Here is a 55,275-nt window from a genome sequence, read left to right as displayed (position 1 = left end):
TGTCCTCGTCGAGGACGGCGTCGAGCAGTTCGCGGAGGCGGTCGCGGCCGGGTGGCGTCACACGACGATCATGGCGACCCGGCGGCCTCCCGCGCCCGACCGTTCTTGCGCCGTCAGCCGGCCGCCCACGCCCGCTCCACCGAGGCGCGGCAGCGCCCGGCGTCGTCGCCAGCGGCGGTCAGCAGGGCGGCGGTCGTGCCGGTGGCCAGCGGCGCGAGGACCTCGGCGGGCAGCACGCCCTGCACGACCAGCGACACCAGCCCGTGCCCGGCGGCCCACACCTGGGTGGCCAGCGTGCGCGGGTCGGTGCCGGGGTCCAGCCGGCCCTCCTCGCGCGCCCGGGCCGCGGCGTCGACCAGCCGGTCGAAGGCGGCGTCGGCGGCGGCCTCGTCGGCGAGGTCGGCGCGCGCGTCGAACATGGCGCGGTAGAGCTCCGGGTGCTCCAGGGCGCTGCGGGCGTAGGCCACACCCAGGGCGGCGAGGTCGTGCACCGCGTCGTCGGTGCGGGGGACGGCGGCCAGCCGGGCGGCCAGGCGGGTGAAGCCCTCCTGCCGCACGGCGCTCCACAGCCCGGGCATCCCGCCGAAGTGCGTGTAGACGGCCATGGTCGAGGCGCCGGTGCCCTCCACCAGCGCGCGCAGGGTCACCGGCTCGCGGGCGGCGAGCATCCGGGCGGCCCGCTCGACGAGGAGCAGACGGACCGCGGGATCGGGTCGTCGGGGCACTGGACCATCATGCCATAGCAACGCTATGGTTCAGCTCCCACCACCCCAGAGGAGTCGTCGTGACCGTCGAGTGCATCGACCCGCCCGGCCTGCCCGTCCCCGGCATCTACCGCCAGATGGCCGTCGCCCGCGGCAGCCGCACCGTCTACCTCGCCGGCCAGGTGGCCCGCACCGCCGAGGGCGAGCCCGTCGGCGCCGGCGACCTCGCGGCACAGGCCGAGCAGGCGTTGCTCAACGTGGCGACCGCGCTGGAGGCGGTCGGCGGCACGTTCGACGACGTCGCCAAGCTCGTGCTCTACGTCGTCGACTGGGGCCCGGACAAGCTGCCGGCGCTCGGTGAGGGCGTGGGGCGGGCCGCCGCGCGCCTGGGCCGCGACCTCACCCGGCCGATCACGCTCCTCCCGGTGGCCGCGCTCGGTGAGCCCGACCTGCTCATCGAGGTCGACGCCACCGCCGTCCTGGACTGAGCGCACCGGCACCGGCGGGTGTCGGTCGCGCACCACCGGGTAGGGCACTCCGTCGTGCCTCCCCGCTCCGCGACCGACCCCGCCCCGAGCTCGCTGCGGGAGCAGTCCGCCGCCGAGGAGTACCGCCCGGACCCCAAGCGGTGGAGCGCGCTGTCGGTCACCCTCGTCGTCGGCTTCATGAGCCTGCTCGACGTGAGCATCGTGTCGGTGGCGCTGCCCTCCCTGCAGCGCGACCTCGCCGCCACCCCGGCGACCGTGCAGTGGGTGGTGTCGGGCTACGCGCTGACCTTCGGGCTGATGCTGGTGCCCGCAGGCCGGCTCGGGGACGCCTTCGGCCGGCGGCGGCTGTTCCTCATCGGGCTGGCCGGCTTCGTGCTCGCCAGCGCCGCGGCCGGGGCGGCGCCGTCGGTGGCGTGGCTGGTCGCCGCCCGGCTCGTGCAGGGGCTGGCCGCCGGGTGCCTCGCGCCGCAGAACTCCGCACTGATCCAGCAGCTGTTCCGCGGCGGCGAGCGCGGGCGGGCGTTCGGGCTGTTCGGGGCCACGGTCGGCATCTCGACCGCCGTCGGCCCGGTCGTCGGCGGCGCCATCCTCGGTCTCGCGGACGGTCCCGGCGGCTGGCGGTGGCTGTTCTACGTCAACGTGCCGATCGGCGTCGTGGCGTTCCTGCTGGCCCTGCGGCTGCTGCCCCGCGGCGGGGGCGGCGGGCGCGGGCGGATCGACGTCGTCGGGGTGCTGCTGCTCGGCGCCGGCGCCTTGGCCGTGCTCTTCCCGCTGGTGCAGGCGGAGTCCGGCGGGCTGTCGCGGCTGTGGTGGCTCTTCCTCGTCGGGGCGGTCCTGGTGGCGGCGTTCGTCGCCTGGGAGCGGCGGGTCGTGGCCCACGACGGGCAGCCGGTGTTCGACCCGCGGCTGGTGACCCAGACCCGCGGCTACGGCATCGGCGCGGCGCTGGGCACCGTGTACTTCGTCGGCTTCAGCGGCATCTGGCTGGTGTTCGCGCTGTTCTTCCAGACCGGGCTGGGCTACACCCCGCTGCAGTCGGGGCTGGCCGTGACGCCGTTCGCCCTCGGGTCGGCGTCGGCGGCCGTCGTCGCGGGGCGGCTCGTCGAGCGGTACGGGCGGAGGCTCACCGTGCTCGGGCTGGCCGGCGTCGTCGTCGGGCTCACCGCCGCGGCCGTCGTCCTGCTGCTGGTGCCGCCGTCGGCCGCCGGGTGGGCGATCGCGCCGGCGCTGCTCGTGGGCGGCATCGGCGGCGGGTTCGTCATCTCGCCGAACATCACGATGACCCTGCGCGACGTGCCGGTGGCGATGGCCGGCTCGGCCGGCGGCGGGCTGCAGACGGCGCAGCGCTTCGGCGCGGCCATCGGCACCGCGGCGCTGCCCGGCCTGTTCCACCTCGTCCTCTCGGCGACCGGCGAGGACTACCCGGCCGCGGCGGCCGCGGGCCTGGCGGTGTCGGTGGTGGGCGCGCTGGCCGCCCTGGCGCTCGGCGTGGTCGACCTGCGCCGCAACCGCGCCGAGGACGCCGCGGACGCCGGGGACGTGGCCGACGACGGCAGCCCCGTGCCCGACGAGCGGCACGGCCCCGATGGCGTGCACACCCACGGCCACGCCTGGCACGGCTGACCGCGAGCCGGCGCGCCGCGCTGGGTGCACACGGCGCGCTCCCGGACGGCCGCCGTCGACGCTGCGTGCACACCCCGCGGGCGGGCGCAGCGAGGGCGCTCAGGCGGTCGGTCACGCCGACCGTGGGCAGGTCCAGGACTGCACCGAGGTGCAGGGCGAGCCCGGCGCGGCGCGGGTGGTCCCGGCCCGCCGCCCCGACCAGCACGACGTCGGGTCGCCCCGCCAGCGCCGACACCGCGGCGGCCAGCAGCGGCCCCTCGCGCAGGGCCAGCTGCGCGGGGGAGTAGGGGCCGGGGGCGGGGCCGTGCACGACCGCGACCGCGCCGCCCGCCACGGCCGCCACCACCAGCCCGCCCCCGTCCTCGACCGCGCCCACCGCGCCGACGAGCGCACCCGCGGGCGGCACCCACGGCGGCGGCCGGAGCGCGGCCAGCCGGTCCTGCTCGGCGGCGAGCCCGGCGGCGTCGTCGGGCCAGCGGGGACCCGCGGCTACCGCTTCGAGCTCTCGGCCAGCGAGCGCAGCGAGTCGTTCGCGTCCCGGTCGCCGGGGCCGGCGCTCGTGGCGTCGTCCGGCAGGCCGGCGCCGCCGCCGTGGTCGTCGAGCATGCGCGCCTCGTCGAACGGGGCCCGCCCCGACAGCGCCGCCTCGAGCTGGTCGCGGTCCAGCTGCCGGGTCCACGTGGCCACCAGGACGGTGGCGACGGCGTTGCCGGCGAAGTTGGTCAGCGCCCGCGCCTCGGACATGAAGCGGTCGATGCCCACGATGAGGCCGACGCCGTCGAGCAGCTCGGGCCGGTGGGCAGACAGGCCGCCGGCCAGGGTGGCCAGGCCCGCGCCGGTGACCCCGGCGGCGCCCTTCGAGGCGATGATCATGAACGCGAGCAGGCCGATCTGCTCGCCGATCGACAGCGGGTCGCCGAGGGCCTCGGCGATGAACAGCGAGGCCATCGTCAGGTAGATGGCGGTGCCGTCGAGGTTGAAGGAGTAGCCGGTCGGCACCACGATCCCGGCGACGGACTGGCTGACGCCCGCGTGCTCCATCTTGGCGATCAGCCGCGGCAGCGCCGTCTCCGACGACGACGTCGACAGGATGAGCAGGAACTCCCGGCCGAGGTACCGGAGCAGCCGGAAGACGTTGAGCTTGGCCACCAGCCGCAGGATCAGCCCCAGGACGACGAACACGAACACCGCGCAGGTGGCGTAGAAGCCGAACATGATCACCGCGAGGCTCTTCAGCGCGTCGACGCCGGTCTCGCCGACCACCGCGGCGATGGCGCCGAACGCGCCGATCGGCGCCACCCACATGACCATCGCCAGGATCCGGAAGACAAGCTTCTGGAAGTACCCGACGGCGCGCAGGATCGGCTCCCCGGACGCCCCCATCGCCTGGATGGCGAACCCGGCCAGCAGCGCCACGAGCAGCGCCTGCAGCACCGAGCCGTCGGTGAGCGCGGAGACCAGCGTCTCCGGGATCAGGCCCAGCAGGAAGTCGGCCGTGCCGCCGCTCTCCTCGGCGGTCTCGGCCAGCTCCGACCCGCGGCCGCGCAGCTCCTCGGACAGCTCCAGGCCGTCACCGGGGTGCAGCAGGTTGCCCACCACCAGGCCGATGGCCAGCGCCACGGTGGACATGAGCAGGAAGTAGCCCAGCGTCAGGCCGCCGATCCGGCCGACCGCCGCGGCCTTCCGGACCGCGCCGATGCCCAGCACGATCGTGCAGAAGATGACCGGGGCGATGAGCATCCGGATCAGCCCGACGAACGCGTCGCCCAGCCACTTCAGCGAGGTCGCGAAGTCGGGGAACACCAGGCCGACGGCGATGCCGAGCGCCACCGCGACGATCACCGCGATGTAGAGCCAGTGGGTGCGGTCGCGGCGCTGACGCGGCGTCGGCCGGTCGCCGTCGGCCGGGGCGGTGCCCCCGCCGGTGGACTGCGCGGGCATGGCTGCTCCAGGGCGAGGAGGGGACGGCGGTCGCACCACCGTGAGCTGCACCGGGGCGACTCGCAACACGGGACGCCGGCCGCTCCCCGAGGCGCCCCGGCCGCCCGGCCGTGCCGGTCAGCCGGGCGGGAACTCGCCGGTCCGGATCAGCCCGGCGGCCAGGTCGCGGACCTTGGTGTTGGTCTGGTTCGACACCCGGGTCAGCGCGTCGAAGGCCTGGTCGGCCGTCAGCCGGAAGCGCTCCATGAGGATGCCCTTCGCCTGGTCGATGACCGCCCGCGACTCGAGCGCCACCTGAAGGTGATCGGCCAGCTGCCGCACCCGCCCGTGGACCAGCGCGTTGGCCACGGGCACGACGGCGTGGCGGGAGAAGCGCTCCGCCCGCTCCCGCAGGTCCGCGTCGTCCTCCAGGGGCGGCTGCAGGTAGAGGTTCAGCCCGCCGACCACGGACTCCCGCGAGGGGAAGGGCGTCGACACGACGCCGTGCATGCCCGCCGCAGCGGCCGCCCGGGCGAGGTCCGGCCACCGCGGGTCGCCCGCCGAGTCCTCGACGACGACCATGTGGCCGGTGGTGGCCGCCTCGAGGCACGGGCCGTCCCCCAGGCGGTACTGCACGGCGTCGAGCTCGGCGGCCACGGCCGCGTTCGTGGACACGGTGGAGCCACCGTCGACCCCGACGACGGTCACCGACATCGCCGGCTGCCGGCCGAGCACCTCGACCGCCAGCTCGGAGACCTGCTCGAGCACCAGGGGCAGCGGACGGTCCACCGGCACGAGGCCGAGGTCGAGGAGCACTGCGGGGAGCGGGTCGTCCGCGGGGTTCACGCTGGTCACTCCGAGCCGGGCGGTGGCCGGCCCGGGGGCCGGCTGAGGACGTCGGGGCCCCGGTTGCTGCAGGACCCTCGGACGGCGGGGTCGAGCCCCGCGGCACGCCGGCTGTGTGACGCGCGGGGCCCAGGATACCGACACGTGCGGCCCGGTCCGGCGGGGCCGCCGGCGGGCGTGTCCGCGCCGGGAGCCGGGTAGGGGCGCGCCGTGGCAGACACCCAGGACGGTCCCGAGCTCCACCCGGTCACCCGCGAGCTGGCGGAGGGCCCGAACTACGCGGCGATCAGCACGCTGCTGCCCAGCGGGCGCATCCAGACGCAGTACATCTGGGTGGGCACCGACGGGCAGCGGCTCTACGTCAACACCGAGACCGGACGGCGCAAGTTCGAGAACATGGAGCGCGACCCGCGGGTCACCCTCGCCATCCGCGACGAGGGCAACCCCTACCGGTACGCGGAGGTCCGCGGCCGGGTGGCGGAGACGACGACCGGCCCGGAGGCGCGGGCGCACATCGACGAGCTCTCGCAGAAGTACGACGGCCGGCCCTACCCGGCCGAGAACATCAGGACGGAGCGGGTCACCGTCTGGATCGAGCCGGAGCGGCAGACGACGGCCGGTTAGCCCCCGCCGTACCGCGCGGCGAACTCGCCCGGCGTCATCCCGGTGACCCGGGCGAAGTCGCGGGTCAGGTGCGGCTGGTCGGCGTAGCCGAGGTCGGCGGCGACCCGCGCGGCCGTCGTCGTCCGGTCGCGCAGCCGCTCGGCGGCCTCCTGCAGCCGGCGCCGCTGCACCAGCCACTTCGGGGACAGCCCCAGCCGACGCGAGGCCAGCCGCTGCAGTGCGCGCTCGGACAGCCCCGTCCCCGCGCACAGCTGGTCCACCCGGGTGAGGTCCGGCCGTGACTCGACCAGCGCCACCAGCCGGTCGACGAGCAGTCCCTCCTCGTCGACGGGCAGGAACCGCCGCAGCGCGTCGTCGTAGGCCGCCCGCGCGGCCGCGTGCGCGTCGGGGGAGTGCGGGTCACCGGCCATCGCCGCGCGCACGCGGGCGGTCAGCCGGGCGCCGTCGTCGCCCAGGACCTCGGCGACGTCGACGGCGCGGTCGGTGTAGGCCGACACCGGCCCGCCCGCCACGAGCGCGCCGGCCGCGGGGGTGAGCATGACGCCGACCGCCCAGCCCTCGCCGGCGAGCGTCGTCGTCGACAGGCCGGAGACCACGCCGTAGAAGCGGGCGTAGTCCGGCGTGACGACGAGGAGGCAGACCGGGTACTGCAGCACCCGCTGGACGGCCTCCTGCCCCGGCGGCACCGACCACACCGGGATCCAGGTGCGCTGCACGAGGGCGGCCAGCGGGCCGGTCGTCTCGTAGCGGTACATGACGTGCGAGGCGTCGCGCGGGTCGCGCAGGTGCGCCCGCCCGATCGTGTCGCGGCGGTGCACGGGGCCGCTGTCGGGTTCCATCAAGACGCCAGGTTGCCGCATCGCCGACGCTGCCGTCATGACCGCCATCCCCGCCTCGGTCCCCGGGACCACCTCCATCGCCTCCGACTACGCCGCCGTCCTCGAGCCGCTGCTGGCCGTCGTCGACGCCGTGCCCGCCGCCGGCTGGGACGCCGCCACGCCCTGCGAGGACTGGACCGCCCGCGACGTCGTCGTCCACCTGGTCGAGACCCAGCGCGAGTTCCTCACCGGCCGCGGCGTGGACCTCGGCCCCGCGCCCGACGTCGCCGCCGACCCGGCCGGCGCGCTGCGGACGCACGCCGGGCAGGTGCTCGCCGCCGTGTCCGACCCCACCGTCGCCGAGGAGTCCTACGACGGCTTCTTCGGCCCGACCACGGTGGGGGAGACCCTCGCGCAGTTCTACGTCTGGGACATGGTCGTGCACCGCTGGGACCTCGCCCGCGCCACCGGCCGGGACGCCGGCCTCACCGACGCCGAGCTCGACCGCATCGAGTCCGGCGCCCGCAGCTGGGGCGACGCGCTGTACCTGGACGGCATCTGCCGCCCCGCCGTCGACGTGCCCGCCGACGCCCCCCGGGAGGCGCGGGTCCTCGCCCTGCTCGGCCGCCGCGCCTGAGCCGGCGGCGGGCGGGGTAGCCCCCGCGCATGCACCCCGGGCACACCGACTCCGCCGACGGGCCCCGCGAGGGCCGGCTCCAGCTGCGCGACGGCCGCTCCCTGGCCTACGCCGAGTGGGGGGACCCCGACGGTCGGCCGGTGCTCGGCTGCCACGGCTCCCCGAGCTCGCGCTTCGAGCGGCACGTCGACGACGCCGCCGCCTACCGCCGCTGGGGCGTGCGGCTGGTCGTCCCCGACCGGCCCGGCTTCGGCCGCTCGGACCCGCAGCCGGGCCGGCGGGTGACCGACTGGCCCGGCGACGTCGCCCAGCTGCTCGACTCCCTGGGCATCGACCGCTTCGCCGCCCTGTCGCTGTCCGGCGGGGCGGCCTACGCGCTGGCCTGCGCGCACGCGATGCCCGACCGGGTGACCGCGGTGGGGATCCTCGGCGGCGCCCCGCCGCCGGACGTCCCGTGGCCGTGGCCGGCCTGGCTGCCGACGTCGGTCCGCGCGGCCGCGCACCGGACCTCCCCGACGACGACGGCGCTGCTGCGGCCGGTGTTCGCGCCGCTGACCGTGCGCCCGCAGCTGCTGCCGCGCTACCTGCAGCTGCGGCTCAACCCCGCCGACCGGCGCGTGCTCGGCCGCCCCGCGGTCCGCCGGGTCATGGCCCGCACCTTCACCGAGGGGATGCGCCAGGGCGCCACGGCACTCGCCGAGGACCGGGCGCTGCTGTTCCGGCCGTGGGGCTTCCCGGTGGGCGAGGTGCGCCAGCACGTCGACGTCTGGCACGGCACGCAGGACTGGCAGGTGCCGGTGGCGCTCGGCCGCGTGCTGGCGGCGATGCTCCCGGACTGCACGGCGCACTGGTTCCCCGGCGAGGGTCACTTCCTCGTCTTCGACCACGCCCGCGACGTCTACGGTGCACTCGCCGCCTGAGTGGGTAGCGCCGCGGCATGGCTCCCTCCCAGCGCGGCAGCACCGCCGTGCCCCCCACCTACGTCGACGCCAACCGCCTGTGGGTCGACTCCCGGATCCGCTACGAGATCGGCCTGCGGGTCGAGGGCGCCATCCTGCGCCGGCTGGGGGCCCGCGGGCAGCGCGCCGTCGAGATCGGCACCGGGCGCCGCGGCCTGGGCGCCCGCGTCGCCGTCGAGCGGTTCGGCGCCACCGAGGTGACCGCGTTCGACCTGTACCCGGCCACGGTCGGCCGCGCCCGGATCGCCTGCGCCGACCTCGGCGAACGGGCCGCCTTCCGGGTCGGGGACGCCACGGCGCTGCCGGTCGACGACGCGAGCGTGGACCTCGTCGTCGACTTCCACGCGCTGCACCACATCGCCGACTGGCGCGCCGCCGTCGCCGAGGCCGCGCGGGTGCTGCGCCCCGGCGGGCAGCTGGCGCTGACGGAGATGACCGCCCGGTTCGTCGACGCGCCGTGGCTGCGCGCGGTCTCCCGCCACCCGGCCGACCGCTTCTCCAGCGACGAGCTGCTCGCCGAGCTGCGGGCGCACGGCCTCGAGGTGCCGGCCGGGCGGCTGCGGCGGGCGGCCGGCGACCGGTGGATCCAGGCCGTCGCCACCCGCGCGTGACCGTCGGCGGCATCGTCCGGGACAGCCTGGCGCTGCTGCGCCGGCACGCCGGACGGGTCTACGCCGTCTCGCTCGCGGTCACGCTGGTCAACACCGTCCCCGACGTGCTGCGCCAGCTGCTGGTCTACCGCGACCCGAGCCTCGGGCACGCGCTGCTGGTCGACGTCGTCGGCTTCGGCACCGGCCTGGTCGCCCAGCTGTGGCTGACCGGCGCGCTCACCGAGCTGCCCGGCACCGGCCGGGTGCGGCCAGGCGGCGCGCTGGGCCGGGGGACGGCGACGGCGCTGCGGGCGGTGCGGACCTCGCCGGCCGCGGTGCTCGCCGGGGTGGTCCTCGGCGGGGCGGTGTCGGCGCTGCTGACCGTGCCGGCGTCGGTGGCCGCGCTCGGGCTCGGGCAGGTGATCGGGCCGCTGGACGCGCCGTCGGCCGGGGGGTTCGCGGTCGCCACGGTCAGCGACGTCGTGGCCAGCGCGGTGACGCTGCCGTTCCTGGCGGTGGTGCTGGTGCTCACCGCCGGTTCGGCCAGGCAGTTCGCGGGCAAGGGCCGCGCGTGAGCAACGACTGGGACGGGACCCGCAAGACGGTCGGGACGCTGTCCATCTGGATCGGGACGACGGCGCTGTTCGCGCCCCGGTGGATCGCCGGTGCGCTGGGTGTGCGGCCCGACGCGGCGCGGGGCGACGTCGCGCTGCCGCTGCTCGTGCGCCTCGGGGCGGCCCGCAACATCGCCATGGGCGCCGCGCTGCTGGTCACCCCGGCACCGCAGGCCCGGCGCACCACCGAGGTGGCGCTGCTGCTGACCGGCCTCGACGCCGCGGCGGTGTGGACCTCGCGGGCGACCGGCGACGTGCGCCCGCGCAGTGCCGTCCTGTCGGGCATCGTGCTCGCCGTGGCCGCCTACGGCGCTGCCCGCTGGCACCGCCGCTAGCTCCGCCCCGTGCATCTCCGCGGAGATGCACGGTCTCCGGGCCGCTAGCGCCAGGCGAACACCGGCTGCTCGAGGTGGGCGACGCGGGTGGGCCGCCCGCGGCAGGCGACCTGGCAGAACTGGTGCAGGACCGCCGCGGTCGGGGCGTGCACCCAGCCGCCGAGCAGCGGCAGCCGGATGACCGGCGCGTCGGACTCGGGGATCGTCACCAGCACCGGGTCGACGTCGAGGTCGTCCAGCGGCACCCGGTACACCGCGGCCACCTCCGCCTCGGCCGGGCGCAGCTCCCCGGCGTCGCCGGCCCACACGACCACCGGGGTCATGACGTAGCCGGAGCGGGTCACGTAGTCGTCGAGCAGGCCCAGCACGTCGTCCGGGCCGCGCTCGAGGCCGACCTCCTCCTCCAGCTCGCGCAGCGCCGCCTGCACCGGGGTCTCGCCCTGGTCGAGCCGGCCGCCGGGCAGCGCCCACTGCCCGGCGTGCGCCCGCAGCCGCGCCGCCCGCCGGGTCACCAGCAGCGCCGGCCCGTCCGGCTCCTCGGTCACGCAGACCGCGACGGCGGCCTGGCGCAGCTCGGGCCGGCCGGCCGCGTGGCGCGGGAAGTCCCGCAGCCGCGCGGCCGCCGTCGCCCGGTCGAGCGTCAGAGCCAGCCGCGCCGGGCGCCCAGCGAGCGGACCGCGGCGTCGAGCTGCGCGGCCACCGCGGAGACGTCGGTGTCGGAGTGGCCGAAGTGCAGCCGGCCGCCGACGTCGCGGCCCTCGCTGAGCAGCCCGCCGCGCCGGTCGACCTCGAGCACGACCTCCACGCCGTGCGGGCCGGCCAGGAAGGTGACCTCGAGCTCGTTGACCCGCCCGCGCAGCGACGACGGCGGCGCGAACTCGACCTCCTGGTAGAAGGGCAGGTCGCTGCCGGCCAGCCGGCCCTTCTCGACGTCGGCGCCGCGGAAGGCGAAGCCCAGGCCGGTGAGCGCCGAGATGACGGTGCGCTGCACCGGCAGTGGCTGCACGGTGACCGCGTCGAGGTCGCCGGGGTCGACCGCGCCGGGGATGTCGACCTTGGTGCGCAGGCCGATCTTCACGCCGCGGAGGTTCCAGCCGTCGAGCGTGGTGAAGGGGCACTGCCAGGGCACCGGGAAGCTGAACGGGATCGCCGCCTTCGCGCCGGCCTCGATGCGGCCGGCGCCGGCCACCGACGCCGTCCCGAAGGTCACGTTCTCCTTCCACTCGTTGTCGCCGCTCTCGACCTCGACGGTGGCCTGCAGGGACACCCGGATCTCGTTGATCTCCTGCGCCACCTGCCCGCCGGTGAGGTGCACGGTGCCGGTGACCGCGCCGCCGGGGGTGGTGGTGGGGGAGTCGAGGACGGCGTCGACGGTGGCGTTGCCGGCGCCGAGCTTCGCCATCAGGTTGCGGAAGGCCATGGGGGAACAGCTCCGTTCGGTTCGGGGACGGCGGGCACCCTGACACCACGCGTCGGATATGGCGAGGGGTTCCCGCGCGGCCGGTCCCGGTCGGCGGAGAGCGGACACGCCCGGGCTACCGGAGAGTAGTTGGACGTCCTACTAAATCGGGCCTACCGTGCCCTCATGGCGTCCGCGGAGCTGCACGTGCCCGTCCACCCCGTCCGGTTCGTCACGGCGGCGAGCCTGTTCGACGGCCACGACGCCGCGATCAACGTGATGCGGCGGCTGCTGCAGTCGCAGGGCGCGGAGGTCGTGCACCTCGGCCACGACCGCGGCGTCGACGAGGTGGTGCGCGCCGCCGTCGAGGAGGACGTGCAGGGCGTCGCCATCTCCAGCTACCAGGGCGGGCACGTCGAGTACTTCAGCTACCTGAAGGAGCGCCTGGCCGACGCCGGGGCGGGCCACGTGCAGGTGTTCGGCGGCGGCGGGGGCGTGATCGTGCCCGAGGAGATCGCGCTGCTGGCCGAGCGCGGCGTGCGGGTGTTCAGCCCCGAGGACGGCGCCCGGCTGGGCCTGCCCGGGATGATCAACGAGCTGATCCGCTCCTGCGACGTCGACCTGTCCACGGAGGGCCCCGACGTCGACGCGCTGCTGACCGGCGACCCGCGGGCGCTGGCCCGGGCGGTGACCGTGCTCGAGGCCGGTGCCGACGACGCGCTGGCCGCCCGCGTCCGCGAGGCCGCCGCCGGGCGCACCGTGCCGGTCCTCGGCATCACCGGCACCGGCGGGTCGGGCAAGTCCTCGCTCACCGACGAGCTGCTGCGCCGGCTGCGCCGCGACCAGGAGGACAAGCTCCGCGTCGCCGTCGTCGCGATCGACCCCACCCGCCGCCGCGGCGGCGGCGCGCTGCTCGGCGACCGGATCCGGATGAACGCGCTGGAGTCCGGCGACGGCGCGCACACCTTCTTCCGCTCGATGGCCACCCGCACCGCCGGCGCGCAGGTGCCGGAGCACCTCGACGACGTCCTCGCCGCGGTGAAGGCCGCCGGCTTCGACCTCGTCATCGTGGAGACGCCGGGCATCGGGCAGGGCGACGCGGCGATCGTGCCGTTCAGCGACGTCTCGCTCTACGTCATGACGCCGGAGTTCGGCGCCGCTTCGCAACTCGAGAAGATCGACATGCTCGACCTCGCCGACGTCGTGGCGATCAACAAGTACGAGCGGCGCGGCGCCGAGGACGCCCGGCGCGACGTCGCCCGGCAGATGGTGCGCAACCGCGAGGCCTTCGGGCAGCCGTGGGAGCAGATGCCGGTGTTCGGCACCAGCGCCGCCCGCTTCGACGACGACGGCGTCACCGCGCTGTACCAGCACCTGCTCGGCCTGCTCGCCGAGAAGGGCCTGCCCGCCGGCGCCGGCGTGCTGCCGCGGGTGGACGTGCGCGCCTCGACCGGGCTGGCCAGCGTGGTGCCGGCGTCGCGGGCGCGGTACCTGGCCGACGTCGCCGACGCCGTGCGCGCGCACCACGGGGTCACCGAGGAGCAGGCCGCCGTCGTCCGCCGCCGCCAGCACCTGACCACCGCGGCCGAGGTGCTGGAGGGGGCCGCGGCCGAGGCCGCGCGGGAGGCGGCGGACGCCGCCGACCGGGAGGTGCTGCCCGAGGTGCGGGCGCTGCTGGAGGAGTGGCCCGCGCGGGTGGAGCAGTACTCCGGCGACGAGTTCGTCTACACGGTGCGCGGGAAGGAGATCCGCACGCCGCTGACCCGCGAGACGCTCTCGGGGACGAAGGTGCCGCGGGTGGCGCTGCCGCGCACGACCGACGCCGGCGACCTGCTGCGCTTCCTGCGCCGGGAGAACCTGCCGGGCGCCTTCCCGTACACGGCCGGCGTCTTCCCGTTCAAGCGGGCGGGTGAGGCCCCGGCGCGGATGTTCGCCGGCGAGGGCGACGCGTTCCGCACCAACCGGCGGTTCCGCGTGCTGTCGGCCGGCAACGAGGCCACCCGGCTGTCGACGGCGTTCGACTCGGTCACCCTCTACGGCCGCGACCCGCAGCCGCGGCCCGACGTCTACGGCAAGGTCGGTACCTCCGGCGTCTCCATCGCCACGCTCGACGACATGCGGGTGCTCTACGACGGGTTCGACCTGTGCGCGCCCACGACGTCGGTGTCGATGACGATCAACGGCCCCGCGCCCGCCGTCCTGGCGATGTTCCTCAACACCGCGATCGAGCAGCGGCTGGACCGATTCCGTGAGGAGGAGGGCCGCGAGCCCGACGAGGCCGAGGCCGAGGAGATCCGCGCCTGGGTGCTGTCGACCGTCCGCGGCACGGTGCAGGCCGACATCCTCAAGGAGGACCAGGGCCAGAACACCTGCATCTTCTCCACCGAGTTCGCGCTGCGCTGCATGGCCGACATCCAGCAGTGGTTCATCGAGCACCGGGTGCGCAACTTCTACTCGGTGTCGATCTCCGGCTACCACATCGCCGAGGCCGGGGCGAACCCCATCAGCCAACTCGCCTTCACGCTGGCCAACGGCTTCACCTACGTCGAGGCCTACCTGGCGCGCGGCATGGCGATCGACGACTTCGCGCCCAACCTGAGCTTCTTCTTCAGCAACGGCATGGACGCCGAGTACACGGTGATCGGCCGGGTGGCGCGGCGGATCTGGGCGGTGGCGATGCGCGACCGCTACGGCGCCGGCGCGCGCTCGCAGCAGCTGAAGTACCACGTGCAGACCTCGGGCCGGTCGCTGCACGCGCAGGAGATGGACTTCAACGACATCCGGACGACGCTGCAGGCGCTGTGCGCGATCTACGACAACGCCAACTCGCTGCACACCAACGCCTACGACGAGGCGGTGACCACGCCGTCGGAGCACTCGGTCCGCCGCGCGCTGGCCATCCAGATGATCATCGACCGGGAGTGGGGCCTCGCCGGGAACGAGAACCCGCTGCAGGGGTCGGCGGTCGTCGAGGAGCTCACCGACCTGGTCGAGGAGGCGGTGCTGGCCGAGTTCGACCGGATCGCCGAGCGCGGCGGTGTGCTGGGCGCGATGGAGACCGGTTACCAGCGCGGGCGCATCCAGGACGAGTCGATGCTCTACGAGCACCGCAAGCACGACGGGTCGCTGCCGATCGTCGGCGTCAACACCTTCCTCGACCCGCACCGGGACGAGGCCCCGCCGCGGAAGGTGGAGCTCGCCCGGGCCACCGAGGCGGAGAAGCAGTCGCAGCTCGACCGGCTGGCCGACTTCCGGGCCCGGCACGCCGACGAGGCGCCCGCCGCGCTGGCCGCGCTGCAGGAGGCGGCGACGTCGGGCGGGAACGTGTTCGCCGCGCTGATGGACGCCGTCCGGGTGTGTTCGCTGGGGCAGATCTCCGAGGCGTTCTTCGAGGTGGGCGGCCAGTACCGCCGCAACGTCTAGCGGCAGAAATGGCCATTTCCGCCGCCCTGGTGGACGACCTGGGGGAGCCGGTCCCGCTGACGGGGCCGGCCCGGCGGGTGGTCTCGCTGGTGCCCTCGCTGACCGAGGCGCTGGCGGTGACCGTGCCCGACCGGCTGGTGGGCGCCACCGACTGGTGCACCCACCCGGCCGGGCTCGACGTCCCGCGCGTGCGCGGCACCAAGAACCCCGACCGGTCGGCGATCGCTGCGCTCGCGCCGGACCTGGTGGTCTGCAACCGGGAGGAGAACCGGCGGCTCGACGTCGACCGGCTGCGCGCCTCGGGGATCGCGGTCTGGGTGACGGTGATCGAGGCGGTGGACGAGGCGCTGGCCTCGATGCGCCGGCTGTTCGCCGAGGCGCTCGACCTGCCCGAGCCGGGCTGGCTGACGGCGGCGGCCGCCGAGTGGGCGCGCCCGGTGCCGGCGCCGCCGCTGCGGTGCGCCGTGCCGGTGTGGCGGGACCCGTGGATGGTCGTCGGCCCGCGCACCTTCACCGGCGACGTGCTCGCGCGGCTCGGCCTGGTCAACGTCTTCGGCGCGGGGGAGAACCGCTATCCGCACGTGTCGGTCGACGACGTCCTCGCTGCGCGGCCCGACGTCGTCCTGCTGCCCGACGAGCCGTACCTCTTCACCGCCGACGACGGCCCCGAGGCGTTCCCCGGCGTGCGGTCGGTGCTGGTGTCCGGGCGGGCGCTGACCTGGTACGGCCCGTCACTGGCCACCGCCCGCGCCGACCTGCTCGCCGCCCTCGGGGCCCGCTGACCGCCTGGCACCCGTCGCCGGTCAGGTCAGTGCCCGGCGCATGAGGACCCGGGGGAAGCCGCCGGCGACAGCGTCGGTGTCGGCGGCCTTGGTGAAGCCCGCCGCCTCGAACAGCCGCCGCGTCCCGACGAAGGCCATGGTCGTGTCGACCCGCCGGTCCCCGCTGTCGGCCGGGTAGCCCTCGACGGCCGGGGCACCCTGCGACGCGGCGTAGTCCACCGCACCCTGGAGCAGCGCGTGCGCGATGCCGCGGCCGCGGTGGCCGGGACGCACGCGGACGCACCACAGCGACCAGACCGGCAGGTCGTCGACGTGCGGGATCTTCGCCGAGCGCTCGAACGGCAGCTCGGCGCGCGGTGCGACGGCGGCCCAGCCGACCACCTCACCGTCGTCGTAGGCGAGGACCCCGGGGGCGACCGGGCGGGTGGTCAGCTCGCGGACGTACTCGCGGCGGGCGGGACCGACGAGCTCCCGGTTGGTCCTCGAGTCGAGGCGGTGGCTGAGGCACCAGCAGACGTTCGAGGCCGGGTTCTTCGGGCCGAGCATCGTGGCGACGTCGTCGAACCGCTCAGCCGTGGCCGGCCGGACCTCGATGCCCATCCCGGGACGCTAGCGCCGGGAGGCCCCTGTACGGGCCGCACACCGTCGGCTCACCGCGCCGGCTGGACGTCGGCCAGGAAGCGCTCGACGACCGCCGTCCACCGCTCGCGTGCCTCGTCGTTGGCCTCGAGGGTCGGCACGCCGATCTGCGTGGCCACGAGCGACGCCGTCCCGTTCTTCTTCGGCTCGCTGGTGACGACGATCGAGGAGCCGTCCACGGCCCGCGTCCGCCAGGTGATGCGCCGGTCCGTTCCGCTGACCTTGAGCTCGCCGCCGGCCAGGACCTCCTGCACCGCGGCATCGCCGTCGGCGAAGGCCCGCCAGCGCTCCATGAGCTCGGTCATCCCGAGCGGCGTCGCCCTGCTGACACTGCACTGGAACGTGCCGTCGGAGCGCTGCCCGGGGATCCGCCGGCCGATGTGCTGCTCGTAGGCGACGGTCACCGCCTGGGCCCACCAGCCGCGCTGCGCGAAGCCGTCGCCGAGCTCCTCGTACACCTGCAGCGCGATCTGGCCGTGGTCGAGGTCCTTGGCGCCGATGCCGTCCAGGAAGCGCAGCCACTCGTCCCACGTCCGGCCGGTGGTGCGCTCGATCGGCGCGATGCGGGGGTTCGTCGCCATGCCCGGATCCTGCCTGAGAGAGGGAGCCGGCCCGGTCAGCCGGCCGGTGTCGCGGCGCCCGGGAGGTCGGTGGAGCGGGACAGCTCCTCCCACTCGGCCAGCTCGGCGCGCCGCCGGTCGAGCCGGGCGCCGATGCCCTCGACGGCGTCCGGGCCGAGGACCAGCCGCAGCGGTGCCCGGTCGCCGGTGACCACCTGCCAGATGGCCTCGGCAGCCCGCGCCGGGTCGCCGGGCGCCGTGCCCCCGGCGCCGGCGAGCCACTGGCGGGACGGCCCGACGGTGTCGCGGTAGGCCGACAGCTCGTGCGACACCACCGGGGCGCCGGTGCGGAAGACCCCTGTCCGGAAGACACCCGGCTCGACGATGACGAAGCGGACCCCCGGCACCTCGTCGACGAGCGCCTCGGTGAGCAGTTCCAGCGCCGCCTTGGTCGAGCAGTAGACGCTGAAGCCCGCCATCGTCACCTGCGCGGCCATCGAGGACATCTGCACGACCGTCCCGCCGCCCCGCGCGCGGAACACCGGCAGCACCGCCCGGGTGAGCGCGGCCGGGGCGAACACGTGCAGCTCGAACAGCGACCGCAGCTCGTCCTCGGTCGTCTCCTCGAGTGCGCCGATCTCCGTGCGGCCGGCGTCGTTCACCAGGACGTCGAGCCGCCCGACCTCGGCGACGACGTCGCGGACCGTGCGCTCGGCGACGTCGAAGCGGGCCGCGTCGAGCACGTCCAGCACGAGCGGCACGAAGCGGCCGGGGGAGTCCGTGCCGGCGAGGGCGGACAGGTGCCCGGCCGAGCGCGCGACCCCGACGACCGTGTCACCCCGCGACAGCGCGACCCGCGCGATCGCCTCGCCGAAGCCCGAGCTCGCGCCGGTCACCAACCACGTCCGCGGGTCCGTCATGACCGGGGACGCTAGGGCCGCACCCGGTGCCGGGACGAGGATGTTGCTCGCCCGCTCCCGGGGCCCACCGCTTGCATGACAGCACTCCTGCGGTGTTCCCCACGCTCCTGCGGTCTTGCCGCACCGCAGGAGCAGGGACACCACCGCAAGAGCGGCCGTCAGTCGTCGACCGGGGCGCCGCCGAAGCCGATCTCGTTGCCGTCGGGGTCGCGGTAGGTGACCTTCCGGACGCCGTTGTCGTAGGTCTCCCGCAGCGCGGGCTCGACACCGCGGGCGCTCATCGCCGCGACCCGCTCGTCGAGGTCGTCGACGAACAGCGTGGTCATCGCGTGCCCGGCGTGGTCGGGCTTGAGCTCGGTGTAGACGTATCGGTGCTCGGCGACCTCCCACACCGCCTCGACGTCGTTGGGCAGGAACGCCGGCTCCGAGCCGAACAGCCGCCCGTACCAGTCCAGCGCGCGCTCGCGGTCGCTGACGGGGACGCCCGCGAAGAGGTCGACGGTCATGGCGGGACGCTAGCGAGGACCTCCGACACGCAGGACCCCGCCGGATGTCGACCTGCGGCGGTCTCCGGCGGCCGGAGGGGACCGCAGGTCGACACCCGGCGGCGTCGGGCGACGTGCGGGGTCCTCCAGCTCAGCGGCCGGGGGGCGCGGCGTCGTCCCGGTCGGAGACGAAGGTGCCGAGGGACCCGCGCTCGGAGAAGGCGGCCCAGGTGTTGAGCGCGGTGATCGCCACGACCATCACGCACCAGAACACGAGGAAGGCCAGCCCGCCGCCGCTCGCGTTCCCGAACTGCGTGATGCCGAAGACCAGCATCCCGACGCCCACCACGATCCCGAGGACGGCGGCCGGCTTGCTGGGGCGGTAGCGGAAGGAGTTCACGGCGGGGGACCTCTCCTGTCGGGGTGCGGCACGAGCCGGCGGGACCGTGCGTCCCCCTCCCGCCGGCGGTGATCATCGGGCACCCGCACGCCCCGCGCACGTCGGCGGCGCAGGATGGCGGGCATGCCGCGGCTGCTCGTCGTCCACCACACGCCCTCGCCGAACCTGCAGGCGGTGCTGGAGGCGGTGCGCGAGGGCGTGGCGATGGTCGAGGAGGTCGACCTCGAGGTCCGCCCGGCCCTGTCGGCCGGCCCCGCCGACCTGCTCGCCGCCGACGGCGTCGTGCTCGGCACCCCGGCCAACATCGGCTACATGAGCGGCGCGCTCAAGCACTTCTTCGACACCGTCTACTACCCCTGCCTCGACGCCACCGTCGGCCTGCCGTTCGGCGTCTACGTGCACGGCGGCGACGACACCGCCGGTGCCTTGAAGGCCATCGCCACGATCACCGGCGCGCTGCGGTGGAAGCAGGTCGCGGCCCCGCTCAGCCTCACCGGCGCACCCACCAACGAGGACCTCGAGGCGGCGCGGGAGCTCGCCGCCACCGTCGCGGTGAGCCTGTAGCCGCGGACGGCCATAGCCTGCCGGGGTGAGCACCCGACTGGTCGTCATCGGAGGCGACGCCGCCGGCGGCAGCGCCGCGTCGCAGGCGAGGAAGCGGCGGCCCGACCTCGACGTCGTGATGTTCGAGCGCGGCCGCGCGACCTCCTACTCCGCCTGCGGCATCCCCTACTGGATCTCCGGCGCGGTCGAGCACGAGACCGACCTCATCGCCCGCACGCCCGAGCAGCACCGGGCGGCCGGCCTCGACGTCCGCATGCGCACCGAGGTCGTCGGCATCGACACCGACAAGGGCGTCGTCCACTGGCACGACCTCGACGCCGGCACCGAGGGCGCCGAGCCCTACGACGACCTCGTCTACGCCACCGGCAGCGTCCCCATGCGCCCGCCGGTGGAGGGGATCGACGCGCAGGGCGTCTACGGCGTCCAGGTGCTCGACGACGGCGTCGCGCTGCGGGCGGAGCTCGACCGCGGGCACGTGCGGCGGGTGGTCGTCGTCGGCGGCGGCTACATCGGCCTGGAGATCGCCGAGGCGTGCCGCGTGCGCGGGCTCGACGTCACCGTCGTCGACAAGTCGCCGCAGCCGGTGGGCACCTTCGACCCCGACGTCGGCCGGTTCATCGCCGACGCCGTCCGCGGCGAGGGCATCGAGCTGGTCCTCTCCGACGGCGTCGCGGGGATCGACGTCGGCCCCGACGGGCGGGCCCGCGCGGTGGTCACCGAGAGCGGCCGCGAGCTGCCCGCCGACCTCGTCGTCCTCGGGCTCGGCGTGAAGCCCAACGTGGCGCTGGCGCGCGAGGCCGGCATCCCGCTGGGCACCTCCGGCGGCATCGCCGTCGACCAGCGCATGCGCACCGAGGTGCCCGGTGTGTGGGCGGCCGGCGACTGCGTCGAGTCGGTGCACCGGCTGTCGCGGCAGCGGGTGGTGGTCGCGCTCGGCACGCACGCGAACAAGCAGGGGCGGGTCGCCGGGATCAACATCGGCGGCGGCTACGCCACCTTCCCCGGCGTCATCGGGACGGCGATCACCAAGATCTGTGCGGTCGAGGCCGCCCGCACCGGGCTGTCGGAGAAGGAGGCCGACGACGCCGGCTACTCGTTCGTCACCGCCGCCGTGGACTCGACCACCAAGGCCGGCTACTTCCCGGGCGCCCAGCCGATCCGGGTCAAGATGATCGCCGAGCGGCGCAGCGGCCGGCTGCTGGGCGCGCAGGTGGTCGGCCAGGAGGGCGCGGCCAAGCGGGTCGACGCGCTGGCCATCTGCATCTGGAACGAGATGACCGTCGACGAGGTCCTGTCCCTCGACCTGTCCTACGCGCCGCCGTTCGCACCGGTGTGGGACCCGGTGCTCATCGCCGCCCGCAAGGCCTTCGAGGCGGTGGAGGCCGACCCCCGCTGATCAGCGCAGCGCCGCGCCCATCCGCTCGACGACGCGGCGCAGCACCGGCTCGGGGGTGGCGATGTTCAGCCGGACCGCGCCCCGGCCGGCGGCGCCGCAGCGGGCGCCGTCGACCACCGCCACCCCGGCCTCCCGCAGCAGGGCGTCGCCGGGGTCGGGGAGGCCGAAGCTCTCCAGCCAGGCGAGGTAGGTGCCCTCCGGCGGCCGGTGGCGGATCCCGGGCAGGTACGCGGCCACCAGGTCGGCGAGCAGCCGGCGGTTGCCGTCGAGGACGGCGAGGACGTCGTCGAGCCAGTCCAGCCCCTCGGTGTAGGCGGCGACGTTGGCGACGGCGCCCAGCGTCGAGGCGCCGTGCTCGGCCCCGTGCCCGACCTCGGCCCACAGCCGCGCGTCGGCGTCGTTCGACAGCACCAGCTGGGCGCACTTGAGACCCGGCAGGTCCCAGGCCTTCGACGCGCTGGTGGCCGTGACCGTGTGCCCGGCGGTGGTGTCGTCGAGCGAGGCGTAGGGCACGTGCCGGTGACCGGGGAAGACCAGCGGCGCGTGGATCTCGTCGGAGAACACCCGCCCGCCGTGCCGCTCGACCACCTCGGCGACCGCCGTCATCTCCGCGGGCTCGAGCACCCGGCCGATCGGGTTGTGCGGGTTGCACAGCACCAGCAGGTGCCCGCCGGCGCGGAAGGCGGCGTCGAGCGCGTCGAGGTCGTAGACGTACCGGTCGCCGTCGCGGGCCATCGGCACCTCGAGCACCTCCCGGCCCAGGGCCGGCGGGACCTCCAGGAACGGCATGTAGGCGGGGGTGGGCAGTACCACCGGCGAGCCCGGCCGGGACAGGTGGGTGATCGCCGCGGACAGCCCGGCGAGGACGTCGGCCAGCGGCCGGATCCGCTCCGGCGGCACCGCCCAGCCATGCCGGTCCCGCAGGAAGCCGGCGGTGGCCCCGGCCAGGTCCCCGGCGAGCCAGTCGGGCAGGTAGCCGAACAGCCCGCGGTCGACGGCGGCGTGCAGGGCACGGGTGATCGCGGGCGCGGTGCCGAGGTCCATCTCGGCCACCCACGCGCCCAGCGCGTCCGGGTACCGCGACCACTTGAGCGACCCCCGGGCGCGCAGCGCGGCGACGGCGGCGTCGGCGTCGGTCACCGGGGCGTCGGTCACCGGGGCGACCAGCCCAGCAGCGGGCCCAGGCGCTCCGCGGTGTCGGTGAGGATCTGCTCGTAGTCCGGCCCGGTGAAGCTGAAGGGCAGCGCGAACACGACCTCGGTGACCTCGCGGAACCCGGCGTGCGCGTACAGGGCCTCGGCGATCCGCTCGGAGGTGCCGAGCAGGTCGGCGGCGAACAGCATCCGGGCCGGCCCCTGCGGCACGCCCACCCGCGGGGCGCGTGCCTCGACGTAGGCGGCGTAGCGCTCGCGCTGGCCGGGCGTCGCGGTGTCGGTAGGGATGACGACCAGGCCCTGCGACACCCGCCCGGCCGGGTTGGCCTGGCGGAAGGCCCGCACCTGCGCCGCCTGGATCTCCGCGAAGTCGGTCGACCCGCCCTCGGCCTTCACCACGCTGCTGGTGAGGAAGTGCATCCCGGCGTCGCCGGCCCACTCCGCCGAGCGGGTGCTGCCGCCGCCGTACCAGAGCCGGTCGCGCAGGCCGGGGGAGTGCGGCTGCACCCGGTCCGACCACTCCTCGACGACGCCCTCGCGGCCGGCGAAGGACGTCGCGGGCTCGCCGGCGACCAGGCGCAGCAGCCGCTCCACGCGCGTGTAGGAGAAGTCCTCGACGTCGGCGGTGTCGGGGTAGAGCGCGCCCTTGACGTCGTCCCAGTGCATCGGCGGGCCCACGCTGACGCCGGGGTTGAGCCGGCCGCCGGAGAGGACGTCGACGGTGGCGAGGTCCTCGGCCAGCCGCAGCGGGTTCTCCCAGCCCAGCGGCGTCACCGCGGTGCCCAGCTCGATCCGGGAGGTGCGCTGGGTCAGGGCGGCCAGCACGGCGACCGGGGACGAGATGCCGTGCTGCAGGTGCCGGTGGCGCAGCCACGCGCTGTCGAAGCCCAGGCGCTCGCCGAGCTCGACCGTCCGCAGGGTCGTCTCGTGGCCGGCCGCGGGGTCGGCGGGGTCGAACAGGCCGATGGTCAGGAAGCCGAGACGCTCGAGCGGGGTACCGGGGGCGGGCATGGCGCGATCCTGCCCGCCCCCGGCCGGTCAGTACCCGGCGGGCCGGGCGGGGGTGTAGAGCCAGTCGGTGAACAGCGCGTCGAGGTCCCGGCCGCTGACCTGCTCGGCGAGGGCGACGAAGTCGGCGGTGGTCACCGTCGAGTCGGCGTTCTCCGTCACCCAGCGGCGCAGGAGGTCGCCGAAGGCGGCGTCGCCGATCTCGGTGCGCAACGCGTGCAGGGTGGCGGCGCCGCGGTCGTAGACGGCGTCGGCGAAGATGCCCTCCCGGCCGGGGTCGGCGACGACGACCGACCAGAACTCGTCGTCGGCCGGGATGGCGTAGACCGCGTCGAACTGCTCCTGCTCCGTGGCGCCGCCGGGCCGGGTCGCGGTCCACATCCACTGCGCGTAGGTGGCGAAGCCCTCGTTGAGCCAGATGTCGGCCCACGTGGCGGGGCTGACGCTGTTGCCGACCCACTGGTGGGCCAGCTCGTGCGCGACCGTGGTCTCCGAGGCCACCTGCGAGTACACCGGCCGGGTCTGGGTCTCCAGCGCGTACTCGACGGTGTCGTCGTCGACGATCGAGCCGAACGAGGTGAACGGGTAGGGGCCGAAGACGCCGTCGAAGAAGTCGATCATCGCGGGCTGCAGCGCCAGGCTGGCCTGGGTGGTGGTCAGCGCGTCACCGGTCACGCCGGTCTCGACGAAGTCCAGGATCGGCAGCTCGTCGGGGCCGAGGCGGGTGGTGGCCGTGTAGTCGCCGATCGAGGCGGTGGCCAGGTAGCTGGCCATCGGGTCGGTGGCCCGCCAGAGGAAGGTCGTCCTGCCGCCGGTGGTGGTCGGCTCACCGACCGGCTCGCCGTTGGCGATGGCCGTCTTGCCCTCGGGGACGGTGATGCGGAAGTCGTAGGTGGCCTTGTCCCGGGGGACGTCGTTGACCGGGAACCAGGTGGGGGCGCCCTCGGGCTCGTTGGCCACCAGGACGCCGTCGGGGAAGGTGACCCACCCGTAGAGCGCGCCCTCGGCGTCCGTGGGCTGTCCCGGGTAGCCGCCGTAGACGACGGTGACCTCGTGCGTCGTGCCGGCGCGCAGCTTGGGCGCGGCCTGCACCACGAGCTCCCCGCCGCGGCCGTCCTCGCCCGGCGGGAGCTGGGTGTACCGGGCGGGCTTGCCGTCCACCCGCACGGCGGAGACGGTCAGCCCGCGCAGGTCCAGCGAGAAGCTCGCGAGGTCGGCCGTCGCGGTCAGGGTGACCACGGCGGTGCCGTCGAGCCGCCCGTCGGCGGCCCAGGACAGGTCCAGGCCGTAGTGCTGCACGTCGTAGCCGCCGTTGCCCGCGGCCGGGAAGTAGGGGTCGCCGCCGGAGGTGCTGCCGTCGGTGAAGCGGGGGGAGCCGGGGCTGCCGGGCGCCGCGGACGCCGGACCGGCGACGGCGACCAGCGACGCGGCCGCGACGAGCGCGGCGGCGGTCCGGCGGGCGGTGGGACGGATGCGCATGCCTGTCCTCCTCGGCCGGCCCGGGCGGGCCGGATCGGGACACCGTAGGCACCGGCCGAAACGGCGTCGTGTCGGGGCGGATCCTGCAACATCTGACGGATCGTTGCGCGGACGTGACCTGCGCCACTACGGTCGGCCGCCATGACGACCGCCGCCGTGCCGGCCACCCGCCTCGCGCGGGCGCTGCGCGACGGCGTCGACGACGACGGCCCGCTGCGCGCCTTCCGGCTCGCGCGGCGCACCTTCCTCGCCGGCACCCGGGTGGACATGGGCCCGCTCGCCGCCGGCCTGGGCGTGGACCGCGCGACGCTGTTCCGCTGGGTCGGCAACCGCGACCAGCTGCTCACCGAGGTGATCTGGTCGCTGTTCGTCCCCACCTGGCGCCGCGCCGTGGCCGGCGCCGGCGGCGCCGGGGCTCCCCGGGTCGTCGACGCGCTCACCCGCGTCACCCGCGACGTGTGCTCGTCGGAGCCCTTCCGCACCCACCTGCGCCGCGAGCCCGACCGCGCGCTGCGGCTGCTCACCACCCGCGCCGCGGACTACCAGGTGCGGGTCACCGGCGCCTTCGCCGACCTGCTCGGCGGGTCCGGCGTCGTCCTGCCGCTGCCGGTGCCCGACACCGCCTACGTGCTCACCCGGGTGGCGGAGTCCTTCATCTACGCCGACCTCATCGCCGGCGCCGAGCCCGACGCCGCCAAGGCCGCCGTCGTGTACGCCGCCCTGCTCCGCTGTCCCGCCCCGTCCGCCCCGCCACCCGCACCGGAGGAACCGTGACCGCCACGTCCGACCGCACGTCCACCCCGCTGCCCGGCCGCCTCGGCGACCCCGCCGCCGCCTACGCCACCGACCCCCGCGCCGACCGCGGGCTGCGCGAGGCCCTCGCCCGCTACGGCCTGGACACCCAGGCCGCCCCGCCGCCGTTCGGCCCGGACGCGCCGCTGGAGGACAAGCTGGCCTTCGTCCGCGGCGCCCACGACGCCTTCGAGGGGCTGTACGCGGCGGTCGCCCAGGAGGAGACCCACCGCGACGACGTCGTCCGCACCGTGCACACCGCCCCCGGCCGGGACGGGAACGACGTCCCGGTGTACGTCTTCCGGCCGGCCGGCACGGAGGGCCAGGTGCTGCCCGGTCTCGTCTACCTGCACGGCGGCGGCATGACGATCCTCGACTGCGACAACCGCCTGCACACCCGCTGGTGCGAGGACCTCGCCGCCACCGGCCTGGTCGTCGCCGCCGTCGACTTCCGCAACGCGGTCACCGCCGCCGACCACGCGCCCTTCCCGGCCGGCCTGCACGACTGCGCTGACGCGCTCACCTGGCTCGACGCGCACCGAGACGGGCTCGGGATGGCCTCGATCGTGCTGCAGGGCGAGTCGGGCGGCGCCAACCTGTGCCTGGCCTCGGCGCTGCTGGCCGAGCGCGAGGGCCGGCTGGGCTCGATCGCCGGCGTCTACGCGATGGTCCCGTACATCTCCGGGGCCTACGGCTGGGACGACGACGCCAAGCGCGCCGAGCTTCCCTCGCTCGTGGAGAACGAGGGCTGGTTCCTCAACACGCTGATGATGGACGTGCTCGTGTCCACCTACGACCCCACCGGCGAGCACGCCCGCGACCCGCTGGCCTGGCCCTACTTCGCCACCGTCGAGGACCTCACCGGGATGCCGCCGCACGTCGTCTCGGTCAACGAGCTCGACCCGCTGCGCGACGAGGGGATCGCCTACTACCGGAAGCTGCAGGAGGCCGGGGTGCGCGCCACCGGCCGGGTCGTCCTGGGGCTCACGCACGGCGCCGACTCGATCTTCAAGACCGCGGTCGGCGACGTCTACGACTCGACCGTCGCCGACATCGCCCGGTTCACGCGGAGCGTCACCGGCTGACCGGCGTCAGGGGCGCACGCGGACGGCGAGCAGGGCGACGTCGTCGTCGGTGGAGCCGCGCACGCCCTCGAGCAGCCGGTCGAGCAGGTCGTCCAGCGAGCCGCCGTCGTCGGCCGCGAGGGAGGCGGTGAGCTGGGCGATGCCCTCGTCGAGGTCGGTGCGGCGGCGCTCGACCAGCCCGTCGGTGTAGAGCAGCACGGTGCTGCGCGGCTCGAGGGCGACGGAGTGGGTGTGCCGCTGCCGCGCGGGGTCGAGGCCCACCAGCAGGTCCGGCCGGGAGGCGAGCACCTCGACGCGGCCGTCGGGGTGGCGCAGCAGCGGCGGCGGGTGCCCGGCGTTGCTCCACGACAGCGTCCGGCGCCCGTCCTCGGCGCGGTCGACGCGGGTGACCAGCGCGGTGGCCAGCGCGCCGGTGCGCAGGCCCGCGACGGCGGCGTCGAGGCGGTCGAGCGCCACCGCCGGCGGCTCGCCGCCCTCGAAGGCGAAGCCGCGCAGCATCGACCGCAGCTGGCCCATGGTGGCCGCGGCCGCGACGTCGTGGCCGGTGACGTCGCCGATCACCAGGACGGTGGCGCCGTCGGAGTCGTCGAAGGCGTCCCACCAGTCGCCGCCGACCTGCGCGCCGGCGCTGCTGGGCAGGTACCGGGCGGCCAGGTCCAGCCCGGGCGGGTCGGGCAGCTCGCCGAGCAGGGCGCGCCGCAGGGTGGTGGCCACCGACTCCTGCCGGGCGAGCAGCACGGCGCGGGCGACGGCCTGGGCGGTGTAGCGCGCCAGCGCGAGGACCAGCCCCTGCTCGACCGCGCCGAAGGTGCGGGGCGCGTCCCAGACCAGGCTCAGCGTGCCCGGCAGCGACCCGGCCACCGGCAGCGGCAGGTGCGCCGACGCGCCGATGCGGCCCGGGACGGGCAGCGGCGGCCGGGCGGACGGGAAGCGCTCCGCGGTGGCCGCGGCGTCGGTCAGGAACACCGCCCGGCCGGTGGTCAGGGCCGCCGACGGCGGGTGCTCGGTGCCCAGCGGCACGGAGCCCGCGTCGCCGGCGTGCCCGGCCGACGGCACCAGCCGCAGCCGGCGGGTGGCGGGGTCGACGAGCGCCAGGCAGGTCCACGAGGTGCCGAGCACCTCGGCGGCGGCCGTGCTCACGGCCGCCGCGACGTCGGCGAGGGTGACCGCGTCGGCGAGGGTGTCGGCGAAGCGCAGCAGCAGCCGGGTCTGCTCGCCGGCGCGCTCGGCGGCCCGCCGGGCGGCCTCGGCCTCGCTGGTCAGGGCGCGCAGCCGCAGCTCCGTGGCGGCCAGCCCGGCGACCTGGGTGAGCGCCGCGAGGTCGGTGTCGGTCCAGTCGCGGGGGCGGGAGTCGATGGCGCAGACCGCGCCGACGACGTCGCCGTCGGGGCCGACGAGCGGCACGCCGCAGTAGGCGACCACGCCGAGGTCCTCGACGGCGCCGTTGGCCGAGAGCACCTCGACCTCGCGGGCGTCGCGGACCACCAGCGGCCGCGCCGTGGACCGCACGTACTGGCAGAAGGAGTGGCTCAGCGGCGTGCTCCGGAGCGCCTGCCACTCCGGCGGCAGGCCGACCGCGCCGGGGAACACCTGCTCGTCCGGGCGCACGAGCGTGACCAGGGCGGTGGGGACGTCGAGCAGCGTCCGGACGAGGGCGGACAGGCGGTCGAGGTCGGCGTCGGCGATCCCCCTCGGGTCGTCGGTCCCGGCGTCCGCGCTGCTCACGGGCCCACGGTAGTCGCCGTGATCAGCGCTCCCCGCCGCCGAGCGGCTCCCACCGGGCGCGGGGGCGCGGCGGGGTCCACCCTGGGCTCCTCGGCCCGACGGCGGGCCGCCGGCCCCTCCGGAGGTCCTCGTGTCCGTCCACCCCTCGCGCCGGTCCGGTGCGGTCGTCGCGCTGCTCGCCGTCCTGCTCACCCTCGCCGGGCCGGCCTCGGCGGCCCCGCGGCACGGGTCCCCACCGGGATCCGGTGCCGGGGAGGCGGACCTGCTCGTCATCGGTCACCGCGGCGCGTCGGGCTACCGGCCGGAGCACACGCTGGCCGCCTACGAGCTGGCCGCCCGCATGGGCGCCGACCACATCGAGTGCGACGTCGTCAGCACCGCCGACGGCGTCCCCGTCTGCCGGCACGAGAACGACATCACCGGCACCACCGACGTCGCCGACCACCCCGAGTTCGCCGACCGGCGCACCACGAAGGTCGTCGACGGCGTGGAGCTGACCGGCTGGTTCACCGAGGACCTCACGCTGGAGGAGCTGCGGACGCTGCGCGCGGTCGAGCGCCTCCCCGAGACCCGCGAGGAGAACACCCTCTACGACGGGCTGTACCCGGTGCCCACGCTCGAGGAGTTCCTCCAGGTGCGCGCGGACCTCAGCCGGGAGCTGCGCCGCGAGGTCGGCGTCTACATCGAGACCAAGCACCCGACCTACTTCGACTCGATCGGGCTGTCGCTGGAGGAGCCGCTGCTCGCGGAGCTGCGCGAGGCGCGGCTGGACCGCCGGGAGTCCCCGGTGTTCCTCCAGTCCTTCGAGACGGGCAACCTGCGCGAGCTGGACGCGGCCGGCGTCCGGGTCCCGCTGGTGCAGCTGCTGGCGGCGACGGGCGCGCCGGCCGACCTGGTCGCGGCCGGGGACCCGCGGACCTACGCCGACCTGTCCACCGCCGCGGGCCTGGCGGAGGTCGCCACCTACGCCGACGGCGTCGGGCCGGAGAAGAACCAGGTGATCCCGCGGGAGGCCGACGGAACGCTGGGCGAGCCGACCTCGTTCGTCGACGACGCGCACGCCGCGGACCTGCTCGTGCACCCGTACACGTTCCGCAACGAGAACAGCTTCCTGCCCACCGAGCTGCGCGAGGGAGCGGCGCCCGACGACTACGGCCGGGCGATCGAGGAGCAGCTGGCGTTCTGGGCGACCGGGATCGACGGGCTGTTCACCGACAACCCCGACACCGGCGTGGTGTCCCGGCAGCTGTTCGCCGAGGGCGTGCTCCCCGAGGCCGCCTGAGCGCTCACCGCTGCCGCGGCAGCCGGCCCATGAGGTGGAACTCCGGGTTGGGCGGGATGGCCGCGAAGTGGGCCAGCCGGTTGGACAGCGCGAAGAAGGCGGTGATCGCGCCGACGTCCCACACGTCGTCCTCGGTGAGGCCGTGCGCGCGCAGGCGGTCGAGGTCGCCGGCGGTCACCGCGGCGGGGTCGGTGGCCAGCCGCACGGCGACGTCGAGGACGGTGCGCATGCGCTCGTCGAGCGGGGCCTTGCGCCAGTCGACGGCGACGAGGTCGGCCAGGATCGGGTCGCGCGTGCGGATGCGGGCGATCGCCCCGTGCGCGACGACGCAGTAGCCGCAGTCGTTGGCCGCGCTGGTGGCGACCACGATGAGCTCCCGCTCGCCGGTCGACAGGCCGGGGGTGTCCTTGTCCATGAGCGCGTCGTGGAAGCCGAGGAACGCGCGCTCCTCCTCCGGCCGCCAGGCCAGCGCGGCGAACACGTTGGGGAGGAAGCCGGACTTCTCCGCCACCTCGGCGTGGCGCTCGGCCAGGTCCGGCGGCAGGTCGGCGGGATCGGCGACGGGGAAGCGGCTGATCGGCGTCGGCGCGGGGTCGGTGGTCATCCCTGCAGCCTGCCCTGCCGCGGGCGCTGCTAGTCGCCGAGGACGACCCGGTCGCGGCCGCCGCGCTTGGCGCGGTAGAGCCGGGCGTCGGCCCGCCCCAGCAGCTGCGCCGCCGTCCGGTCGGGGACGTCGACGGTGCCGGCCGCGCCGATGCTGACCGTCACCGGCAGGTCCCCGGTGAGCGGTGCCCACGGGTGGCCGGCGACGGCGCTGCGCACCTGCTCGAGGTGCCGGGCCGCGGTGTCGGCGTCGACGCCGCTGAGGACGAGCAGGAACTCCTCGCCGCCCAGCCGCGCGACCAGCGAGCCGGTGCCCGGCGCCGTCTGCTGCAGCAGGCCGGCGACGGCGCGCAGCACCTCGTCGCCGACGGCGTGCGAGCACGTGTCGTTGACCCGCTTGAAGTGGTCGAGGTCGAGCAGCGCGACCCACACCTGCGCGCCGTCGGCCAGCATGCGGGGCAGCTCGTCGTCGACGTGCCGCCGGTTGTGCAGGCCGGTCAGCGGGTCGCGCAGCGACAGCTCGCGCCAGCGGCGGCTCTGCCGGCGCGCCTCGGTGGTCTCGTACATGGCCTGCATCGCGCGGGCGCGCGACTCGCGCTGCGCCGACTGCTGCTCGACCAGCTCCGCGGTGTAGCGCTTGTGCTCCTCGAACGCGGCGCGGTGGTCGCCGGCGGCGGCGTGCAGCTCGGCCTGCTCGCAGCGGGCCCGCACCCGGATGGAGGTCAGGCCGTGCTCCACGCACCGGCGGACGCACTCGTCGAGGGTCGCCTGCGCGGCGTCGACCGCGCCGCGGCGGCGCTGCACCTCGGCCAGGGTGAGCAGGAAGTCCGCGCCGGCGTCGCCGTCGTGCGAGCTGCCGAGGACCTCGGGGGCCAGGCCGGGGGCGAGTGCCTCCTCGGCCTCGTCGAGCCGGTCGAGGCCCATGAGCGCCCGCGCGACGGTGTCGAGCCGGCCGACGTCGAGGGGGATCCCCTGCGCGGTCGCGAGGTCCTGCAGGCGGGTGCTGAAGTGCAGGGCGTCGTCGAAGCGGCCGGCGAGGGTGTCGGTGTAGGCGCGGTTGTTGAGGATCCGCAGCTGCCGGTCGACGTCGCCGAGGTCCTCGGCCAGCCGCAGGACGGTGGCGTAGCGCTCGGGCGCGGCGGGGTCGCGGGACAGGCCGAGGACGTCGGCCAGCCGGACCAGGTGGTCGACCCGCAGCGCCGGGAGGGTGTCGTCGTCGAGCAGGTCGACGCTCTGGACGGCGTGCTCCAGGGCGCCGGCGAGGTCGCCGAGCTCCTGGAACACCGCGGTGAGGACGAAGGAGCTGCGGGCGATGAGGTGCCGGGCGCGGGCCTCGGTGGCCCAGCGGTGCACGTCCTGGGCGATCCGGCCGGCCTCGGCGACCGCGCCGCGGCGGCGCATGAGGTCGGCGGCGGCGAGCAGCGCCCGCTGCTCGAGGTCGGGACGGCCGAGCTCGCGCGCGGTCGCCGCGGCGGCGTCGGCGCGCGCGGCGGCCGGCTCGACGTCGAACCGCGACAGGGTCTCCAGCTCGTCGAGCGTCGTGAGCAGGACCGCGAGCGGGTCCGGCGGGCGCCCGGCGGACCCGGGTGCCGAGCCGTTGCCCGGGCGTACGGCGAGACTGGTCACGAGCCCCCATCGGCAGTCGCAGGACCCGGCGACAGGGCAGTCGCGGGAGGCCCACCCGGTCGGGTGAGGCCGGCCGGTCCGGTCACGTCCAGCGCGACGCCCTCGGCGAGCCGGTAGGGCGCGGTGACGACGAGGTCGCCGGCCACCCGCCGCAGCCGGGAGACCTCGGCGCGGGCGGCGACGACGTGCGCGTCGTCGCCGAACAGGCCCCGGCTCAGCGCGGCGGCGCCCAGGCCGGCGGGCCCGGCGCGGGCGACGAGGACGAGCACCTCGGCCTGCCGCCGGGTGAGCGCGGCCTGCCAGGACCCGGCGCCGCCGCCGACCCGCAGCACCGGCGGACCGGTGAGGTCCAGCTCGGCGCGCACCGGCTCGCGCTGTCCGCGCGGGCGGACCAGCCAGCCCTCGGCGAACGGCTCGGGGGTGCACAGCCCCAGCCCGGCCACCGTCATCACCCGGCCGGCGCGGGGCACGGCCACGCGCGGGCCGGCGGCGACACCCGACCGGTGCGCCACCCAGCCGTCGTCGTCGACCAGCAGCAGCGGCCCGCGGACGGTGGCCAGCAGCGGGTCGGCGGTGCGCCGCAGCCGATCGAGCCGCTCCTCGTGCCGGCGCCGCAGCCGGGACTCCGCCAGCAGCACGGAGGTCTCCACGAGCGCCCCGATGGCCGGGTGCAGGGTCAGCGCCGGGCCGCTGACGTCGACGACGCCGAGCAGCTCCCCGGTGACCGGCGAGTGGATCGGGGCGGCGCTGCAGTACCAGGCGTGCTGCGCGGCCTCGAAGTGCTCGGCGGAGAACAGCTGCACCGGCGACGCCTCGGCCAGCGCGGTGCCGATGGCGTTGGTGCCCACGGCCGCCTCGGTCCAGGTGGCGCCCTCGGCGAAGCCGAGCGTGTCGGCGCGCAGCCGCGTGCCGGCCGACCCCTCGCGCCACAGGACGACGCCGTCGGCGTCGGTGACGACGACGAGGAAGTGCGAGGCGTCGGCGACGCTGCCGAGGACCCGGCGCAGCTCGTCGACCACCAGGGCCAGCGCCGAGTCGCGGCGGCGGGCCTCGACCGCCTCCAGCGGCAGCGGGTCGCGCGCCCGCGGCCGGTCGGGGTCCAGGCCCAGACGCAGCACGCGCGACCAGGACCGCTCGACCACCCGCCGCGGCGGCACCGGCGGCGGGCTGCCGGCGATCACCGCGTCGTGCACGCGGGACAGGACGCGGGCGTGCCGGGAGAGGTCCGTGCCGGGCGCCACCGCCGACCAGCCGGCCACGCGCACCTCCCGCCGTGCAATCCGCTGCAACGCTGCCGCACCGCTCCGGCGCGCGCTGTGCTGCACATCACACCAGACGAGTGCCCCGTCAGGGAGGAACCGCATGACCTCGACCCTCGACGCGTCGCCGGCGACCGCCGCGGACCGACGTGCGCAGGAGTGGTTCGGCGCGTTCGAGGACGCGCTGCGCGCCCGCGACGTCGACCGCGCCGCCGGCCTGTTCGCCCGCACCAGCTTCTGGCGCGACCTGGTCGCGTTCAGCTGGAACATCACCACCGTCGAGGACCGCGACGGCGTCGCCGACCTGCTCACCGCCACCCTCGACCGCACCGACCCCTCGGGCTTCGCCGTCAGCGAGCCGCCCGACGAGGCCGACGGCGTCACCACCGCCTGGTTCACCTTCGCCACCGCGGTCGGCCGCGGCCGCGGGATGGTGCGGCTGGTCGAGGAGGACGGCGAGCCGCGGGCGTGGACGCTGCTCACCACGCTGTACGAGCTGACCGGGCGCGAGGAGCCGCGCGGGCCGGCCCGGCCGAAGGGCGCCGAGCACGGCGTGCAGAGGGAGCGGCTGACCTGGTCGGAGCGCCGCGAGCGCGAGCTGGCCGAGCTCGGCCGGACCGAGCAGCCGTTCGTCCTCGTCGTCGGCGGGGGACAGGGCGGCATCGCGCTGGGCGCGCGACTGCGCCAGCTGCAGGTGCCCGCGCTCGTGGTCGACCGGCGCGAGCGACCCGGCGACCAGTGGCGCAGCCGCTACAAGTCGCTGTGCCTGCACGACCCGGTCTGGTACGACCACCTGCCCTACCTGCCGTTCCCGGACAACTGGCCGGTGTTCGCGCCCAAGGACAAGATCGCCGACTGGCTCGAGTCCTACGTGCGGGTCATGGAGATCCCGTACTGGGGCGGCACCGAGGTGCGGCACGCGCAGTACGACCCGGCGGCCGGGGAGTGGACGGTCGACCTGGTCCGCGACGGCGAGGAGCTCACCCTGCGGCCGCGGCACCTGGTGCTGGCCACCGGGATGAGCGGCAAGCCGAACGTGCCGGTGCTGCCCGGGCAGGACGTGTTCCGCGGCGAGCAGCACCACTCCTCGGCCCACCCCGGCCCGGACGGCTACGCGGGCAGGCGGGTGGTCGTCGTCGGCAGCAACAACTCCGCCTTCGACATCTGCGGCGCGCTCTGGGAGCACGGCGCCGACGTGACGATGGTGCAGCGCTCCTCCACCCACATCGTGCGCAGCGACAGCCTCATGGAGATCGGGCTCGGCTCGCTCTACAGCGAGGAGGCGGTGGCCGGCGGCATGACCACGGAGAAGGCCGACCTGGTCTTCGCCTCCATCCCCTACCGCGTGATGCACGAGTTCCAGATCCCGCTCTACGAGCAGATGCGCGAGCGCGACGCGGACTTCTACGACCGGCTGGAGAGGGCCGGGTTCCGGCTGGACTGGGGCGACGACGGCTCGGGGCTGTTCATGAAGTACCTGCGCCGCGGCTCGGGCTACTACATCGACGTCGGAGCGGCCGACCTCGTGGCGAACGGCGACGTGCGCCTGGTGCACGGGCAGGTCGCGCGGCTCACCGAGGACACTGTCGTCCTCGAGGACGGCACCGAGCTCCCGGCCGACCTCGTCGTCTACGCCACCGGCTACGGCTCGATGAACGGCTGGGCGGCCGACCTGATCAGCCCCGAGGTCGCCGACCGGGTGGGCAAGGTCTGGGGCCTGGGCTCGGACACCACCAAGGACCCCGGTCCCTGGGAGGGCGAGCAGCGCAACATGTGGAAGCCCACCCGCCAGGAGGCGCTGTGGTTCCACGGCGGCAACCTCCACCAGTCGCGCCACTACTCGCTCTACCTGGCGCTGCAGCTGGCCGCCCGCCACGCGGGCCTGGAGACCCCGGTGTACGGCCTGGCCGAGGTGCACCACCGGCGGTGAGGCTCCCGGCGCCGGGGTGCGGTCGACCCCCGGCGCCGGGCCGTCACACGGGACGGCGGCGGAGCATGCCCTCCTGGACGACGGTGAGCACCAGCCGGCCGTCGCGGCCGAAGACGCGGCCGGAGCAGATCGCGCGGCCGCCGGCGGAGACGGCGCTCTCCTGCTCGTAGCAGAGCCAGGTGTCGGCGCGGGCCGGCCCGTGGAACCAGACGGCGTGGTCGAGGCTGGCGGTGGCCAGGCCCGGCGCCCCGATCACCGTGCCGTGCGGCGCGACGGCGACCGACAGCAGCAGCATGTCGGTGGCGTAGGCCAGCGCGCAGGCGTGCAGCCTCGGGTCGTCGGGCAGCGTCTCCCGGGAGCGGAACCAGAACCGCTGCCGCGGCGGCGCCGCCTCGCCCCGGCCGGCCGCCACGCGCGGCAGCGCGCCGTCGAAGCGGAAGTGGAACGGGTGCCGGCGGTCCAGCCACGACAGCCACTCCAGGACCGCTGCCGGGGCGCCGGCCAGTGACTCCTCCGGCGCCGGCAGCGTCTCCGGCGGGGGCGCGTCGAGCACGGGCACCTGGTGCCCGGGGCCGTCCTCGGGCCGGGCGAAGGACGCCGTCAGCGTCAGGGTGGTCCGCCCGTGCTGGACGGCGGTCACCCCGCGGGTGGCGTAGCTGCCGCCGTCGCGCACCCGGGTGACCTGCAGGTCGGTCGGCGCGGCCGGGTCGCCGGCACGGACGAAGTAGGCGTGCAGCGAGTGCACCGCCCGGTCGGCGGGGACGGTCGCGGTGGCCGCCAGCAGCGACTGGGCCACCACCGCGCCGCCGAACGCCCGGTCGGCCGGGACCCCGCGCGGGCGGCCGCGGAACAGGTCGGGCCCCGCCTCCTCGACGTCGAGCAGGTCGATCAGCCCACCCGGCACCGGAACCCCGCCGACCGTCCCCGCCACCGTCCCGCCCTCCGTCCGACCGCGTGCAGTGAACCACCCGCCCGCGACGTCACCCGACGAGGACGGCGACCACGTCGGAGTCGCCGCAGGTGCCGGCCGCAGCCCCGCGGGTGCCGTCGGCGGACAGTCCGAGGTCGGCGAACACGGCGAGCTCCCTGCACAGCGGCACCTCCTCGCGGAGGTCCCCGGTCATCGGGTCGAGGGAGACGACGGCGCTGCGCCCGCCGGCGTGCAGCAGGGTGACCGACCCGGGCACGGGGCCGGCGGAGACGACCGGGACGTCGCCGATGAGCTCCACGCCGGCCTTGGTGTCGAGCTCCCCGTCGCGGACGACCGAGACCCGCGAGCCGTCCCGGTACTCCGAGACGACCACGACCGCGCCGTCGGGCAGCACGCCCACGGACGCCGAGCGCCGGACGTCCTCCTCGATCACCGGGTGCACACCCCACGGCTCGGCGGCCGGCTGCAGTCGCGCGTCGAACTCGGCCACCAGGTCGGGCGCGGCGTCCTGGGACGGGTCCCAGACCACGGCCACCACGCCGCCGTCGGGACGCGGCAGCAGCTCGCGCGGCCACGCGTCGGCACTGAACTCCGGACCGAGGGCGACGCCGCGGGTCACCCGACCGGTGGCGACGTCGACCGCGAGCAGCCGGACGTCGTCGGCGGCCTCGTGGGCGTGCAGGCCGATCCACAGCGTCGAGCCGTCGGGGGACAGCACCGAGGAGCCGACGCTGCCGCCGTGCTCGAGACGCTGCTCGGTGACCTCGCCGTCCCGGACGGTCAGCAGAAGCGGCCCGCGGTCGTCGCTACCGACGACGAGCACGCCGTCGGCCACGGCGTGCACCGACGCGCGGCGCCCGAGGGCAGGCAGCGCGACGACGTCCCCGGCCACCGGGGCGTCCTCGCCGGGCAGCACCTCGACCAGCCGGGTGTCCTGGCCGGCGAGCAGCACGAACGCGCGGCCGTCGTCGAGCGCCGCGACGTCGAGGACGGCGACCCGGTGCTCCTCGGCGGGGGGCTCCCCGGCCACGGCGGTGAGGTCGACGGTGCCGAGGACCTCGTCGATCGGCCCGGGCGCGGCCGCGGCGGCGGTCTCGCCGGGCGAGGGGCTGCAGCCGGCCAGCGCGAGGGCGGCCGGGAGCAGCGCGGCGAGCAGGACGGGGAGGCGGCGGATCGCGGTCACGCGGCGACCCTCGGGGCGGGCGCTTGCGGGCCGCTTCGGTCCCGCTTGCCGCCGGTCAGCCCCCGGCGAGCAGGGCGCGCACCGCCTCGACGTCGTCGGCCTGGCCGGCGGTCTTGTCCGGCCGGTACCGCAGCACGCGGGCGAAGCGCAGCGCGACGCCGCCGGGGTAGCGGGTGCTGCGCTGGGCGCCGTCGAGGGCGATCTCGACGACGAGCTCGGGCTCCAGCTCCAGGCCCCACGGGTGCTCGGCGCGGGCGTGCGCGGGGAAGGTGCGGGTCTGCCACGCCAGCAGCTCGTCGGTCATGCCCTTGAACGTCTTGCCGACCATCACCGGCTCGCCGCCATCGGGGTCACGGGCGCCGAGGTGGATGTTGGACAGCGTGCCGGTGCGCCGGCCGTACCCCCACTCCGCGCCGAGGACGACGAGGTCGAGGGTGTGCACCGGCTTGACCTTCTGCCAGGCGCGGCCGCGGCGGCCGGCGGCGTACGGGGCGTCGAGCGCCTTGACCACCACGCCCTCGTGGCCGGCACCCAGCGCCTCGTCGAGCACGGCGGCGGCCTGCTCCGGCGTCGGCCGGCGGACGCCGGGCATCCGCAGCGGGGCGTGCTCGTCGCCGGCGAGCAGCCCGGCCAGCGCGTCGAGGCGGACGGCGAGCGGCTCGTCGAGCAGGTCGCGGCCGTCGAGGTGCAGCACGTCGAAGAGGAAGGGGCTCAGCAGCACGCCGGCATCGGCGCCGTCGCTGCCGAAGCGGCTCATCGTGTCCTGGAAGGCGCGCGGGCGGCCGTCGTCGTCCAGCGCCAGGGTCTCCCCGTCGAGGACGGCGGTGCGGCAGGGCAGCGCGCGCACCCGCTCGACCAGCTCGGGCACGCCGCCGGTCACCTCGCGCAGCGTGCGGGTCCACACCCGGACGTCGTCGCCGTCGCGGTGCACCTGGATCCGGGCGCCGTCGAGCTTGTGCTCCACGGTGACCTCCGGGCCGAGGTCGGCCAGCGCGGCGTCCAGCGAGGAGCCGGGGCTGGCCAGCATCGGCCGCACCGGCCGGCCCACCCGCAGCCCCACCGCCGACAGCGCCTCCTGCCCGCCGCCGAGGGCGAGCGCGGCGGTCTCGTCCAGCCGGCCGGCGAGCATCATGGCGCGGCGCACCTCCGGCGCCGGGACGCCGGACGCGGCGGCGACCGCGTCGAGGACGACGCCCTCCAGGGCGCCCTGCCGCAGCTCCCCGCCGACCAGCCGGACGAGGAAGCGCTGCTCGTCGGCGGTGGCGGCCGTGAGCAGCTCCGCCAGCAGCGCCTCGCGGCGGGCGGCCGAGCCGCTGCCGGCGGTGCCGGCCAGCGCCGTGAACGCCGCGTCGACCGCGGCCACGGTCAGGGACGGCGCATCGGCGGCCGCCGGCGCCGACCTCGCCAGGGTGCGCCAGCCGACCCCGACCCGGCCCTGCGGCAGCTCGCCGGCCAGCCACGCGGCCACCGGCCCGACCTCGCCGGCCTCCGCGGCCCCCAGCGCCGCGGCGATGGCCTGCGCCTTCGCGGTGCGCGAGCGGGTGGCCGCCACGGCGGCGGACGCGGCGACGACGTCGGCGAGCAGCACCCCGCCATGCTGTCAGCCCGGTACGACACCGTCCCCGGAGTCGTCCGGGTGCCCGGTGAACGCGGCCCGGGCGTCGGCGCGGGTGCGCTCGGCCTCGTGGGCGGGCGCGTCGGCGCGGGGCACGGAGGACGGCCGCAGCGAGCGGACGACCTCGTCGGCGTGCGCGTAGTCGATGCCCGGCGGCACCGTCCGGAGGGCGCGCAGCACCTCCTCGGGCGCGCCGTGCCGCTGCGCGGCGGCCAGCAGCGCGTCCTTGTCGGCGGGGTAGTCGACCTCGCCCAGGTGTGCGAGCACGTCCTGTGCGGGAACGATGTCGGCCACGGGATCTCCTCGGGAGCAGGACGGGACGGCCCGGGGCTACCCGCCGTCCGGTCCGGTACGCACCGTCGGCACGAGGACGTCGGTGAGCGGCCCGCGCGCGTTCGGGAGGTGCGCGCCCCCCGGTCCCGTTAGCGTCGGCACCCGCGTCGGATGGGGGTGGTCGCAGCGTGAACCTGGAGAAGGTCGTCTTCGGCTTCTTCGTGCTGCTCGCCGCCACGCTGAACTTCGGCTTCTTCCTCGGCGACATCGACGACCCGGCGGTGCACAACGTCTACGAGCTGTTCGCCGCGCTGGTGGTCAGCCTGATCGCCACGGTGCTCAAGTTCGGCGACCGCACCCAGATCGGCGCGGTCCATCTCGCCACCAGCCTGGTGGCCGACCTGCAGCTGGTCGCGGCCACGTTGACCTGGGCCTGGGCGGTGCACATCTCCAGCGACGGGCTGACCGCGAACGCGACGTCGAGCATGGTGTCGCTGTCGGGCGGCGCGCTGCTGGCCAACGTGGTCTCGGTGGTGCTGCTCGTCGTCGAGACCGTGTCCTTCCAACGGCACTGACCGCCACCGAGAGACACCGAGAGCTGCCATGGAGACCGCGCCGCCGCCCCCGGTGACCACCCGCGGCCGCCGCGCCCGCCGCCGGCCGGTGGTTCCGCGCGCGGAGGGGTCGGCGACGGTGTTCACCGTCCTCCGCCGGATGCGCGTGCCGCTGATCACGCTGATCGTCATCTTCTTCGTCAGCGTGCTGGGCCTGTCCCTCATCCCAGGCATCGACCCCGAGGGGCGGCCGGTCCGGCTGAGCCTCTTCGACGCGTTCTACGTCATGAGCTACACGGCGACGACGATCGGCTTCGGCGAGATCCCCTACTCCTTCAGCTACGGCCAGCGGATGTGGGTGACCGCGACCATCTACCTGACCGTCGTCGGATGGGCCTACGCCATCGGCTCGCTCCTGGCGCTGCTGCAGGACCGCGCGTTCCGGCAGGCGCTGGCGCTGCGACACGTGTCGCGCAAGGTCACCCGGCTGCGCGAGCCGTTCCTGCTCATCTCCGGGTACGGGCAGGCCGGCGAGACGCTCGGCGCCTCCCTCGACGCCCTGGGCCGCCGGTTCACCGTCGTCGACATCTCCGACGTCCGGATCGACGCCCTCGAGATCGCCAACCTCCGGGCCGACGTCCCCGGCATCGTCGGCGACGCGCGCGACCCGCACGTGCTGGGCGTGGCCGGGCTCGGGCACCCGTGGTGCGAGGGCGTGCTGGCCGTCACCGGCGACGACGAGGCCAACCTCGCGGTGACGATGGCCGCCGCGCTGCTGCGCCCGGAGCTGCCGGTGGTCTCCCGCACGACGTCGGCGACGGTGGCCGAGCGGATGTCCGGCTTCGGCTCGCCGACGATCATCAACCCCTTCGACCGGTTCGGCGACCACCTGCGGCTGGCGCTGCGGACCCCGGCGTCCTACCAGCTGATGACCTGGCTGGAGAGCGGCCCGGGAGCGGAGATCACCCCGCGCGGCACCGCTCCCGCGCCGGGCCGCTGGGTGGTGTGCGGCTACGGCCGCTTCGGCCGGCACTTCGCCACCGACCTGCGGGCCGAGGGCCTGGAGGTGACCACCGTCGACCCCTCGCCGGAGGAGGAGCCGACCGTCGTCGGGGACGCCGCGGATCCCGACGTCATCCGCCGGGCCGACCTGACCACCGCGGTGGGCCTGGTCGCCGGCACCGACAACGACACGACCAACCTCTCGCTGGTGGCCGAGGCGCGGCGGATCAACCCCGGCCTGTTCGTCGCCGCCCGCCAGAACCAGCCCGCCGACGCCGCCCTGTTCGCCGCGATGGAGGTCGACGCGCTCCTGGTGCCCACCGAGGTGGTCGCCCACGACGCCTACGCCCGGCTGAGCACGCCGCTGCTGTGGCGGTTCCTGCGCGAGCTGCCGCACCAGTCCGACGAGTGGTCGGCCTGCGTCGTCGAGCGGCTGCTGGACGCCTGCGGCAGCCACCTCGAGGCGCTGTGGAAGGTGCGGCTGACCGCCGAGGACGCTCCGGCGCTGTACCCGCGGCTGGCCGCCGGGGGTTTCCGGCTCTGCGACCTGCTGCGCGACCCCGCCGACCGCGACCGGGCGCTGCTGGCCGTCCCGCTGGTGGCGCTGCGCGACGGGGAGGCGCTGATGGCGCCCGACGGCGACCTGGTTCTCGAGCCCGGCGACGAGCTGTTGTTCGCCGGCCGGGCGGCGGTGCACCGGGAGGTCGAGGCGACGATGTTCATCGACGGCGTCGCCGACTACCTGGTCACCGGCCAGCGGGTGCCGCAGAGCTGGATCTGGCGGAAGCTGACCCGGTCGGCGCCGGTGCCGGAGGCGACCGCCGCGTCCTGAGCGCCCGCCGACGGGGGGAGTGCCGTGGCCGACCAGGGCCTGGGCCGGCGGCTGGTCGACGGCCTGACCGGCCGGGGGGACGCCGTCCGCCCGCCGCAGCTGCGCACCGACGACCACCGCTCGGCCTCGCGCCTGGAGCTCTTCTTCGACCTGGCGTTCGTCCTCGTCGTGGCCGAGCTGGCCATCGCGCTGCGCGAGGACGTGACGCTGCACGGCTTCCTCGTCTTCGCCGGGCTGTTCGCGACGGTGTGGTGGTCGTGGGTGAGCTCCACGCTCTACGCCAACCGCTTCGACCACGACGACGTCGTCTACCGGCTGTACAAGCTCGGCAGCATGGCGGGCGTCGTCGGGCTGGCGGCGTCGGCGTCGGAGGCGACGGGGGAGCGCTTCGCCGTCTTCGTGCTCTGCCAGATCGCGCTGCGCGTGATGCTGCTGCTGCAGTACCGCCGGGCCCACAAGCACGTGGTCGAGGCGCGGCCGATCACCCGGCTGTACCTGCTCGGAGCGGGCGCCGGTGCGGTGCTGTGGGCGGTGTCGCTCGCGGTGCCGCGGCCGGCGGCCTACGCGCTGTGGGCGGCCGCGGTGCTGGTCGAGGCGCTGGTGCCGCTGCTGGCGACGCGGTCGCGGGCCGACGTCCCGCTGCACGTCGAGCACCTCCCCGAGCGGTTCGCCCTGTTCGTCATCCTCGTGCTGGGCGAGCCGGTGGCCGCCGTCGCGCACGGGCTCTACGACGCGAAGTGGTCGGGCGCCGCGCTGCCGGTGGCGGCCCTGGGGTTCGTCCTGGCCGCGGCGCTGTGGTGGAGCTACTTCGACCTCGCCGGCGCGCGGGCGAAGAAGCTGCTCGGCGAGGCGGGGGAGTCCAACGGCGCGCACTCCCACGACGTCTACGTCTTCGGGCACCTGCCGCTGACGCTGGCGCTGGCGACGGTGGGCGCCGGCCTGGAGCTCGCGGTCGTGGAGGCCGCGGCCGGTGAGGTGCCGGCGGGGACCCGGCTGCTGGTGGCCGGCGGGGTCGCGGTCTACCTGGCCTCGGCGAGCCTCACCGCGTCGGCGATGACGGGGGACTCGCGCCGCGGGTGGTGGTGGCCGCTGCTGGCCGCGGTCCTCGCCGCACTCGACGCGCTGCTGGAGCTTCCGGCGTTCGTGGTGATCGGGGCGCTGGCCGCGCTGGTCGCCGTGGTGGTGGTCGCCGGCACGCTGCAGCGGTCCTCCGGCGACCTGGAGACCGAGGAGGTCTGACCGGCCGGCGCGCAGGGACCTCCGACCCTCCCGCCGGCCGCGGCGGCGGCGTGCACTGGACCCGGCGGGTCGTCGAGGACCGGCCGGGAGGTGCGCTGCCGTGGACGCGTTCCCGGGAGGCGACGGGATCGTCGTCGGGGTCGACGGGTCGGCGTGCGCGCGGACGGCGCTGGCCTGGGCCGGGCGGCTGGCCGCCCGGGCGGGGATGCCGCTCCTGGTGGTCCGCGGCTGGAGCCTGACCACCGCACCGCGGCCGGACTGCTGGGAGCCGGCGTACGTGCCGCCGCTGGCGGAGTACGAGGCGGCGGTGCGCCGGGCGCTGGCCGCCGACGTCGCCGCGGCCGGGGTGCCCGCCGACGTCGCGGTGTCCACCGCCGCGGTGCACCGCGCCCCCGTCGACGCCCTGCTGGGCGCGGCCGGGGGTGCCGGGCTGCTCGTCGTGGGCGCCCGCGGGCGTGGGGGTGCGCGGGGGCGGTTGCTGGGATCGGTGGCCACGTCGGTGCTCCGGGGGGCGGACTGCCCGGTGACCGTCGTGCGCCCGAGCAGGACGGCGCCCGGCGCGGGCGCCGCGAGGGAGGAGCGCCATGAGTCCGTCCGATCCGACGCCCGGTGACGACCGGCAGCGCTGGGAGATGTCGCCGGAGGAGAAGCTGATCGCCCAGTGGGAGGCGCAGCACGACGTCGCCGCCCGCGGCTCCCGCTGCGACCCGCTCGGCCTGCAGCACCAGCTCGGCCGGGAGCGCCTCGCCGACCGCACGCGGCCACCGGCCCCCCGGGCCACGGACGCCACCGCGTCCCGGACGGCCGCCGAGGCCGCCGCGGACGCCGAGCAGCGCCCCGAGCCCCCCACGGCCCGGCGGCACCCGTGGCGGCGGTTCCACCACCACGCCTCCGAGCACTGACCCCCTGACCCCACGTTCCCCCCACGGGCCGGACCGTGGGGGGAACGTGGAGGTCCTGTGGGTGGGACGGGCGCGGCGCCGCCGACAGGCTCGCTGCCATGACGAACACCGCTCCCGCCCCTCCCGTCCCGATGGCCGACGTCCGCGACATGTACGTCGTCCACCGCGCCTTCCGCCGGGAGCTGCGTCTCATCCCCGGGCTGGTCCGCGCCGTGGCACCCGGCGACACTGCCCGCGCCGCCGTCCTCGCCCGGCACGCCCGGATGTGCCTCCAGGGGCTGCACCTGCACCACACCGGCGAGGACGAGTTGCTCTGGCCGCTGCTGCTCGAGCGCTGCCCGCCCGACGCCGACCTGGTGCACCGCATGGAGGCCCAGCACGAGCAGGTCGAGCACCTCACCGGGCTGCTCGGCCCGGCGCTGGACCGCTGGGAGGTCGAGGCCCGGCCGGCCGTGGGCGAGGAGGTCGCCTCGACCGTCGACGCGCTGCGCACCGTGCTGCTCGAGCACCTCGACGAGGAGGAGCGCGAGATCCTGCCGCTGGCCGAGCGGCACGTCACGCAGGCCGAGTGGTCCCGGCTCGGCGAGCACGGCAAGGGGCAGATGGCGCTGCGGGACCTGCCGCTGCTGTTCGGCTCGCTGCTCGAGGAGTGCAGCCCCGAGGAGCGCGCCATGATGCTGGGCGTCGTCCCGCTGCCGGTCCGGCTGCTGCTGCGGACCGTCTTCGCCGGGCACTACCGCCGCTACGTCAGGCGGGTCCGGGGGACCGCCTGATCTCCCGGGCCAGGGCCGGGACGTCCTCCGGGCGCACCAGCCGGCCGGCGTCCCAGGCCCGGGCGAAGGCCTCCTCGCCGAGCACCGCCCGCACCGCCGGCAGCTCCTGCGCGGCCAGGGCGACGTCGGGCGGGAACGACACTGCCACCGCCGCGGCCTCCGCCGTCGCCGAGCCCGCCGCGAACAGCCGGGCCGCCAGCTCCGGCAGCCCGCGGTGCGCGGCGACGACGGCCAGGCCGGGCAGCGTGTAGGCCAGCGTCCAGGAGGTGCGGACCTCCGCGGCGAGGTCCGCGGCCTCGGTCCAGCGGTCGAGGGCGCCGTCCTCGTCCCCGGCGAGCGCGGCGAGGGAGGCCTGCACGTTGAGCACCGTGGCCAGGCTGAACGGGCTGCCGAGCTCCCGCGCCAGCGCCTCGGCGCCGGCGAGCTCCGCCGTCCCGCCGGGGAGGTCGCCCGCGCGCAGCAGCAGCTGGCCCCGGGCGGTGACGGCGTGCGTCCGCGCCCACTCCTGCCCGGTCTCCTCCGCCAGCCGCAGCGCCTCGACGAGCTCCCGGCCGGCCGCGTCGAGGTCGCCGCGGAAGACCGCCGCCGACCCGGAGAGCACCAGCGCGAGCGCCCGCAGGTCGCCGGCCCCGGCCCGCGCGGCCGCCGAGGCGGCACCGGCCGCAGCCTCGCCCGTGCCCGGGACGTCGCCGGCCGCGTAGCGCAGGGCGGCCAGCGCGAGCAGCGCCCGGGCGTCGTCGGCCGGCGCCAGGCCGGTCCGGTCGATCCGGGCGACCCAGCCCAGGCCCTCGGCGACGTCGCCGCGCACCGCCCAGTACAGCCACGTCGCGCCCATGACCCGGGCGGTGTCGGCGGCCCGGCCGGCGGCGACGAGCCGCCCGAGCGCCGCGCTGAGGTTGCCGTGGTCGCGCTCCAGGCGGTCGAGCCAGGCGCCCTGCTCCGTGCCGGTCAGCCCCGCCTCCGCCCCGGCGGCGAGGTCGAGGACGGCGGCCGTCGCGCGGTCGGCGGCCAGGGCGGTCTCCCCGGCGTCGGCCAGCCGCCCGGCGGCGTACTGGCGCACCGGCTCCAGCAGCCGGTAGCGCGCCTCGGGACCCTCCTCGGGGACGACGAGGGACTGCTCGGCCAGGCCGCCCAGCGCGGCCAGCACGTCGCCGCCGCCCACCGCCCGCGCGGCGTCGAGGGTGAAGCCGCCGGCGAACACCGCCAGCCGGCGCAGCAGCTCCTGCTCGGCGGCGGTCAGCAGGTCGTGGCTCCAGTCGAGGGCGGCCCGCATCGTGCGCTGCCGCTCGGGCAGGTCCCGCGAGCGGCCGGACCCCAGCGCCTCGTCCAGCCGGCCGAGCAGCGCCGCCGGCGGCAGGTAGCGCGCGTGCGCCGCGGCCAGGTCCAGGGCCAGCGGCAGGCCGTCGAGCCGCCGGCAGATGGCGGCGACGTCGGCGGCGGTGGCATCGGTGAGGGCGCCCGGGCGTCCCGCGGCCGCCGCGCGGTCGAGGAACACCTGCGCGGCGGGGGAGGCGGCCACGGCGCCGGCGCTGCTGCCGGCCGGCAGGGGGAGGGGGCCCAGCGGCCGCTCGCGCTCGGCGCGGACCCGCAGCGGCGCCCGGCTGGTGGCCAGCACCGCCACGCCCGGGCAGCGCGCCAGCAGGTCGGCCACCTCGGGGGCGGCGTCGAGCACGTGCTCGACGTTGTCGAGGACGACGAGGTGGCGGCGGTCGCCCAGCCGGGCGGCGACCGCGTCGGCGACCGGGCCGGACAGCTGCCGGCCGCCCAGGGCGCGGGCCAGCGTGGGCAGCACCAGCCGCGCCTCGCGCACCGGGGCCAGCTCGGCCACCGTGACGCCGTCGGGGAAGTCGGTCGCGACCGCCTGCGCCACCGCCAGCGCCAGCGTCGTCTTGCCCACGCCGCCCGGGCCGGTGAGCGTGACCAGCCGCGCCGCCCCGGAGCGCAGCAGGCCGGCCACCTCGGCGACGTCGTCGTCGCGGCCGAACACCGGCGCGGCCGGCCCGGGCAGGACGGGGACCGGGTCGCCGCCGTCGGCCGGGCGGGCGGCCGCGGCCAGCGCGGCGCGGCCGGCCTCGTCGAGGCCCAGTGCGTCCCCGAGGGCGCGCAGCGTGTGCGGGTGCGGCCGGCGCCGCTCGCCGCGCTCCAGCGCGCTCACCGCCTTGGCGGTCAGGCCCGACCGGGCGGCGAGCTCTTCCTGGCTGAGCGCCGCCCGCAGCCGCGCGCCGCGCAGCAACCCGGCCAGCGGACCGGGGCCGGACGTCGGGGCGCTCACCGGCCGGGAGGGTAGCGGCGGACTCCGGACCCCGGCGATCCGCTCGTCGCATAAGTCTTGACCGATATAAGCAGAGGCTGAAACACTTCCGTCGTGCACGCGTTCGACGTCCTGGGCGATCCGGTCCGGCGGCGGGTCCTCGAGCTCCTCGCCGACGGCGAGCGGTCGGCCGGCGAGGTCACCGCCGTCGTCCGGGAGGAGTTCGGCATCTCCCAGCCGGCCGTCTCGCAGCACCTGCGGGTGCTGCGGGAGAACGGCTTCGCCCGGGTCCGTGCCGACGGCGCGCGGCGGCTCTACGCCGTCGAGCCCGCGCCGCTGCAGGACGTCGACCGGTGGCTCGAGCGGTTCCGCGGCACCTGGGACCGGCACCTCGACGCACTCGCCACCGAGCTCGCCCGCGGGAAGCGGGAGCGCCGCCTGCGCGAGGAACGACCGCCGGACCCCGACCCGGCGGACCCACCCGAGGAGGAGGAACCGTGAGAGACCTGCTGGCCGAGGTCGCCGAGACCGCACGAGAGGTCGCCCGCCGCGGCGGAGGTGAGGACGAGCTGGTCGCCGTCACCGTGCGACGCGAGTACCCGGCGGCCGCCGAGGACGTGTGGGAGGCCGTGACCGACCCCGCGCGACTGGCCCGCTGGTTCGCGCCGGTCACCGGCGACCTGCGCCCGGGCGGCACCTTCGCCGTCGAGGGCAACGCCGACGGCGAGATCCGCGAGTGCTCCCCGCCGTCGACGCTGGTGCTCACCTGGGGCGGGCCGGTCAGCGTCGTCACCGTCCGGCTGAGCCCGGCCGGAGCGGCCACCGTCCTGGAGCTCGAGCACACCGTCCCGGTCGCCTTCGCCGGCAGCGGCGCCGGCGCGCTGTTCGTCGGTCCCGGGTGGGACGTCGCCCTGCTGGGCCTGGGCCTGCACCTGCGCGGTGAGGACGTCGGCGACCCGGTGGTCTGGGAGGGCAGCGAGGAGGTGCGCCGCGCCAACGCCGCCTCCGTCGACGCCTGGGTGGCCACCGTGACCGCCTCGGGCACCGCCACCGCCGAGGAGGTCGCGGGCGGCGAGGCCGCGGCCCGCGCGCAGTTCACCCCCGAGCCCAGCGCCGGCTGAGGCCGCGCGGTCCCCGGCGCCGGGTCGCCGGGGACCGCGCCGTCGGCCAGAGTGACCCCGCGATCACCTCCCCGACGGAAGGCCCCCCGTGCGCCCCCAGGACGACGGCGACCCGCAGCTCGCGGAGTTCGGCTACACCCAGAAGCTGGACCGCAGCATCGGCCGGTTCGCCAGCTTCGCGGCCGGCATCAGCTACATCTCGATCCTGACCGGCACGTTCCAGCTCTTCTACTTCGGCTTCGGCGCCGGCGGCCCGGCCTACGTGTGGTCCTGGCCGATGGTCTTCATCGGGCAGCTCATGGTCGCGCTGTGCTTCGCCGAGCTCGCCGCCCGCTACCCGGTGGCCGGGTCGCTCTACAACTGGACCAAGCGGCTGGGCAGCGCGACGACGTCGTGGCTGGCCGGCTGGGTCATGCTCACCGCCTCGATCGTGACGCTGGCGGCCACCGTGCTCGCCTACCAGATCACGCTGCCGCAGCTGTGGTCCGGCTTCCAGGTGGTCGGGGACGGCACCGGCACCTACGACGTCGCGGTCAACGCCGTCGTCCTGGGCGGCCTGCTGGTCCTGTTCACCACCCTGGTCAACGCCTTCGGCGTGAAGCTGATGTCGCGGATCAACAGCACCGGGGTGTTCATCGAGCTCGTCGCCGCGGTGCTCATCGTCGTGATCCTGGGGGTCAGCGCCACCCGCGGTCCGCAGGAGGTCCTCACCGACACGGCCGGCACCGGCGAGGGACAACCCCTCGGCTACCTGAGTGCCTTCCTCGTCGCCGCGCTCGCCTCCGGGTACGTCATGTACGGCTTCGACACCGCCAGCTCGCTCGGCGAGGAGACGAAGGACCCCGGCCGCACCGCGCCGCGCGCGATCATCCGGGCGATCACCGCGTCGTTCGTCCTGGGCGGGCTGATCCTGCTCTTCGGCCTGATGGCCGCCCCCGACCTCGCCGACCCGCAGCTGGCGTCGAGCTCCGGAGGCCTGCAGTACGTCCTGCTCCAGGTGGCCGGCACGGGGCTGGGCAAGGCGTTCCTCGTGTGCATCGTCGTGGCGATCACCGTGTGCTGCCTGGCGGTGCACACCGCGACGATCCGGATGGCCTTCGCGATGGCCCGCGACAACAACCTGCCCTTCAGCGCGAAGCTGGCCCGCGTGGACCCCCGGCGGCGGACCCCGGTCGTGCCGGCCGTCGTCGTGGGCGTGCTGGCGATCGGCGTCCTGCTGCTCAACGTCCGCCAGCCGCAGATCTTCACCGCGCTGACCAGCATCGCCGTGGTGATGATCTACCTGGCCTACCTGCTGGTCACCGTGCCGATGCTCCTCGCCCGGCTGCGCGGGCGCTGGCCGCTGCCCACCGCGCCGGGGCGCTTCTCGCTGGGCCGCTGGGGCCTGCCGGTCAACGTCCTCGCGGTGCTCTGGGGTGCCGGGATGGCGCTGAACCTGGCCTGGCCGCGCCGCGAGGTCTACAACGCCACCGGCGAGCAGCACTGGTACCTGCAGTGGGCCGCGTTCGTGCTGATCGGCGGCATCGTCGCCGTCGGCCTGGCCTGGTACCTGCTGCGGCAGCGCAAGCGCTCGGGCGTCCTGCCCGAGCACGCCCTGGTGGCCGACCCGCCTCCTACGCCCGCCTGACCCGGGCGGCGGCCCGGCCGACCGAGCGCAGCAGCCGCGCCCGCTGCGGCCCCGGCAGCGCGGCGAACACCCGGGCCATCGCCGCGGCGACGGCCCGCGGCGGCGAGCCGACGTCGAGGTAGCCGCCCCACGCCGCCTCGGGCAGCGTGAAGAACGCGGCGAAGAAGGCGTCGGTGCCCGCGGTGTCCAGCGGCAGCAGCACCTCCAGGCCCAGGCCCAGCAGCGCCGCCGTCGTCCGGGGCCGGGCCGCGCGCACCACCGGCCGCGGGTCCGCGCCGGCCGCCAGCGCCGCCGCCACCCGCGGGCCCAGCCGCAGCGACGACGCCACGCTGTAGCCGGTGGCCGGGTGCACCAGCCCGGCCGCCACCCCGAGCGGGGTGCCCGGACCGGCGGCGCGCGGCCGCCCGTCCAGCGGGATCGCCACCCGCTCGGGACCGCCGGCCGGCCGCAGCCCGTGCGCGCCGAGCAGCGCGGCCAGCCGCGCCCGGAGGTCGCCCAGCGGCACCGGCGGGCGCCCGGCCAGCGAGGTGGCCTCCAGCAGCACGGTGCCGTCGTCGAGGGGCAGGCCGTAGAGGAAGGCCGGCGGCGCGGCGGGGTCGGCCAGCGCCGTCCAGTCCATGAGCAGCGCGCCGCCGGGCGGCACCAGGCCGGGCACCGGGCCCTCGACCACCTCGCCCCATGCCCGTTGTTGCGCTGCCCGCTGCTGCGCGGTCCCCGGGCCGCCGCCGCGGGCGTCGAGGACGCTCCGCCCGGTCAGCCGGGACCCGCCGGCGAGGACGGCGGTCTCCCGGCCGCCGTCGCGGAGCAGGCCGGTCACCCGGCCGGTGCACACCTGCCCGCCGTGCGCGCGGAAGTCGTCGAGCAGCGCGGCGTGCACGACCTCGTTGCGCAGCCGGGCGTAGCCGCGGTCCAGCCGCCGCTCCCCGCCGGCCCCGGTGCGGACGACGGTGGGGGAGTACCGCGCCGCGGCGGTGGCCGGGTCGAGCCCCAGCGGGCCGGCGGCGGCGTCGAGCTGGTCGGCCCACAGGCAGTAGGTCGGCGTCCAGACCCGCAGCGACGGCGCCACCAGGACGGTGCGCAGGCCCGCCGCCGCGCACGCGGCCGCCGCCGACAGCCCCGCCGGTCCCGCCCCCGCGACGACGACGTCGACCGACGTCACCCGGGCTCGCCGTCGACGTAGACCCAGCGGCCCCCGACCCGGCGGAACCGGCTGCGCTCGGCCTGCACGTGCTCCTCGCCGCCGGCGCGGGAGTGCGCGCGGAAGGCCACCGTGCCCTCGGCGTCGAACAGCCCGCCGCCGGTGGTGGCCAGGACCTCCAGGCCGGTCCAGCGCACGTCCGGGTCGAGGGTCAGCGACCGCGGCCGGGTGTCGGTGTCCCACGTCTGCTGCAGGTACGCGGCGTCGCCGACGGCGAAGGCGCTGTAGCGCGAGCGCATGAGCTGCTCGGCGGTGGCGGCGGCCGCCGTCCCGTCGTGCAGCGGCCCGCAGCACTCGGCGTAGGTCAGGCCGGTCCCGCAGGGGCAGCGTCTCGGGGGCACGCCCCGAGTGTGCCGGTCAGGACTCCTCGATCCAGACGGCGGTGTCCGGCGGCAGCGCCACGGAGCGGGCCGAGGTGTGCACGCCCGGGCCGGACTCCAGCAGCACCTGCCCGCGCGAGCGGACCAGCGCCGTGCCGGTGCCCATGTTGACCACGCAGCGCACCGTCCGGCCGCCGCCCGTGCAGCGCACGGTGAGGACGTCGCCGCGGGTGCTCACGGTGGCCTCGCCGCTGCCCAGCGCCGGGTGCTCGGCGCGGATGCCCAGCGCCGTCCGGTAGAGGTGCAGCACCGAGCCGGAGTCGCGGGTCTGCCGGGAGACGGCGTGCCGCTTCCACTCGGCGGGCACCGGCAGCCAGGGCCGTGCCGAGCGAGCGGGGGAGAAGCCGACGCCGGACGTGGCGTTCCACGGCATGGGCACGCGGCAGCCGTCGCGGCCGGCGCGCTCACCGCCGCTGCGGTGGAAGATCGGGTCCTGCTTGGCCTCGTCGGGCACGTGCGCCTGCGGCAGGCCGAGCTCGTCGCCGGCGTAGACGTAGGCCGAGCCGGGCAGCGCCAGCAGCAGCATCGCCGCCGCCCGGGCGCGGGCCAGGCCGGTCTCGCCGCCGCCGAAGCGGGAGACCATGCGCTCCTTGTCGTGGTTGCCCAGCACCCACGACACCGGCGCGCCCACGCGGCCGAAGGCCTCCAGCGCGCTGCCGATCGCCTCGGCGAAGGCCGGCGTCTCCCACTTCGACTTCAGCAGCCGGAAGGACAGCGACTGGTGCAGCTCGTCGGGCCGCGAGTAGAGGGCGACCTCGTCGAGGTCGGCCAGGCAGACCTCGCCGACCAGCATGGTGTCCGGGTACTCGTCGCAGACCGCGCGCCAGCGGCGCCACACGTCGTGCACCTCGGGTTGGTTCCAGGTCATGGCCTGCTCGGGGCCGTGGCCGAAGAGGGTGGGGGAGTACTCGCCCGGGTTGTCGCGCAGCGCGGCGTCCTTGTGGAGGCCGTAGGCGACGTCGACCCGGAAGCCGCTCACGCCGCGGTCGAGCCAGAAGCGCAGCGTCCGCTCGAAGTCCTCGGCCACCACCGGGTCGCGCCAGTTGAGGTCGGGCTGCTCGGGGGCGAACAGGTGCAGGTACCAGCGGCCGTCCGGGGTGCGCGACCAGGCCGGCCCGCCGAACAGCGAGCGCCAGTTGTTCGGCGGCTGCTCCGACGGCGGGGCGAAGTGGTACCGCGCGGCCTCGGGGGAGTCGGGGTCGGCCAGCGCCGCCTGGAACCAGGGGTGCCGGTCGGAGGTGTGGTTGGGGACGACGTCGAGCACCACGCGCAGGCCCAGCCGGCGGGCGTCGGCCACCAGCGCCTCGACGTCGGACACGTCGCCGTACTCGGGGTCCACCGCCCGGTAGTCGACGACGTCGTAGCCGCCGTCGGCGCCGCCCGAGGGGTAGTGGGGGTTGATCCACAGCGCGTCGACGCCGAGCCACGACAGGTACGGCAGCCGGGCGCGCAGGCCCGCGAGGTCACCGATGCCGTCGCCGTTGCCGTCGGCGAAGGAGCGCAGGTAGACCTGGTAGACGACGGCCGAGCGCCACCAGGGCTGCGCGAGCTGGTCCTGGGCGGGCGTCTCCCGGGACCACGGCTGCTGACCGGCCGCGCTGCCGGCCACCACGAGTCGAGCGGACATGCGCCCAGGATCGGCACTCTCCGTGGTCCGGGAGCAGGTCATGCACGCCAAAGAGAGCCGTCATGATCGTCACGTTCCGCCGAACGCGCAGGTGCCGGGCGTGCGGGGTGTCCTCACGCACACCCCGGATGGGTGACCCCTCTGCCGGTGTTGCACCAACCGTCACACGAGTCACGAGCCGCCGTCGCCCGGCGGCAGGGAGTCCCCGCACCATGACCAGCCCCTCGGCCCGGTCCACGGCATCCGCCCCGACCGGCCGCACCGCCTGCTTCCGCCACCCCCGGCACGTCTGGATCGCCAGCTGCCCCGACTGCACCGCCTGGCACCTGGCCGGCGTCCGCGCCGCCCCCAGGACCGGCGACCGGGCCGCCTCGGCGGCCTGAGCGACGACGGCGCCCCTCCGGTCCCCGGCCGGAGGGGCGCCGTCGTGTCCGGGGCTGGTTGACTGGTCGTTGAACGCTCGACCACCGGGGCCCGTGTCCCCGACCGGAGGAGGACTCCCGTGCACCTCGGCGTGGACAGCTTCGTGGCGGCGGTGACCGATCCGCGGACCGGCCACCGGGTCGGCCCCGAGGAGCGGATGGCCCACCTGCTCGAGGAGATCGAGCTCGCCGACCGGGTGGGCCTGTACTCCTTCGGCATCGGTGAGCACCACCGGCCCGAGTACTACGACTCCGCGCCCCCGGTGATCCTGGCCGCGGCCGCCGCGCGCACCGAGCGGATCCGGCTCGGCAGCGCCGTCGCGGTGCTGTCGGCGGCCGACCCGGTCCGGGTGTTCCAGCAGTTCGCCACCCTCGACCTCATCAGCCGCGGGCGCATCGACCTCGTCGTCGGCCGCGGCTCGTTCACCGAGGCGTTCCCGCTGTTCGGCCTCTCGCTCGCCGACTACGACGAGCTCTTCGACGAGAAGCTCGACCTGCTGCTGCGCATCCGCGAGTCCGAGCACGTCACCTGGTCGGGCACGCACCGCCCGGCGCTCACCGGCCAGGGCGTCTACCCGCGGCCGCTGCAGGACCCGCTGCCGATCTGGGTGGGCGTGGGCGGCACCCCGACGTCCTTCGTGCGGGCCGGCCTGCTCGGCCTGCCGCTCATGGTCGCGATCATCGGCGGCGAGCCGCGGCAGTTCGCCCCGCTCGTCGACCTCTACCGGCAGGCCGGCGCGCAGGCCGGGCACGCGCCCGAGCGGCTGCAGGTGGGGCTGCACGTCTTCGGCTACGTCGCCGACAGCACCCAGGCGGCGGCCGACACGATCTACCCCGGCTGGCACGAGATGTTCACCGCGGTCTCCCGGGAGCGGGGCTTCCGCGCCCCCACCCGCGCCCAGTTCGACGCGACCAGCGGCCCCGACGGCGCGTTCTTCATGGGCGACCCCGACACCGTGGCCGACAAGCTGCAGCGGATCTCCGCGCAGCTCGGCGGCGTCGACCGGGTGTCGATCCAGATGACCAACCCGCGCCTGGCCCACGAGGACCTGCTGCGCGGCATCGAGCTGCTCGGCACCGAGGTCGCCCCCCGGGTCGCCGCGGGCTGAGGCTGTGCGCCTCAGGAGTGGGCGCCTCAGGAGTGGGCGCCTCAGGAGTGGTCGCCGAGGCGGCCGAGGGTCTGCTCGGGGGTCGCGCCGGGGCGGGTCCACTGCGGCACCGGGCGGCTGGTCGGGCCCCAGGTGGGGTTCCCGTCGGCGTCCGAGCGCCAGTACCAGCACGCGTGGTCCCCCTCGGGCCAGCCCTCCGGCTTGTCCTCCCACGCCTCGCCGCGGCCGTAGGGCGTCCGGTCGAGCACGCCGAAGTGCCCGGCGACCGGCTCGTTGCCGCGGCCGGTCGTGGAGTAGGTGAGGAACGTCCGGTCGCCGTCGCGCAGGAAGCTGGTCAGGTACCCCATGGCACCGCCGACCGGCTCCGCGACCCCGCGCACGGAGTACCAGGGCTGTCGGTAGCCCATGAACGCGACGAAGGCGGCCACCTCGTCCCACCGGCCCGTGGTGACGACGGCGAAGGAGACGCCGCGGGCGTTGACGTAGACGGTGTCCCGGAGCTGCCAGGTCGTCATCGTGCAGCCCTCGCACTGCCCCTGGTGCGGCGCGCCGTCGTACCACATGTGCTTGTAGACGACGAGCTCCTCGCGGCCCTGGAACAGGTCCAGGAACGGCACCGGGCCGTCGGGCCCGACCACCTCGACCGTCCCGTCGAACTCCACCATCGGCAGCCGCCGGCGGGCCGCGGCGAGCGCGTCGCCCTCGCGGGTGTGGGCCTTCTCGCGGACCAGGAGCTCGTCGCGGGCGGCCTGCCAGGTGGCCAGGTCGACGACGGGCGGGCGGCCGGACTGCGTGGTCGTCATGGCGTCCTCCGGAGGGACTCGTGCCGGGCATCGGGCGACACCAGGGCAGACCCGCGGGCCGGCCGGGACTCATCGCCGTGGGCCGTGGGCCGTGGGGCATGAGCCGTGAGCCAGGGTCGGGTCCGGGTGCGGTTCCGGGCCTTCCCCGATGTGCCGGGGCGGCCCGCGGCGGAGTCTCGTGCCATGACCACACCGACCTCCCTCCCGCCCACCACCGCCGTCCCGGCGCGGCTGCGCCGCAGCTCGACCGACCGCATGCTCGGCGGCGTCTGCGGCGGCCTGGCCACCTACACCGGCGTCGACGCCGTGCTGTGGCGCGCCGCCGTCGTCGCGCTCTCCCTCGCCGGCGGCGCCGGCCTGGTCCTCTACGCCGTCCTCTGGGTGCTCACCCCGGCCGACCCGCCCGCGCCCGGCGAGCAGCCCCGGCCGCTGGACCGGTTCGTCGACCGCATCGCCGGCCGGGCCGACGGCGCCGCCTGACCCGCGCGGTCAGGCCCCGGGTGGGAACAGCTGCGCCAGTCCCACCCGGGACCGCAGCCCGCGCTTGCGGTAGACGCTGCTCAGGTGGTGCTCGACGGTCTTCGGGCTGAGGAAGAGCGCCGCGGCGATCTCCGCGTTGGAGTGCCCCTGCGCCGCCAGGACCGCGATCCGCGTCTCCTGCGCGGTCAGGGGCTCCTCCGTCAGCGGACGGCGCGGGCGCGCGGTGCGCCCGGTGGCCCGCAGCTCGTCCTCGGCCCGCCGCGCCCAGGCGGCGAGGTCCATCG

General features: G+C 76.1%; 57 protein-coding genes and 1 pseudogene (2 of these 58 cut by a window edge). 28 read left to right on the top strand and 30 right to left on the bottom strand.

Features of this window, described 5'->3' with window-relative positions:
• On the bottom strand, positions 1-61 hold the beginning of the coding sequence (locus tag FN207_RS22240) for a helix-turn-helix domain-containing protein (RefSeq protein ID WP_185938502.1). The gene continues 863 nt to the left of window position 1, outside the view; only the first 61 of its 924 coding nucleotides appear in the window; the start codon lies at positions 59-61; its stop codon lies off the left edge, out of view.
• A gap of 52 nt (positions 62-113) precedes the next feature.
• Positions 114-725 carry a TetR/AcrR family transcriptional regulator gene (locus FN207_RS22235; protein ID WP_185938501.1) on the bottom strand — a complete coding sequence of 204 codons (612 nt, stop codon included), beginning with the start codon at positions 723-725 and terminating at the stop codon, positions 114-116.
• Between the two features lie 59 nt (positions 726-784).
• Between FN207_RS22235 and FN207_RS22230 the strand changes: the two genes are divergently transcribed.
• Entirely contained in the window at positions 785-1,192 is a 408-nt protein-coding gene (locus tag FN207_RS22230; RefSeq protein WP_142460629.1) for a RidA family protein, read from the top strand.
• A 54-nt stretch (positions 1,193-1,246) separates the two neighbouring features.
• Positions 1,247-2,815 carry an MFS transporter gene (locus tag FN207_RS22225; RefSeq protein ID WP_221888352.1) on the top strand — a complete coding sequence of 523 codons (1,569 nt, stop codon included), beginning with the start codon at positions 1,247-1,249 and terminating at the stop codon, positions 2,813-2,815.
• A 112-nt stretch (positions 2,816-2,927) separates the two neighbouring features.
• Here the strand turns inward: FN207_RS22225 and FN207_RS27565 are convergent.
• From FN207_RS27565 to FN207_RS26525, 3 genes and pseudogenes are all read right to left on the bottom strand, one after another.
• Positions 2,928-3,125 (bottom strand): annotated as a pseudogene (locus FN207_RS27565) (endonuclease V); the annotation flags it as partial.
• A gap of 179 nt (positions 3,126-3,304) precedes the next feature.
• Positions 3,305-4,756, bottom strand: a complete 1,452-nt coding sequence (locus FN207_RS22215) for a cation:dicarboxylate symporter family transporter (RefSeq protein ID WP_142460628.1) — start codon at positions 4,754-4,756, stop codon at positions 3,305-3,307.
• 117 nt (positions 4,757-4,873) lie between these two features.
• Positions 4,874-5,581: a GAF and ANTAR domain-containing protein gene (locus FN207_RS26525; protein WP_185938500.1), complete on the bottom strand. Its 708-nt coding sequence runs from the start codon at positions 5,579-5,581 to the stop codon at positions 4,874-4,876.
• A 210-nt stretch (positions 5,582-5,791) separates the two neighbouring features.
• On the opposite strand from FN207_RS26525, the gene FN207_RS22205 reads away from it, so the two are divergent.
• Positions 5,792-6,205, top strand: coding sequence for a PPOX class F420-dependent oxidoreductase (locus tag FN207_RS22205; protein ID WP_142460627.1), 414 nt, complete (start codon positions 5,792-5,794; stop codon positions 6,203-6,205).
• On the opposite strand, the gene FN207_RS22200 is transcribed toward FN207_RS22205, so the two are convergent.
• Positions 6,202-7,044: a helix-turn-helix domain-containing protein gene (locus FN207_RS22200; RefSeq protein ID WP_142460626.1), complete on the bottom strand. Its 843-nt coding sequence runs from the start codon at positions 7,042-7,044 to the stop codon at positions 6,202-6,204. The two genes, FN207_RS22205 and FN207_RS22200, sit on opposite strands and share 4 nt — an antisense overlap.
• A 37-nt stretch (positions 7,045-7,081) precedes the next feature.
• Here FN207_RS22200 and FN207_RS22195 point away from each other — a divergent pair, with 37 nt between their 5' ends.
• Genes FN207_RS22195 through FN207_RS22175 form a run of 5 tightly spaced genes read left to right on the top strand, consistent with a single transcriptional unit; the run spans position 7,082 to position 10,158 of the window.
• Positions 7,082-7,660: a TIGR03086 family metal-binding protein gene (locus tag FN207_RS22195; RefSeq protein ID WP_142460625.1), complete on the top strand. Its 579-nt coding sequence runs from the start codon at positions 7,082-7,084 to the stop codon at positions 7,658-7,660.
• A 29-nt stretch (positions 7,661-7,689) separates the two neighbouring features.
• Positions 7,690-8,580: an alpha/beta fold hydrolase gene (locus FN207_RS22190; protein ID WP_142460624.1), complete on the top strand. Its 891-nt coding sequence runs from the start codon at positions 7,690-7,692 to the stop codon at positions 8,578-8,580.
• Positions 8,581-8,597: 17 nt separating this feature from the next.
• Positions 8,598-9,230: a class I SAM-dependent methyltransferase gene (locus FN207_RS22185; protein ID WP_142460623.1), complete on the top strand. Its 633-nt coding sequence runs from the start codon at positions 8,598-8,600 to the stop codon at positions 9,228-9,230.
• Positions 9,227-9,784, top strand: a complete 558-nt coding sequence (locus tag FN207_RS22180) for a hypothetical protein (protein ID WP_142460622.1) — start codon at positions 9,227-9,229, stop codon at positions 9,782-9,784. The genes FN207_RS22185 and FN207_RS22180 overlap by 4 nt, the downstream gene beginning before the upstream one ends.
• The gene (locus tag FN207_RS22175) at positions 9,781-10,158 is read left to right on the top strand and encodes a DUF4267 domain-containing protein (protein WP_142460621.1); all 378 of its coding nucleotides are present in this window, start codon (positions 9,781-9,783) and stop codon (positions 10,156-10,158) included. The genes FN207_RS22180 and FN207_RS22175 overlap by 4 nt, the downstream gene beginning before the upstream one ends.
• A 44-nt stretch (positions 10,159-10,202) precedes the next feature.
• On the opposite strand, the gene FN207_RS22170 is transcribed toward FN207_RS22175, so the two are convergent.
• Positions 10,203-10,730, bottom strand: coding sequence for an NUDIX hydrolase (locus FN207_RS22170; RefSeq protein WP_281282160.1), 528 nt, complete (start codon positions 10,728-10,730; stop codon positions 10,203-10,205).
• A 68-nt stretch (positions 10,731-10,798) separates the two neighbouring features.
• Positions 10,799-11,578 (bottom strand): sporulation protein, encoded by a 780-nt coding sequence (locus FN207_RS22165; RefSeq protein WP_142460620.1) that lies wholly within the window; start codon positions 11,576-11,578, stop codon positions 10,799-10,801.
• A gap of 165 nt (positions 11,579-11,743) precedes the next feature.
• Between FN207_RS22165 and icmF the strand changes: the two genes are divergently transcribed.
• Together icmF and FN207_RS22155 are read left to right on the top strand one after the other, a co-directional pair.
• Positions 11,744-14,980 carry a fused isobutyryl-CoA mutase/GTPase IcmF gene (gene icmF / locus FN207_RS22160; protein WP_142460619.1) on the top strand — a complete coding sequence of 1,079 codons (3,237 nt, stop codon included), beginning with the start codon at positions 11,744-11,746 and terminating at the stop codon, positions 14,978-14,980.
• Between the two features lie 8 nt (positions 14,981-14,988).
• A complete protein-coding gene (locus tag FN207_RS22155; RefSeq protein WP_142460618.1) occupies positions 14,989-15,762 on the top strand; it encodes a helical backbone metal receptor in 774 nt (257 codons plus the stop codon).
• Positions 15,763-15,783: 21 nt separating this feature from the next.
• Here the strand turns inward: FN207_RS22155 and FN207_RS22150 are convergent, their stop codons facing one another.
• From FN207_RS22150 to FN207_RS22130, 5 genes are all read right to left on the bottom strand, one after another.
• Positions 15,784-16,362 carry a GNAT family N-acetyltransferase gene (locus FN207_RS22150; protein ID WP_142460617.1) on the bottom strand — a complete coding sequence of 193 codons (579 nt, stop codon included), beginning with the start codon at positions 16,360-16,362 and terminating at the stop codon, positions 15,784-15,786.
• A 50-nt stretch (positions 16,363-16,412) separates the two neighbouring features.
• Complete coding sequence (locus FN207_RS22145; protein ID WP_142460616.1) at positions 16,413-16,982, bottom strand: hypothetical protein; 570 nt, start codon at positions 16,980-16,982, stop codon at positions 16,413-16,415.
• Positions 16,983-17,017: 35 nt separating this feature from the next.
• Complete coding sequence (locus tag FN207_RS22140; RefSeq protein ID WP_142460615.1) at positions 17,018-17,881, bottom strand: SDR family NAD(P)-dependent oxidoreductase; 864 nt, start codon at positions 17,879-17,881, stop codon at positions 17,018-17,020.
• Positions 17,882-18,039: 158 nt separating this feature from the next.
• The gene (locus FN207_RS22135) at positions 18,040-18,387 is read right to left on the bottom strand and encodes a VOC family protein (RefSeq protein WP_142460614.1); all 348 of its coding nucleotides are present in this window, start codon (positions 18,385-18,387) and stop codon (positions 18,040-18,042) included.
• A 130-nt stretch (positions 18,388-18,517) separates the two neighbouring features.
• On the bottom strand, positions 18,518-18,766 hold the full coding sequence (locus FN207_RS22130) for a hypothetical protein (protein WP_142460613.1): 249 nt from the start codon (positions 18,764-18,766) through the stop codon (positions 18,518-18,520).
• Between the two features lie 123 nt (positions 18,767-18,889).
• On the opposite strand from FN207_RS22130, the gene FN207_RS22125 reads away from it, so the two are divergent.
• Positions 18,890-19,330: a flavodoxin family protein gene (locus tag FN207_RS22125; RefSeq protein WP_142460612.1), complete on the top strand. Its 441-nt coding sequence runs from the start codon at positions 18,890-18,892 to the stop codon at positions 19,328-19,330.
• Between the two features lie 25 nt (positions 19,331-19,355).
• Positions 19,356-20,726 (top strand): FAD-dependent oxidoreductase, encoded by a 1,371-nt coding sequence (locus tag FN207_RS22120; protein WP_142460611.1) that lies wholly within the window; start codon positions 19,356-19,358, stop codon positions 20,724-20,726.
• On the opposite strand, the gene FN207_RS22115 is transcribed toward FN207_RS22120, so the two are convergent.
• The 3 genes from FN207_RS22115 to FN207_RS22105 are packed head-to-tail and all read right to left on the bottom strand — an operon-like array spanning position 20,727 to position 24,367.
• Entirely contained in the window at positions 20,727-21,881 is a 1,155-nt protein-coding gene (locus tag FN207_RS22115) for a MalY/PatB family protein (RefSeq protein ID WP_221888351.1), read from the bottom strand.
• The gene (locus tag FN207_RS22110; RefSeq protein ID WP_142460610.1) at positions 21,878-22,891 is read right to left on the bottom strand and encodes an LLM class flavin-dependent oxidoreductase; all 1,014 of its coding nucleotides are present in this window, start codon (positions 22,889-22,891) and stop codon (positions 21,878-21,880) included. The genes FN207_RS22115 and FN207_RS22110 overlap by 4 nt, the downstream gene beginning before the upstream one ends.
• A 27-nt stretch (positions 22,892-22,918) precedes the next feature.
• Positions 22,919-24,367, bottom strand: coding sequence for a M1 family metallopeptidase (locus FN207_RS22105; protein ID WP_142460609.1), 1,449 nt, complete (start codon positions 24,365-24,367; stop codon positions 22,919-22,921).
• Positions 24,368-24,508: 141 nt separating this feature from the next.
• Here FN207_RS22105 and FN207_RS22100 point away from each other — a divergent pair, with 141 nt between their 5' ends.
• Together FN207_RS22100 and FN207_RS22095 are read left to right on the top strand one after the other, a co-directional pair.
• Complete coding sequence (locus FN207_RS22100; protein WP_185938499.1) at positions 24,509-25,141, top strand: QsdR family transcriptional regulator; 633 nt, start codon at positions 24,509-24,511, stop codon at positions 25,139-25,141.
• A complete protein-coding gene (locus FN207_RS22095) occupies positions 25,138-26,244 on the top strand; it encodes an alpha/beta hydrolase fold domain-containing protein (protein ID WP_142460608.1) in 1,107 nt (368 codons plus the stop codon). Before FN207_RS22100 ends, FN207_RS22095 begins: the two co-directional genes overlap by 4 nt.
• Positions 26,245-26,250: 6 nt before the next feature.
• Here FN207_RS22095 and FN207_RS22090 read toward each other — a convergent pair whose 3' ends face one another.
• A complete protein-coding gene (locus tag FN207_RS22090) occupies positions 26,251-27,969 on the bottom strand; it encodes a GAF domain-containing SpoIIE family protein phosphatase (RefSeq protein ID WP_185938498.1) in 1,719 nt (572 codons plus the stop codon).
• 130 nt (positions 27,970-28,099) lie between these two features.
• Between FN207_RS22090 and FN207_RS22085 the strand changes: the two genes are divergently transcribed.
• Positions 28,100-29,251, top strand: coding sequence for a glycerophosphodiester phosphodiesterase (locus FN207_RS22085; protein WP_221888350.1), 1,152 nt, complete (start codon positions 28,100-28,102; stop codon positions 29,249-29,251).
• Positions 29,252-29,255: 4 nt separating this feature from the next.
• Here FN207_RS22085 and FN207_RS22080 read toward each other — a convergent pair whose 3' ends face one another.
• The 3 genes from FN207_RS22080 to FN207_RS22070 are packed head-to-tail and all read right to left on the bottom strand — an operon-like array spanning position 29,256 to position 32,739.
• Positions 29,256-29,855, bottom strand: coding sequence for a peroxidase-related enzyme (locus FN207_RS22080; RefSeq protein WP_142460606.1), 600 nt, complete (start codon positions 29,853-29,855; stop codon positions 29,256-29,258).
• Positions 29,856-29,884: 29 nt separating this feature from the next.
• Positions 29,885-31,480 carry a GGDEF domain-containing protein gene (locus FN207_RS22075; RefSeq protein ID WP_142460605.1) on the bottom strand — a complete coding sequence of 532 codons (1,596 nt, stop codon included), beginning with the start codon at positions 31,478-31,480 and terminating at the stop codon, positions 29,885-29,887.
• Positions 31,477-32,739 (bottom strand): GAF domain-containing protein, encoded by a 1,263-nt coding sequence (locus tag FN207_RS22070; protein ID WP_142460604.1) that lies wholly within the window; start codon positions 32,737-32,739, stop codon positions 31,477-31,479. Before FN207_RS22070 ends, FN207_RS22075 begins: the two co-directional genes overlap by 4 nt.
• A gap of 103 nt (positions 32,740-32,842) precedes the next feature.
• Between FN207_RS22070 and FN207_RS22065 the strand changes: the two genes are divergently transcribed.
• Complete coding sequence (locus FN207_RS22065) at positions 32,843-34,669, top strand: flavin-containing monooxygenase (protein ID WP_142460603.1); 1,827 nt, start codon at positions 32,843-32,845, stop codon at positions 34,667-34,669.
• A 43-nt stretch (positions 34,670-34,712) separates the two neighbouring features.
• On the opposite strand, the gene FN207_RS22060 is transcribed toward FN207_RS22065, so the two are convergent.
• From FN207_RS22060 to FN207_RS22045, 4 genes are read right to left on the bottom strand one after another with little or no spacing between them, the layout of a single operon-like run.
• On the bottom strand, positions 34,713-35,600 hold the full coding sequence (locus tag FN207_RS22060; RefSeq protein ID WP_221888349.1) for an acyl-CoA thioesterase: 888 nt from the start codon (positions 35,598-35,600) through the stop codon (positions 34,713-34,715).
• Between the two features lie 49 nt (positions 35,601-35,649).
• On the bottom strand, positions 35,650-36,783 hold the full coding sequence (locus FN207_RS22055) for a WD40 repeat domain-containing protein (RefSeq protein ID WP_142460602.1): 1,134 nt from the start codon (positions 36,781-36,783) through the stop codon (positions 35,650-35,652).
• A 55-nt stretch (positions 36,784-36,838) separates the two neighbouring features.
• Complete coding sequence (locus tag FN207_RS22050) at positions 36,839-38,371, bottom strand: ATP-dependent DNA ligase (RefSeq protein WP_142460601.1); 1,533 nt, start codon at positions 38,369-38,371, stop codon at positions 36,839-36,841.
• Positions 38,372-38,383: 12 nt separating this feature from the next.
• Positions 38,384-38,692: a DUF2795 domain-containing protein gene (locus FN207_RS22045; RefSeq protein ID WP_221888348.1), complete on the bottom strand. Its 309-nt coding sequence runs from the start codon at positions 38,690-38,692 to the stop codon at positions 38,384-38,386.
• Positions 38,693-38,859: 167 nt separating this feature from the next.
• Here FN207_RS22045 and FN207_RS22040 point away from each other — a divergent pair, with 167 nt between their 5' ends.
• The 6 genes from FN207_RS22040 (at position 38,860) to FN207_RS22015 (ending at position 43,973) form a co-directional block, all read left to right on the top strand.
• Positions 38,860-39,246 carry a DUF6394 family protein gene (locus FN207_RS22040; RefSeq protein WP_142460600.1) on the top strand — a complete coding sequence of 129 codons (387 nt, stop codon included), beginning with the start codon at positions 38,860-38,862 and terminating at the stop codon, positions 39,244-39,246.
• Between the two features lie 28 nt (positions 39,247-39,274).
• Positions 39,275-41,059, top strand: a complete 1,785-nt coding sequence (locus tag FN207_RS22035; RefSeq protein ID WP_142460599.1) for a potassium channel family protein — start codon at positions 39,275-39,277, stop codon at positions 41,057-41,059.
• A gap of 24 nt (positions 41,060-41,083) precedes the next feature.
• Positions 41,084-42,298 (top strand): low temperature requirement protein A, encoded by a 1,215-nt coding sequence (locus tag FN207_RS22030; protein WP_142460598.1) that lies wholly within the window; start codon positions 41,084-41,086, stop codon positions 42,296-42,298.
• Positions 42,299-42,398: 100 nt separating this feature from the next.
• Complete coding sequence (locus FN207_RS22025) at positions 42,399-42,911, top strand: universal stress protein (RefSeq protein WP_142460597.1); 513 nt, start codon at positions 42,399-42,401, stop codon at positions 42,909-42,911.
• Positions 42,883-43,200: a hypothetical protein gene (locus tag FN207_RS22020; protein ID WP_142460596.1), complete on the top strand. Its 318-nt coding sequence runs from the start codon at positions 42,883-42,885 to the stop codon at positions 43,198-43,200. The genes FN207_RS22025 and FN207_RS22020 overlap by 29 nt, the downstream gene beginning before the upstream one ends.
• A gap of 98 nt (positions 43,201-43,298) precedes the next feature.
• A complete protein-coding gene (locus FN207_RS22015) occupies positions 43,299-43,973 on the top strand; it encodes a hemerythrin domain-containing protein (RefSeq protein ID WP_142460595.1) in 675 nt (224 codons plus the stop codon).
• On the opposite strand, the gene FN207_RS22010 is transcribed toward FN207_RS22015, so the two are convergent.
• Complete coding sequence (locus FN207_RS22010; RefSeq protein ID WP_185938497.1) at positions 43,948-46,245, bottom strand: ATP-binding protein; 2,298 nt, start codon at positions 46,243-46,245, stop codon at positions 43,948-43,950. The genes FN207_RS22015 and FN207_RS22010 overlap by 26 nt on opposite strands.
• 93 nt (positions 46,246-46,338) lie before the next feature.
• On the opposite strand from FN207_RS22010, the gene FN207_RS22005 reads away from it, so the two are divergent.
• The 3 genes from FN207_RS22005 (at position 46,339) to FN207_RS21995 (ending at position 48,972) form a co-directional block, all read left to right on the top strand.
• Positions 46,339-46,725, top strand: a complete 387-nt coding sequence (locus FN207_RS22005) for an ArsR/SmtB family transcription factor (RefSeq protein ID WP_142460593.1) — start codon at positions 46,339-46,341, stop codon at positions 46,723-46,725.
• The gene (locus tag FN207_RS22000) at positions 46,722-47,345 is read left to right on the top strand and encodes an SRPBCC family protein (protein WP_142460592.1); all 624 of its coding nucleotides are present in this window, start codon (positions 46,722-46,724) and stop codon (positions 47,343-47,345) included. Before FN207_RS22005 ends, FN207_RS22000 begins: the two co-directional genes overlap by 4 nt.
• 88 nt (positions 47,346-47,433) lie before the next feature.
• A complete protein-coding gene (locus FN207_RS21995) occupies positions 47,434-48,972 on the top strand; it encodes an APC family permease (protein ID WP_142460591.1) in 1,539 nt (512 codons plus the stop codon).
• Here FN207_RS21995 and FN207_RS21990 read toward each other — a convergent pair.
• Genes FN207_RS21990 through FN207_RS21980 form a run of 3 tightly spaced genes read right to left on the bottom strand, consistent with a single transcriptional unit; the run spans position 48,959 to position 52,177 of the window.
• On the bottom strand, positions 48,959-50,131 hold the full coding sequence (locus FN207_RS21990; protein ID WP_185938496.1) for a lycopene cyclase family protein: 1,173 nt from the start codon (positions 50,129-50,131) through the stop codon (positions 48,959-48,961). The genes FN207_RS21995 and FN207_RS21990 overlap by 14 nt on opposite strands.
• Entirely contained in the window at positions 50,128-50,511 is a 384-nt protein-coding gene (locus tag FN207_RS21985; protein ID WP_142460589.1) for a YchJ family protein, read from the bottom strand. The genes FN207_RS21990 and FN207_RS21985 overlap by 4 nt, the downstream gene beginning before the upstream one ends.
• A gap of 16 nt (positions 50,512-50,527) precedes the next feature.
• Positions 50,528-52,177: a glycoside hydrolase family 13 protein gene (locus FN207_RS21980; RefSeq protein ID WP_142460588.1), complete on the bottom strand. Its 1,650-nt coding sequence runs from the start codon at positions 52,175-52,177 to the stop codon at positions 50,528-50,530.
• Positions 52,178-52,389: 212 nt separating this feature from the next.
• Between FN207_RS21980 and FN207_RS26520 the strand changes: the two genes are divergently transcribed.
• Positions 52,390-52,560, top strand: a complete 171-nt coding sequence (locus FN207_RS26520) for a hypothetical protein (protein ID WP_185938495.1) — start codon at positions 52,390-52,392, stop codon at positions 52,558-52,560.
• 119 nt (positions 52,561-52,679) lie between these two features.
• A complete protein-coding gene (locus FN207_RS21975) occupies positions 52,680-53,708 on the top strand; it encodes an Atu2307/SP_0267 family LLM class monooxygenase (protein WP_142460587.1) in 1,029 nt (342 codons plus the stop codon).
• A 41-nt stretch (positions 53,709-53,749) separates the two neighbouring features.
• On the opposite strand, the gene FN207_RS21970 is transcribed toward FN207_RS21975, so the two are convergent.
• Positions 53,750-54,511 carry a DUF899 family protein gene (locus FN207_RS21970; RefSeq protein WP_142460586.1) on the bottom strand — a complete coding sequence of 254 codons (762 nt, stop codon included), beginning with the start codon at positions 54,509-54,511 and terminating at the stop codon, positions 53,750-53,752.
• Positions 54,512-54,694: 183 nt separating this feature from the next.
• On the opposite strand from FN207_RS21970, the gene FN207_RS21965 reads away from it, so the two are divergent.
• Complete coding sequence (locus tag FN207_RS21965; RefSeq protein ID WP_142460585.1) at positions 54,695-54,991, top strand: PspC domain-containing protein; 297 nt, start codon at positions 54,695-54,697, stop codon at positions 54,989-54,991.
• A gap of 9 nt (positions 54,992-55,000) precedes the next feature.
• Here FN207_RS21965 and FN207_RS27390 read toward each other — a convergent pair whose 3' ends face one another.
• Positions 55,001-55,275, bottom strand: the final stretch of a protein-coding gene (locus FN207_RS27390) for a helix-turn-helix transcriptional regulator (RefSeq protein ID WP_185938494.1). Its footprint extends 2,446 nt past the window's final position; the window shows 275 of its 2,721 coding nt (coding positions 2,447-2,721); the start codon falls outside the window, past its right edge — the gene reads right to left on this strand; the stop codon is at positions 55,001-55,003.

It is taken from the genome of Geodermatophilus aquaeductus (genome assembly GCF_900182545.1).
GTDB classification, from domain to species: Bacteria; Actinomycetota; Actinomycetes; order Mycobacteriales; family Geodermatophilaceae; genus Geodermatophilus; species Geodermatophilus aquaeductus.
The sequence above is the reverse complement of the archived record's forward strand: the minus strand, read 5'-3'. Positions and strand labels throughout refer to the sequence as shown.

What these genes read in the sequence shown, in the direction of transcription:
- FN207_RS22105 (WP_142460609.1), bottom strand. Translation starts at nt 24,367, where the DNA reads ATGCGCATCCGTCCCACCGCCCGCCGGACCGCCGCCGCGCTCGTCGCG.
- FN207_RS22020 (WP_142460596.1), top strand. Translation starts at nt 42,883, where the DNA reads ATGAGTCCGTCCGATCCGACGCCCGGTGACGACCGGCAGCGCTGGGAG.
- FN207_RS21970 (WP_142460586.1), bottom strand. Translation starts at nt 54,511, where the DNA reads ATGACGACCACGCAGTCCGGCCGCCCGCCCGTCGTCGACCTGGCCACC.
- FN207_RS22125 (WP_142460612.1), top strand. Translation starts at nt 18,890, where the DNA reads ATGCCGCGGCTGCTCGTCGTCCACCACACGCCCTCGCCGAACCTGCAG.
- FN207_RS22190 (WP_142460624.1), top strand. Translation starts at nt 7,690, where the DNA reads ATGCACCCCGGGCACACCGACTCCGCCGACGGGCCCCGCGAGGGCCGG.
- icmF (WP_142460619.1), top strand. Translation starts at nt 11,744, where the DNA reads ATGGCGTCCGCGGAGCTGCACGTGCCCGTCCACCCCGTCCGGTTCGTC.
- FN207_RS22140 (WP_142460615.1), bottom strand. Translation starts at nt 17,881, where the DNA reads ATGACGGACCCGCGGACGTGGTTGGTGACCGGCGCGAGCTCGGGCTTC.
- FN207_RS22150 (WP_142460617.1), bottom strand. Translation starts at nt 16,362, where the DNA reads ATGGGCATCGAGGTCCGGCCGGCCACGGCTGAGCGGTTCGACGACGTC.
- FN207_RS22100 (WP_185938499.1), top strand. Translation starts at nt 24,509, where the DNA reads ATGACGACCGCCGCCGTGCCGGCCACCCGCCTCGCGCGGGCGCTGCGC.
- FN207_RS22135 (WP_142460614.1), bottom strand. Translation starts at nt 18,387, where the DNA reads ATGACCGTCGACCTCTTCGCGGGCGTCCCCGTCAGCGACCGCGAGCGC.
- FN207_RS22035 (WP_142460599.1), top strand. Translation starts at nt 39,275, where the DNA reads ATGGAGACCGCGCCGCCGCCCCCGGTGACCACCCGCGGCCGCCGCGCC.
- FN207_RS22185 (WP_142460623.1), top strand. Translation starts at nt 8,598, where the DNA reads ATGGCTCCCTCCCAGCGCGGCAGCACCGCCGTGCCCCCCACCTACGTC.
- FN207_RS26520 (WP_185938495.1), top strand. Translation starts at nt 52,390, where the DNA reads ATGACCAGCCCCTCGGCCCGGTCCACGGCATCCGCCCCGACCGGCCGC.
- FN207_RS22145 (WP_142460616.1), bottom strand. Translation starts at nt 16,982, where the DNA reads ATGGCGACGAACCCCCGCATCGCGCCGATCGAGCGCACCACCGGCCGG.
- FN207_RS22200 (WP_142460626.1), bottom strand. Translation starts at nt 7,044, where the DNA reads ATGGAACCCGACAGCGGCCCCGTGCACCGCCGCGACACGATCGGGCGG.
- FN207_RS21980 (WP_142460588.1), bottom strand. Translation starts at nt 52,177, where the DNA reads ATGTCCGCTCGACTCGTGGTGGCCGGCAGCGCGGCCGGTCAGCAGCCG.
- FN207_RS21965 (WP_142460585.1), top strand. Translation starts at nt 54,695, where the DNA reads ATGACCACACCGACCTCCCTCCCGCCCACCACCGCCGTCCCGGCGCGG.
- FN207_RS22195 (WP_142460625.1), top strand. Translation starts at nt 7,082, where the DNA reads ATGACCGCCATCCCCGCCTCGGTCCCCGGGACCACCTCCATCGCCTCC.
- FN207_RS22065 (WP_142460603.1), top strand. Translation starts at nt 32,843, where the DNA reads ATGACCTCGACCCTCGACGCGTCGCCGGCGACCGCCGCGGACCGACGT.
- FN207_RS22155 (WP_142460618.1), top strand. Translation starts at nt 14,989, where the DNA reads ATGGCCATTTCCGCCGCCCTGGTGGACGACCTGGGGGAGCCGGTCCCG.
- FN207_RS22110 (WP_142460610.1), bottom strand. Translation starts at nt 22,891, where the DNA reads ATGCCCGCCCCCGGTACCCCGCTCGAGCGTCTCGGCTTCCTGACCATC.
- FN207_RS22015 (WP_142460595.1), top strand. Translation starts at nt 43,299, where the DNA reads ATGACGAACACCGCTCCCGCCCCTCCCGTCCCGATGGCCGACGTCCGC.
- FN207_RS22215 (WP_142460628.1), bottom strand. Translation starts at nt 4,756, where the DNA reads ATGCCCGCGCAGTCCACCGGCGGGGGCACCGCCCCGGCCGACGGCGAC.
- FN207_RS22165 (WP_142460620.1), bottom strand. Translation starts at nt 11,578, where the DNA reads ATGGCCTTCCGCAACCTGATGGCGAAGCTCGGCGCCGGCAACGCCACC.
- FN207_RS22080 (WP_142460606.1), bottom strand. Translation starts at nt 29,855, where the DNA reads ATGACCACCGACCCCGCGCCGACGCCGATCAGCCGCTTCCCCGTCGCC.